This window comes from Candidatus Kuenenia sp., assembly GCF_039794105.1.
GTDB lineage: Bacteria > Planctomycetota > Brocadiia > Brocadiales > Brocadiaceae > Kuenenia.
The window spans coordinates 287607-345277 of record NZ_JBDIWA010000001.1; the positions used below are offsets into that span (position 1 = coordinate 287607).

The following is a 57671-nucleotide window of genomic DNA, read 5'->3' on the forward strand; positions in this document are numbered from 1 at the left end:
TGTACATTTTGTTTGATTTTTGGTGGTGTAATTTATTGCAAAAGTTGAATTTCTTTTTGTGTTAGAAATATATTCATTGAAAGGAGCATTCTGAATGGCGCCCAAGTATGTCTATTTCTTTGGAGATGGTAAGGCTGATGGGAAAGCAGATATGAAGCATCTGCTTGGTGGTAAAGGGGCAAATTTGGCGGAAATGACTAATATTGGCATCCCTGTTCCTCCTGGTTTTACTATTACAACGGAGGTTTGTGATGCATATTATAAGAATAAACAACAGTATCCCAAGGGACTTGACAAAGAGATAGCGCAAAATCTTTCCATGTTGGAAAAATTAATGGGAGCAAAGTTAGGCGATTCAAATAATCCTCTGTTGGTTTCTGTTCGAAGTGGCGCTGCGGCATCTATGCCGGGAATGATGGATACGGTATTGAACCTTGGTTTAAATCCAGATACGGTAATAGGGTTGATAAAAAAAACGGGAAATGAGCGGTTTGCCTGGGACGCATACCGCAGGTTTATTTCCATGTTCGGTGATGTCGTTATGGGGATTGAACGACATTATTTCGAAGAAATCCTGGACAAATATAAGAAAAAATCACGGGTCAAAAATGATACAGATTTAACAACAGAACAATTGAAAAATATTGTAGAAGAGTATAAGGCAATTTATAAAAAAAATGCGAGGGAACCATTTCCGAATAATCCTGCAGAACAACTTCATAGAGCGATTGAGGCCGTTTTTGCATCATGGAACAACCCTCGCGCAGTAAAATACAGGCAGCTTTACGAAATTAAGGGGCTTATTGGTACGGCAGTAAATGTTCAGGCGATGGTATTTGGAAATATGGGAGACCATTCTGCCACTGGGGTCTGTTTTACCAGAAATCCCTCAACAGGAGAAAACAAATTTTACGGGGAATTTCTTATTAATGCACAGGGCGAAGATGTTGTTGCGGGTATTCGTACACCAGAGCCGATTGCAAATCTTGAAAAAGAAATGCCAGCGGTCTATAAACAGCTTTTTAAATATAAAAACATATTAGAGAAGCATTTTAAAGATGTTCAAGATATAGAATTTACTATTCAAGAGAATCGCTTGTTCATGCTGCAAACAAGAAATGGCAAAAGAACTGCTCGTGCGGCAATAAAAATTGCAGTAGATATGGTAAGGGAAAAATTAATAGATAAGAAGACGGCTATTTCCAGAATTGATCCTAATCAACTCGACCAGTTATTGCACCCGACTTTTGATCCTAAGGCAAAAAGAGAAGTAATAGCAGAAGGTCTGCCTGCTTCTCCCGGAGCGGCCACTGGCAAGGTCGTTTTTAGCGCTGAACATGCAGAAAGACTGGCCGAGAAAAATGAACAGGTAATTCTCGTCAGGAAAGAAACTTCTCCGGAAGATATTGGAGGGATGCATGTTTCTCAAGGAATTCTTACTACCAGCGGTGGTATGACTTCCCACGCTGCTGTGGTTGCGCGGGGAATGGGTAAATGTTGTATCGCTGGTTGTAGTGCTATACATGTGGATTATAAAAAGCAGCTTTTTAAGGTAAATGGCAAAGTGATAAGGGAAGGGACGTTCATTTCATTAGATGGCAGCAGCGGTGAGGTAATGATGGGGAATGTGGCAACTCTTGTACCCAAACTTAGCGATGATTTTGCCACACTCATGACTTGGGCGGATGAGATAAGAAAGTTGAAAGTGAGAACTAACGCAGACACTCAGATAGATGCGCGGAAGGCGCGCGAGTTTGGCGCTGAAGGCATAGGACTCTGCAGAACAGAACACATGTTTTTTGGCGAGAATAGAATCGATTTTGTCCGGCAAATGATTCTTTCCGCCCCGGATGTGAAAAATTTGAAAATCAAAATTGATTGTATACAAAAAGAAATAAGTAATGCACAAAACAACAAAATAAATGTTCTTAAAAAAGATTTAGCAAAGGCGCAGAATGAAATTAAATATCCAATGGCGGCATATATGTCTGCATTGAAGAAATTGCTTCCTATGCAACGCAGAGACTTTGAACAGATTTTTAAAGAGATGGATGGGCTTCCTGTGACTATCCGTCTTCTGGACCCTCCCCTTCATGAATTTTTGCCTCAAGAGGAAAATAATCAAAGAGAAATAGCAAAGCGGATGAAAATTAGTTTTCAGGAAATACAGGAAAAAGTTTCGGCGCTTCACGAACTAAATCCTATGCTTGGCCATAGAGGATGCAGGCTTGGTATTACCTATCCCGAAATATATGAGATGCAGGTACAGGCAATTATCGAGGCTGCATGTAACATGAAAAAAAAGGGTATCGTCATTTATCCGGAAATAATGTTGCCCCTTATTAGTACTGAAAAAGAATTAATTATCTTAAAAGAGTTGATTCAAAAAAATGCAAAAGAAATAATGGAGAAAAAAGGTGTAAAGGTAAATTACCTTATAGGAACAATGATCGAATTGCCACGGGCAGCTTTAATAGCAGATAATATTGCCAGACATGCTGAGTTCTTTTCCTTTGGGACGAATGACTTAACTCAGATGACCTTTGGTTTTAGCCGTGATGATGTTGGATCTTTCGTTCCGGAGTATATTGATAATGAAATATTAGAGAAAGATCCTTTTCAGGTTTTGGATCAGGATGGTGTTGGGAAGTTGATTCAAATAGGTATTAATGGCGGGAGAAGCACGAGAAAAGAATTAAAGATTGGAATTTGCGGTGAACACGGGGGAAATCCTCAAACAGTTTCCTTTTGCCATGCGATAGGTATGGATTATGTAAGTTGCTCTCCCTTCAGGGTACCTATAGCCCGTCTTGCCGCTGCACAGGCAGCACTAGAACAACCTTTATCACGTGCAACAATTTAATCAGAAAGATTAATTTTAGAATAATCGTGACACAAAAGGCATCCTTATTTTAAAAAGGATGCCTTTTGTGTTATGATGGAAAAAATACCTGTTAATGCATGAAATCCGGTTCTTTCTGTATATATTGAATACAACAGTATGATTGAAATATATAAAAAACTGCCAAAGACAAATTGTGGTGAATGTGGAGATGCAACTTGTACCGCGTTTGCACTTAAAGTAATGAACTCTCAACGTAGAATACAAGATTGCCCATATGTTGCAAACAAAGACAGTAAGCTGAAGTTAAATAAACCCGTAGCTACCATGGACGATAATTACAGTCGTGTAAGTTATGAGTTAGAAGCTGTGGCGAAACGTGTGAATTTTAAGGATGCAAGCGCTGCAATTGGCGGCGGGTATGAGTTTAAGGATGGCGAAGAGAGAATAACGCTTAAAATGATAAATAAACCATATGAGATTCGCAGAAAAGGTTTATATGAAAAGGATACATATTGTCTTGATTCGTGGTCCAAAATTATCATTTATGATTATGTACGCAGGAAGGGCGGCAGACCTTTAACCGGTGAATGGGTCACATTGGGATATTTTCCAAATACCGCTTCACACGTTAAAGCATTTCAGCGGAACGCTGAAGAGAAAATTGCCATAAAATTCAATGGCAATAAACAAGGATTGATAATTAGATGTAAGGAATTGGGTGGGGTTGCTGCACAAGGGCAAATGAAGGCCGATTATATTTATCAATTTGGTTTATTGCCAAGGATACCATTGTATATGTGTTTTTGGGAAGCAGACGATGAATTTCCGGCTAGTTGTAAGTTGTTTCTTGATAGTAGTGCAGAAGATTATATCGATATAGAATATCTGGCTTATCTCGTTGAAAGATTTGTGGAAATTTTTGTTCACTAACAAGACAACTTTTTCCACTGCAGGAAGAAAAAGGTAAAATACAATCTTGTAACAGTTTAGTTTTTTGAAAAAGTAGGGACGAAGCATTTTCTATAAATTCAGAACTCCAGATCTGGTGGAATTTGATTTGATATCAAATTAAATGTTTGTGGGTAACAGCACGAACGTAACGGCTGCTCAATCTTTACCCAACTTCGATAGACAGAAATCGTATCGCTTTTAATTTTAATATGTTATGGCTTTAGTCCTTCATTTTTCGGCACTACATATTTGAGTTTTCATGTGTGATTTTATATTTTTTCTGCCTAATGGTGTATGTTTAATATGGAGTTTATTGTAAATCGTGTGCTGCTTTTCCATTATTTTACCAGTCGAGTAACGTGCCGCAAGCATAAGCAATTGTATTCAGGCACTACATTGAACGCCAAAAGCAACATCAACCATACCAATAGGTTACGACTATTACTTGCTCAATTTCTTGCCTTTTTCATGATAAATTTGTCGAAGTTGGGTTAAGAGAAAGAATACGGGAGGCAAGGTTTGGTACGTGTATCTGAGGAATGATCGGGAAACGGGAGTGGTTTGCTATGAGTTTCAGTCGTTGTGATTTTAAAAATGGCGGCCATCCAATCCACTTATCCCGAACGGTACTTTTTAATGCTGCGGCAACCCAGCCGGGCAAGGTAAGCCATTGTCCTTGAGATTCTGCTACGTAACGGATTGATTCTCCCACGAGAGAACGAAATCCAAGATAATGATGCTGGCGCATCAGTGTGTCCCGATTTGCCTGGTCATTTGTGAAACAGGACGAACTGTAATTGAACGGAGTAGTTCGTTCGGCAGTCTCTGGACATGCTCTCCCCTCACGGGGAATACGCTATCTTTCTAACGCATACGGATTACTCCATTGTATGCGCATAGACACAAACTTCTTTATGAGGAATTAGGTTCGCAGAGGTGGTATTTGCAACCACTCTGGTATTCCATACTTCAAGGCATGCCAATCCCCTAATTTTACAAAATCAAAAACAGGACTATTCTTGGTATTTGAGGATATTGTTCCTGGTCGGCGTTTAATTCACATATTATGAACCTGTTGAGTATAATAAGCTTTTTTACAATAAATCGGGAATGTCCCTTTGAGAATGCACATATCACGGATGTTGTTCTTTGGAAATAGATAGTGTCTTGCTCCAATTCTTATTTGCGTCTATTTCAGAAGCATCTCTTCCATAAAATGTCTGTCCACGCTGATACACGGAATTATCCAGAAGGAAAGACACTTCTGTTTCCTTTTCCTTTATTTCATCCAGAATAATCTTACAGATAATCCCGGAACGGCCAAATTCCAAATCATGGGACATATCCTTGGGATTGGGAAAATTTAACTGGTACCAGCCATCCTCCGCCTTGATTATGTTCCAGCCTTTACAAATTCCACCATCGCTTTCAGGTACTAATGAAATGGTATACGGCGTATCTGTCTTCAAAAAAAAACGGAAGGTACTAACGTATCTTGGCATATGTTCGCACCACATAAAAATTTCGGCGCTTTCACCCTTTATAAAAGGGGAGATTTCGAATGAAATAACCCCCTGATTTGTCTTTCCGAATATGAGAGATGGATCAACCGGGTCTTCCAGGGGAGGAGTACCGGTAACTCCCTTATAGGTAAGTTCGCCTTTTACCGTAAAAATTCCGTCTTCTGGTCTTTTTGGAGTTATGTAACTTATCTTATACTGCCCGCCCAGATCATCAATAGTTTGTTTAAACCGTTTCAGAAAAACACCCATGTTTTCCGCACGGATGTAAGTGCCACCTGTCTTGGTTGAGATATTTTCGAGGATACTCTCATTTCGAATATCCCCAAGACCAATGTTATAAATATGAATATCTTCTTTATTTGCAAGTAATATTAAATCCTCCGGCTGCTTCAGACTCGAATTGTCAAAACCATCTGAAATAAAGACTAACGCTCTGAAAATTTTATGGTCTGGTCCGGCGGGAAATTGTTTTAACCCATGGTAAGCGGCATCCCAGCAAATTGAGAAATCGCTGTAGATATTTTTTGTGGAAAAATTTTCGATTGATTCTTTTGCATGTTGTTTGTTCGTGGTAAATGGTTGAATAATGGAAGGTGCTTCATCCGGCCTGTGAAATTCAACAATGCCTATTTGATGAGTTTCCTTAAGATTGTCTATCAAAGAGTTTGCACCCGCAAGCATTGTTTCAACACCATTTGGCTGCTTTTGCATTGAAGCAGAAAAATCCAGCACCAACATAACCTGCATCTGGAAATCGTCCTGTGTGTAGAGAAAAGGATAGCTTTCATGGTAATCAATTTCCTCATTGTTTTCCCAAATCTTCAGATTTCTTAAATCAAATGCAGAAGGATTTATCGAGACCGCACGGTTGTTTTGATCCCGAAGAGAAAAGATAAACTGAATAGTACTGGGCTTTTGATGTGCAGTGGTAATATTTTTCAGGAAAAGCTTTGTAATGGGAGAGACAATTTGAATAAGAGGGACATCTGCGAAAACGTTTTTATCCGAAGAGTCAACAATTCTTATTGTATACTTCTCTTCCCCGGGACGAAGCGGACTTTTCGGCGTCCATTTATAATTTCCATCGCTTGTGTCATCGTTTCTGTAATTGTAAGATTTTACAATAGTTTCTATTATGGAATCATTTAGTAAAAGAAGAATATCCACATAATTACCTATGTTTGCGGTTGCTATCCACTGAATAGTGACTTCATTGTCTATTAACAATGACGTTCTGGCATGGGGACGCATTATTTTTATAATTTTTTCTTCTTTTATCCTCTCCGCCACAATATTAATAGTTTTATTGCCGCCATTTGATTTTGCTTCGATTGTTCCCAGGTTCTTCCCTACGGAAAGTTTATCTCTGTTAATAACAACAGTGACGGTTTTTTCTTCTTGTTTTTCGCACATCCCGGATTTTAACGGAATCGAAATCCATTCAATGTCTTTAGGGGTATCAATTTCATACTGAAGTGTCTTTACATTAGAGAGAATTTTCCACTTTTCTTTTCCTTTATTCAGTAAGGTAAATGACTTTTTGGTTTCCATATCTCCAAAATTTAATTCCGTTGGAACGATTTCAAGAACCGGTTCTACTCTTCCCAGATATTTGAGCACAACAATCGCAATTATAATGATACCCATTAAGGTAATGATTTTTTTTACGGGTGATTTTTTCCCCATTTTGACGCCTCCTGTAAAATCCGATTTAACGTTTTATCCAATGAATAAATTCATAAAAGAGATTAATTGCCGGTTGGGATAACGAACGTCTTTATAACGTTCTGAAAGTATTGTCGTTATCATGCGATATTATGCGATTGCCCAGGTCAAATATCCTTGTTTGACACAAAAAGCATCTCCCGATGCCCTACGGAATCCCTGGCAATTACAAAGATGGGTATATCCTGTGACTCTGATACCTTTTTAAAATCCTTGTCTCTGATAAAAAGAAAGACCCGTTCATTTGAATGCATATATTTTTTCAGGGCTTCAGAATCGTTTATAACCGTTAGGTGATTTCTATTCGTATAAAACAGGTATGAGTCTCTGAGAAAATTATACATTGCCAGTTGATCGCCGGGTTTCATTGCAGCATTTGCCTTGTCGCAAATTTCCTTGGCCGATTTGTACTGATTTAATAAGGGGATCACCTCCAGCGTGCTCAGGGTAAATAGAGAGAAAACAAGCAGGATGAGGGCAAAGAGGAATGGCAATATTCTTGCGTGTTTTATGAAACGCAGCATAATTACGCCGCCGGCAAAAAGAAACAGTACAAATGGTATGGTTAGACGAATGTGCTCGGGCAGAAATTTGTATACACCTATTGGCAAAAGAAACCCTAGAAATATGGTTAGTCCGCTTATGAAATAACAAGGGATGTAGCCTGTTTTCCTGAAACGGATATCCCTGAATTGTTCTATAAACTCATTCAGAAACCATGCGATTATTAAAGAGGCGGCAGGATAGAGGGGAAGGACGTAGATGTCCCTTTTCCCCGAAACGATGGAAAAGAAAAAGAAGATAACGACAAACCAGACCGCAGGGAATACCACTTCCTGAAACCTCTTTCTCCCTTCACGTGAAAACAGATACACGACAACGCCTGGGATAAAGATTGTCCACGGAAAATAATTCAGGGGAAAATGGATAAAATAGTAATAAAGAGGCCGTTTATGGGCAAAGGAATCAGCGAACCGCCCGATATTTTGCTTGAATAATATTTGTTGTATATATTCCTTACCGCCGTATATGCCTGCCAGATATACCCACGAGAATACCATAATTGCAAAAAGAACTCCCCCTATCCAGGGTTTTGTTTCCTTCAAAACCTTTATATCTCTCTTCAGAGAAAGATATGCCACGACTACGAGGAATGGAAGAAGAAATCCTACAGGGCCTTTTGTAAGCGTTCCAAGGGCCATGAAGATATAAAAGAGGGTGTAATAACGGCCTTTATTTCCCGCTTCCTTATAGCCTTTATAGAAACTGAACAAGGCTGCCATAACGAAAAAGGTAAGCAGTACGTCAAAGGCAGCGCGGTGCGTCATCCAGAGGAATTTTATGCTGGTGGCGAGAATAAGGGCAGAAAGCAAGCCTATTCTGGTGTTATGGAAAACATTTCTTGCAAAATTAAACAGTATCAGGCAGCATCCCACACCTGCGAGGGCAGAAGGCAAACGCGCGGACAGGTGCGTTATTTTGCCGAATGGGACGGAAAACAGATTAATCATCCAGAATAAAAGGGGGGGTTTGTGGGGGTATGGTTCGCCATTTAACTGTGGAAGTATAAAATTGCCGCTATCCCGCATTTCTTTGGAGACCTGTGCGTAACGGGGCTCATCCGGCGCCCAGAAATCCCTTTTTCCTGTATTGAAGAGAAAGAGGAATGAAAGGAAAAGTACCAGAATGACGGTCAATAAGCGTATATTTATCGTAGTTTTGTTCATTTAAATAACGATATTTGTACGATGCTATGTGATAATTATGACGATACTCCCTTCATGTGAAAAGGAATACGTTGGACGGAATTTTAGCACAGTTAACAAATTCCGTCAACGATTATAGCAAAATGGTAGTGGGATTTGGCCAGTAAATGGCTTTGTATTAAACTGTAAACCTTTTGAGTATATCTGTAATTGGCTTGACAATGTTTAACCCTCTCAGTATCCTAAGCTGGCAAAGCCGGAACCAAACAAGCAATCAAGAAATAAAAAATACGAAATCCGAAGTACGAAATCCGAAACAAATTCCAAAATCCACCCCCTTACACCCTCCAAAGGGAGAGAATGTCCCCCGCTGGCGGGGGTGCAGGGGGTGGATGAGTATTTCGTGTTTCTGATTTCACCATTAAATATTTTGCCAAAAAAATACAAAGAACTTACATATAAGGTTCTAAACCTTTTCGTAGCCAGTGCTGCGAAAAGGAAATCTGAAATACTAAGCACGAAATACGAAACAGGCAGGTTTTATGGTCACAGCAAACGGACACGTCTCATGGTCTTGGTTTTGAACATTTGAATTTTGAGTTTCGGTATTGTTTCGAATTTCGATATTCGAATTTCGTATTTAGACGCTTTGGCATATAGACAAAATTTTGTCGATGTTGAGGCGCTAAACGCTTATTTGTCAGGCCTGCCTGCCTGGTAGCAGACCGGTGAAAAATTAAGGTCTTTCCATGTAAAAGAGGGTAATTCAAAATTGTCTCATATTTATATTTTCGAAGACGCCAACTATTCACGCCTTACGCCCCTCGTATACACCAGGGCAACGTTTGAGCTTCGGTGTGGTTTGTATACGCAATGGGAAAGGATATCTAAACTTTATCCCGGTGCTACCATTACCCTTTTCTGCAGAGATGCCCTTGCGGATATAGTAAAGGAACGTTATCCCCTGGAGGTGAATGCCCCCCGGAAACAGAATGATAGCTGTCTTTTTATAAACGGCCGCGCGATTCTTTCGCGTCCTGTTTCTTTGGAAGGCCCTGAGGAAATTGGCATGCAAGGCGATACGGTTGTTTACCTTCGTCTCAAAAAAAATTCCCCGGAAAAAATATCGTACAACACATTTCTTGAAGAAAATTATCATGAAAAATGGAAAAACACCTTACCCAAGGTTGATATTCAGGCGCCGGTATTCAGTTATTATTGGGACATTATAAAACGTAATACGCATCAAATAGCGGAAGACTTTTCCTTATTTGTCAAAGAGGGACGGAATGCGGGGAAAGTGTATGAAGGAGCTTATCTCATCAATAAAGACAAAATATACATTGGAAAGGGCAGCAGGATCAAACCTTGCTGTGTACTCGACGCAGAGAACGGGCCGGTGTATATTGGCAATAATGTAACCATTTCCCCTAATACCTCCATTGAGGGGCCGGTTTACATTGGAGATAATTCTGTAATCCTGCCCAATTCGCGGTTACGGGGAGGCACAAATATCGGAGAAGTATGCAAAATAGGGGGAGAAATCGTAAATACAATATTTCACAGCTTTACCAACAAACAACATGACGGATTTTTGGGCGACTCATATCTTGGTTCATGGGTCAACATCGGGGCGGATACAACGAACAGTAATTTACTGAATACCTATGGCCTCATAAAAGTTCAAATGGGAAATACCCTCATAAACACAAACCACAATTCCCTTGGCATGGCGATGGGAGATCATACGAAAACCGCCATAAATACGACGATCATGACAGGGAGTGTCATTGGCTTTGCCTGCAATATTGTCACCAGTCTCTATCCTCCGAAATATCTGCCTTCGTTTTCATGGTGTTCCGTCAATGGGATAAGGGTTTACGAGTGGGATAAGGCATTATGTGTGGCAAGGCTTGTTATGGAAAGACGGGAGAAAAAAATGTCCACTGCCGAAGAGGAGCTTTTTAAAAAGGTATTTCAGCTTACTGAAAATGAAAGAACTATATGCAAAAAGACATAAAACATGAACAAATCATCAACGAAAAGATAATTATCGATACCAGTATCTTTACCAATCCGGACGTTTATCAGACCTTTGGCAATGACCCGACAGACGCCCTGCGTTCTTTTCTTGAAATTATCAGCAAACTGAAAGGGCCTACTTTTTATATGCCGCAGACGATTTATGAGGAGCTTTTAAACTTTGTCGAGATAAAAGATATACAAGTTGATTTGCAAATGTTATTGCAGCAGAAATCCCCGAAACGTTACGAGTTGACCGTTCCTGCGTTTTTGCTCTATGAACTTATTGAAGATGTACGGCAGAGGATTGACAAGGGCTTGAGGGTGGCGGAAGCCGCCGTCAGGGAAACCTCGCCCGATACCGAACCTGAAGCGATAGCAAATCTCAGGAAAAAATATCGCATGGCGCTGCGTGAGGGAATTATTGACAGCAAAGAAGACGTTGATTTAATCCTGCTTGCAAAAGAAATGGACGGCATAATGATGACCGCGGATACCGGCATTGTCAAATGGGCGGATAAGCTGGGCATACGGTACATCGACCCGCGCATGTTACGGAGTATTTTGGATAAGCTGGCGGAGGCATCCTGATAGGAGAGGAAAATAATGCGAAAGGAATATGATTTTTCTAAGGCTGAGCAGGGTAAGTTTTATAGACCTGTAGAGGAGTTGGAAATACCAATATATTTAGATAAAAGGGTGAAAGAATTTTTTAGTAAGAAAGCATTAGACAAAAATATTGAACTTGATAAAGTAATTAACATTATATTAAGTAAAGAAATGGAAATATTAAAGGAGATTGAAGCTTAGGTTGATAAAGGTTGTTTTTTTAAAAACTTATCCGTTTCTTCATACTATTCATCATACTTCGTTATTAATTGATCATTACTCCTTAGTTTACGTCTCTATCATGTGTCCGAGTTTTTCTTTTTTAGTACGCAGATATTTCTGATTTTCTGCTTTTGGTTCAACAATGATGGGTACGCGTTCAACTATTTCCAGTCCATATCCTGCAAGCGCGGCAAATTTTTTGGGATTGTTCGACAGCAAACGCATTTTAGTAATGCCCAGGTCTCTTAAAATTTGCGCGCCAATACCATAATCCCTCTTATCTACGGGAAGTCCGAGTTTCTCATTTGCCTCTACCGTATCAAATCCTTTATCTTGTAAGTGATACGCATGCAATTTGTTTTCTAAGCCAATCCCTCGACCTTCCTGCCTCATATAAAGCAAAACACCTGCACCGTTTTCCTTTATAATTTTAAGTGCGTTATGAAGCTGTTCTCCGCAGTCGCATCGCAAAGAGCCGAAAACATCGCCCGTCAGACATTCATCGTGTACCCTTACCAGTACCGGTTCATTTTGCATTGGGGACGGGGTGTTTATGTCTTTGCTGCCAACTCCAAGGCATAAAGCAAGGTGTAGGTATTCATCAACAAAAGAACGATAGAGATGGAGGATGAATTCTCCATACATTGTGGGGAGTTTTACGGTTACGCGTTTCTCAATTAACCGCTCCTGTTCATGGCGGTATTTTATGATATCCGCAATTGTACAGATTTTGAGATTGTTTTTTTCGGCAAATTTTTTAAGGTCAGGAAGTTTTGCCATGTTTCCGTCTTCCCTCATAATTTCGCAAATTACTGCGGCATTTTTGAGACCGGCAATGCGGGTTAGATCAACGGCGCCTTCTGTATGGCCGGCTCTGACAAGAACTCCGCCGTTATGCGCCTTTAAAGGAAATATATGGCCTGGCCTGACAAAGTCTTCCGCAGTGGCATTATCATCAATAGCGGTTAATATGGTTGCCGCCCTGTCTTTGGAAGATACGCCGGTGGAGATTCCTCTTGCGGCGTCAACGGAAACGGTAAAAGGCGTCTGAAAGCTTGATGTGTTATTGGAAACCATTGGATAAAAGTCCAGTTCTTCAGCCCTTTTGTCATTTATTGCAAGGCAAAGAATGCCTCTTGCATGTGTTAGTATAAAGTTAATAGCTTCGGGAGTAACCTTTTCCGCTGCAAGAATTAAATCCCCCTCATTTTCCCGACTCTCGTCGTCTATTAATATTGTCATTTTCCCATTTCTCAGGTCTTCTATTACTTCTTGTATTGAATTGAATTGCATTGAATACACCTCACAATTGATTTGTCTATGAAATACTGCCCGTTTTGTAAAAGGACAAGTATGAACTGTTATTTAAACATAATAATATTACATTAATATGCGCTAATTTCGTAACATTTTAGTTTTTTTAAAAAAAATGGGCGAAACATTTGCCCTTTTGGGTATGAATGCATTTATGACAATTTTACAGCAAATGCTTCGCCCCTACACTATGCGGCAAAACACCGCTATTATTGGAATTTTTCAAAAAACTAAAGTGTTACAAAATAACACATTATTTCTTATAACTATAACAGAGGCAAAGTCTTAATCAAGCAAAAAGCTAACAAGGCAAACTTTTTTAATTTGCCTTGACACATTTATTTTTTAGTTGTACGATTTGAAATCCTAAAGCTGTTAAAATGTCTGCGGTAAATATATCGTAAGGCCTTGTATTAAAATAAATTAGGCTGCCTTTGGCAGCGACTTTATGCTGTTGTTGATATTTAATGTATAGACGCGTTGCATGCGTCTATGAACTGCTGCACGTAATGAAAATGAATGAAAAAAAGGCAATATTGGTGCTGGAAGACGGAACGTGTTTCAATGGATGCTCTTTAGGGGCTGCCGGCGAGACAAGTGGAGAACTCGTCTTCAATACGAGTATGATGGGATATCAGGAAATCCTGACAGATCCATCATATGCAGGTCAGATTGTTGCTTTAACATATCCGTTAATAGGCAATTATGGCATTAATGAAGAGGACGTTGAATCATACAGACTTTTTCTGGAAGGATTTATCGTTAAAGAATGCTCTCCATTCTCCAGTAATTGGCGGTCAAAAATAGATTTATCCGAATATCTTACCAAAAATGGGATAGTTGGTATTCAAGGTATTGATACCAGGTCACTTACATGCCATATCCGTGATTTTGGATCGCAGCAGGGCATTATTTCAACCGTGGATTTTGATATGATACGGTTGCAGGAAAAAGCAAAATCAGCGCCTGGTCTTACCGGAAGAGATTTGGTTGCAAAGGTGACCTGTGAAAAACCGTATGACTGGGTAAATAAAGAAGGCGCACCTCACTTATCCCCTAGATACAAGGTTATTGTTTATGATTGTGGCGTAAAATACTCTATTTTAAGAAAATTGGCGCATGCCGGTTGTTCTGTGCATGTCGTTCCTGCAAAAACCTCATTTGAAACGGTATTGGAGATGAATCCTGACGGCATTGTTCTTTCCAACGGACCTGGAGACCCTTCGGTCGTTTCATATATGATTAAGAACATTAAAGGGCTGTTAGGGAAAAGGCCAATATTTGGGATATGCCTGGGACATCAGTTGCTGGCGCTCGCATTGGGGCTGAAAACGTCCAAACTCAAGTTTGGGCATCATGGCGGAAACCAACCCGTCATGGATTTATCGACTAAAAAGGTGGAAATCACTGCCCAGAATCACTGTTTTGCCGTGGAAATACCATCGCAGGGCATGTTGCATAAAAGCAGTTATGGCGATGTGGAAATTACACATCTGAACTTAAATGATAAATCCGTAGAGGGGTTGAAATGCCATTCTGTGCCTGCCTTTTCCGTGCAATACCACCCGGAAGCCTCCCCAGGACCTCACGATGCAGATTATTTGTTTGATAGATTTTTGCAGACGATGAAAAGTTGATGCTTTGGAGAAATATGAGCAAAAAGGAAACCACAGATTGCACAGATTAAAAAGAGGGTGGTAGTACCCAGTCGGCAATCTACAGTTGGCAGTCGGCAAATTGCAGATTGAGGACTGCCGACTGTGGACTATTTTCGTGAAATTTTTCGGGGAATAGATACTTTTAGCTATATATAAAATGCCCAAACGAAATGATATTGAGAAAATACTGATCATTGGCTCCGGCCCTATTGTAATTGGCCAGGCGTGCGAATTTGATTATTCCGGCACCCAGGCATGCCACGCCTTGAGGGAAGAGGGATATACGGTTATCCTGGTAAACAGCAACCCGGCGACGATTATGACGGACCCGGAGGTGGCGGACAAAACGTATATTGAACCCATTACAACGGAAATAATTACAAAAATTATTGAAAAGGAACGCCCGCAGGCGATATTGCCGACGCTTGGGGGGCAGACAGGGCTAAACGCCGCTGTGTCCCTTGCGGAAAAAGGCGTATTGGATAAGTTTAATGTAGAGCTTATAGGCGCAAAACTAAAAGCCATAAAAATGGCTGAAGACCGTTCGCAATTTAAGGCGGCGATGGGGCGTATTGGCGTACAAGTGCCAGAAAGTGTGTATGTCAATTCTTTAGACACCGCGCTGAAGATTATAGACGCCATCGGTTTCCCTGCCATTATCCGTGCATCTTTCACGCTTGGAGGGTCGGGAGGCAGCACGGCGTATAACATTGAAGAATATAAAGAGTATATAACTACAGGGCTGGAGACAAGCCCCATTCATGAAGTTTTAGTAGAACGTTCAGTTCTTGGGTGGAAAGAGTATGAACTGGAAGTTATGCGCGACTTAAAAGACAATGTCGTCATCATATGCTCTATTGAAAATTTTGACCCAATGGGAGTCCATACGGGCGACAGCATTACTGTGGCGCCTGCGCAGACGCTTACTGACATGGAGTATCAGAAAATGCGTGATGCCGCGGTCAGAATCATCAGGGAAATAGGCGTTGAAACCGGCGGTTCAAATATTCAGTTTTCCATCAACCCTGAAAATGGCGAGATGCTGGCGATTGAAATGAATCCAAGGGTCTCAAGGAGTTCTGCATTGGCGTCAAAAGCCACAGGATTCCCTATCGCAAAGATCGCCGCAAAACTTGCAATCGGGTACACGCTCGATGAAATCCCTAATGACATTACCCGCTATACCCCCGCATGCTTTGAACCGGCCATAGATTATTGTGTGGTCAAAATTCCGAGGTTCAATTTTGACAAATTCCCGGATACTACCCAGGAGCTTACTATTCATATGAAATCAGTCGGCGAGGTTATGGCGATTGGCCGCACCTTTAAAGAAGCGGTAGGCAAGGCGATTCGTTCGCTCGAAACCGGGCGAAGCGGTTTTGACCCCCTTCTGCCTTCTGGAATCGATGCCTGGACGGCTGAACAAAAATCGGAATATTTACAAACGAAACTGATTACGCCAACCCCCGACAGGTTATGGCATATTGCGGACGCTTTTCGTCTGGGCATGAGCCTTGACGAGATTTATAACTATTCCCGCATTGACAAATGGTTTCTTTATAACATTAAACAAATAACAGACCTGGAAAATGAGATTAAACAAAGACATTTAAAGGGCAATGACGCATCACAAAAAAACAGGGATTTTGCTATGGATGCTGAATTGCTTGCAAAAGCAAAACAATATGGGTTTTCTGATATATTTTTAGCCAGGTTATGCGGTTCCGATGAGAAGACAATAAGGGAATACCGGTACCGGAGATCTGTGAGGCCGGTATTTAAACATGTTGATACATGTGCCGCAGAGTTTAAAGCATTTACCCCTTATTTATATTCAACGTACGAAACTTCGTGTGAAGCGGATCCCACGACAAAGAGAAAGATTATTATTTTGGGAAGTGGCCCGAATCGGATAGGACAAGGAATTGAGTTCGATTACTGCTGTGTGCATGGCGTTTACGCCTTAAAAGAGCTGGGGTATGAAACCATTATGGTGAATTGTAATCCGGAAACGGTAAGCACGGATTACGACACTTCTGACAGGCTCTACTTTGAACCTCTCACCATGGAAGATGTTCTGGAAATCATTCACAAGGAGAAACCCGAGGGAGTAATTGTTCAATTTGGAGGGCAGACCCCGCTGAAGCTTGCAGTTCCCCTGGAAAAAGAAGGGGTGAAGATTCTGGGCACTTCTCCTGAGAATATTGATGTTGCCGAAGACCGTGAACGGTTTGCGTTGCTTATGAACCGGTTAGGACTAAAGCAGCCGGAAAATGGCTGTGCAAACTCTGCGGAAGATGCGAAGAAGATAGCAAAAAGGATAGGATATCCGGTGTTATTACGCCCATCGTATGTTTTGGGCGGAAGCGCAATGCGTATTGTTTACGATGAACAGGGCCTGGAGCATTATATTTCCCATGCGGTGGAAGTATCGCCGGAACATCCTGTTTTAATTGACAGCTTTTTGCAGGACGCAATAGAAATTGATGTTGATGCAATCAGTGACGGAGAAGAAGTATTTATCGGGGGAGTAATGGAACATATAGAGGAAGCAGGGGTGCATTCCGGAGACAGTGCCTGCTCGCTCCCGCCCTATTCAGTGAATAATGAAATTATAGAAGAATTAAAGAAGGAAACACGGATCATAGCGCTTGCACTGAATGTCATAGGCCTTATTAACATTCAATATGCGGTAAAAGATAAGGTGATATATGTACTGGAGGTGAATCCGCGCGCTTCAAGGACAATACCCTTTGTAAGCAAGGCGATAGGCGTGCCGATGGCTAAGATTGCGGCAAAAGTAATTGCAGGGGAAAAGCTTCGAGGGTTAAATATGCCCGAAAATATCACGATGAGACACACTGCCGTAAAAGAGGCGGTTTTCCCCTTTTTAAAGTTTAAAGGGGTTGATACATTGCTGGGGCCTGAAATGAAATCGACGGGAGAAGTTATGGGACTGGATAAAGATTTCGGGCGCGCATACGCAAAGGCGCAAATGTCTGCCAATTACTGCCTCCCCTTAGTCGGCTCCGTTTTTATAAGTGTAAGGGATAAGGATAAGAAACCTATCGTGCAAATAGCAAAAAAGCTGCTCCAAATGGGATTTAAAATCACGGCGACTAAGGGCACTGCCGCGGCGCTCTCAGAAGAAAATATTTCTGTTACGCCCGTTTTAAAAGTAATAGAAGGACGCCCGAATATTGTTGACCATATAAAGAATAATGAAGTGCAACTCGTCATCAACACGGCAGAGGGAAAGGCTGCGCAGGAGGCGTCTTTTTCCATCAGAAGAACTGCTCTTACCTATCAAATTCCTTATTTTACCACCGTTGCAGGCGCTGTAGCAGCCGTAAGAGCGATAGAGGCATTAAAAAGCGGGACTCTTGATGTACGGTCGATTCAGGAGTGTCATCAACGGTAATTATTTCTTGTAGCAGAGAAAATACCATTCCATATTTCAATTCCACCCCATGCACCCCCGCCAGCGGGGGGACATTCTCCTCCTTTGGAGGAGGTAAGGGGGAGGTTTTGGTGCTGGCGTGTCAAAAGGGTTAAAAACTAAAGTGTTACCCACAATCTGCAATTTGCCGACTGTACATCATTCCCCATTAATAAAGGTGGCAAGGGGATTGTTTATCTCAACTTATTGAGAAGTTACATTCCATACGGTTATATTTCAATGTAAAACAGACGGCTGAATCGGTCATTTTTGTTTGTTGAGGCAGTATGTATGGATTATATTCCAAATACAGAATCCGATAAAAAAAAGATGCTTGAAGATATTGGCATATCCTCTCTTGAGGCGCTTCTTGGTGAAATCCCCGAAGCATTAAGAAACTTTTCCCTGTCACTCCCACCCGGTTTAGCAGAACCGGAGGTGCTGCATGCCATAAAAAAATTAAGCAAAAAGAATAAAACAACGGATGATTATTCTTCGTTTTTAGGCGCAGGCGCCTATGACCATTTTATTCCTTCTGTTGTTAACCATCTGGCGTCACGCAGTGAATTTTATACCTGCTACACGCCTTACCAACCGGAAGTCAGCCAGGGCACGCTTCAGGTAATGTATGAATTCCAGACCCTCATGTGCGAATTGACCGCAATGGACGTAGCAAACGCATCTATGTATGATGGCTCTACCGCATTGGCGGAGGCGGCATTGCTTTCTATACGGCATAAGGAAAAAAATAAAATTGTTTGTTCCCGTGCAATTCATCCTGAATATCGTCAGGTAATGAAAACCTATTTAAAAGGTTTTAATACAGAAATTGTTGAAATAGATTGTCCTGAAGGAACGACCGATATGCAGCAATTAGAGGCGTCGCTGTCAGATAATACAGCCGCCGTTTTAGTGCAAAGCCCGAATTTTTTTGGCTGCGTTGAAGATATGCAGGAGATTTCTGCTATAGCGCATAAACACGACGCACTTTTTGTTGCATGCGTAAATCCCATATCTTTAGGCATTCTTATGCCTCCCGGAGAATATAATGCCGATATTACCGTAGGAGAGGGACAGGTTTTGGGGAACTATTTAAATTACGGGGGGCCTTACCTGGGATTTTTTACCGTAAAAAATGAGCTGCTGAGAAAAGCGCCGGGGAGGATAGCCGGAGAGACTATTGATAAGGCAGGGAGACGGTGTTTTGTGCTGACGTTGCAGCCAAGAGAACAACATATCCGGCGGGAAAAGGCGACCTCTAACATTTGTACAAATCAGGCGTTGCTTGCACTCAGGGCATGTATTTACCTTTGTGCGCTGGGGAAAAAGGGGATCGCAGAAATTGGTAATTTGAATATTCAGAAAAGCCATTATGCATTTGAACGACTCTGTAATCTAAATATTTTTGAACCTGTTTTTCACAACCCTTTTTTTAATGAATTTGTTTTAAAAGCGAAGAACGACTTCCGCATTGCTTCAATTATCAGGCGTATGCAGGAAAAAGGCATTCATTGTGGAATAGATATTTCTCAATACTATCCGGAAATGACGAATTGTATCCTTTTGTGTGTAACAGAGACAAAAACGAAAGAATCTATTGATCACTTGGTGAATGAATTCACAAAATGCATCTGATGTAAGCCCCCGCAGTCCTCAGTCCTCAATCTGCCGACTGCCTACTGTAGATTGCCGACTGCAGAAGGTACTATTCATGCCTCGGAAATTATTTTGCCTTCTCTTTGACCGTATAAATGATTCCCAGGGCAAAATGCGCCTTCGAGTCTTGCGGGTTGATTTCCAAAGCTTTTTTAAGCAGTTGAATTGCCTCATCAAACTGATTCTTTTTTGAATAAGCAACCCCCAGATTATAGTATGCGTCAGGGTATTTAGGATTCAGTTCTATTACCCGTTTAAATGCGGCAATAGATTCATCTGTGGCATTAATCGCCGCGTAAGCGACTCCCAAATTATAAAACCCCATATCAAACCTTGTATTTAGTTTTACGGCGTCTGTAAAAGCCTTTATCGCTTCATTGTATTGTATTTTCTCATAATAATAAATTCCAAGGTTATAGAGCGCTTCTGAATACTTTGGCGATATGGCAATGGCCTTTTTTATGGTTTCAATCGCCTTGTCCGTCTGCTTCTGTTTGTAATAAATTACACTAAGATTATTATACGCCTTCACAAAATTCGCATCTGTTTCGATTGTTTTAATATATGCACCAATAGCTTCTTCGGTCATGCCCTTTTCATCATAAAGCACTCCAAGGTTATAATGCGCCTCAACAAATTCCGGATTTGCTGCAATTGCCTGTTTAAAGGCATTGATGGAAGCATCTGTAGGGTCTTCCTGTTCCTTGTTCTGGCAATAACTGATTGTTGTTAAAGCAAAAACAAAAATAATTGTCATAATTGTAATAATAGTTGTTTTCATGGCTTGTTCCTTTCTGTCTGTCTGTATAATTTAATCGATTGGCACACGGTTTTCCCTTATAGGGTTGCATAGTTTTATTTCATGAGTTTCACCGACGCCTATAGATATTGGCAGTTGAATGATACGCATGTCTGATGCAGTAAGGAGTTTTTCCTTCTTACATGCAGAAAAAGAGAAAGAGACGAAATCACCCTTGTCAATAGGTTCATACATAGGGGGGGCGCTTTCTGTTGTAGCGGCCAGAATGCCGGAAATGCCTGGCAGAGTGTATTTGCTGTCAATATCTCCCTTATATGATTCCTTTAAAAATAGTGTTCCTTCTTTCATAGCGGGCGAAAGGGCAACGCTGTATTTTGACGTAAACTTCGAGGATATCGGATTGGATAATGTCATTTTTAGTTGATCAAGGGATGGTATTGCTAATGGGACGCTATCCGTTTGTGCAGAAACTTGTTCTGGTACTTCGCCTTTTAACGCAAGCGAGACTGGTTCTTTCCTGAATGTTTTCATGATTTTATTTACGAATAAATCCCCCACCAATAGTTCCTCAATGGACGCATCCTTTTTTTCCACTTTTAAAAAATGATAGTTTATACAGACTAGCGAGACGGCAAATCCAATTATCAGCAGTGAGGTAATAATCTTAGATATTAGCGGGAAGAACTTCATGACGAGATGGAACAATACGCAAAAGAGAAAAGCGGAAACACCCATTTCTAAAAGGCCGGCTTGCGGCTTGCCGGTGTAGCTGAAATAAAGCATGACTAAGGATATTACCAGAAAAAAAATGCAGAAATTTGCAACCATCCGATGCCATGATTTTGTACGGGTATGAAGAGCAGGGTATTTTGATGGTTCTAACAATTGGTTATTTTTTCCGGTCATTTGTTTTTCGTCCTAAAATAAATTTTAGCTCTCGCATTTCGCGCTTCATATTGTTGTATATTTTGGATTTGTTTTGAATTTTATGCTTTGTTATTCGAATTTGTTTCGCATTTCGTACCTTGGAATTTCGTATTTTCTATTTTTTGCTTGTTTGGTTCCGGTTGCATGCGTCTCTACATTAAATCTGTCATCTCCCCAGGGGTCGGAACGTCATTTTCATTCCCCGTTGTGACTCCGTGTTTAAGCATTGTTTTATCATTTCAGAACAGATAGATAATACAATCTGTTTCTCATTTAAACAACTACTAAACGATAAGGGTTTGTAATTAAATAGCATTTACACTATTCCTTCAAATGCTATCTATAGACCCAAAAGGGTATATCCAAATGGAGCTATCCTTTTTGGGGTATTTACTTGTTGAAATAAGTCTATAGAATGCAGGTTGTCTACGGTTATTTATTTTTTTCCGCCTTCTGCCTTACACACTACTTTTAGGCGTATCCGCAGGGATGTACTCTTTTTAGGGTATTTGCATAACTTCAAAATTGTATAAATTAACCGTATGAAGTGCAAAACATTAGAAAAGCGGAAAAGTAAGCGTAGTTATTTGTCATGGCTGGTAAAAGTCCGTGATTATTCAAGGACATTGCTTCATGAGGTGGAAATTATAGATGTGAGCCGTGAGGGAATGAAAATCAGGACTAGAGCAGAAGCGCCACAACAGGGTTTTGCTATTGTTGTTCGTATTCCGGTTGTGGACTCACATGAAGAAAGCATGCCTGTCCTGACAATGGTTAAATGGATTCAAAAATAAAATGACGGCATATATCTTCTCGGGCGAAAGTATATGAAGTAGCAAGGCCGATGTATGGAATTATTTACAAGATTAATTATAGGTTTTTATACCAGGGAAAGGGCTAGATAATTATGGGAAAGAAAACGCTTCTTATACAACTTAAATCTACTGTGGCGATGGTAATTTTGGTTTTATTTGCATGTGGAGGTGTGGTATATGCCGGATATGAAAGCGGCGGGAATGGATTTGTTCAATCGGATATTGCAAAATGTTTGTATTTTCTCATTGTGGGGACGGCAATTGTCATTGTGCGCCGGCTAAGAAAGAAAAAGAGCCACATCGGGAACAAGGCGCTTTTTTAAAAGCGGGGATAATTTTTTGATAACAATTTAGTCTTTTGAGAAATTCCAATAATATCGATGTCTGCCGCATAGTATAGGGGCGAAGCATTTGCCAGTTTGGGCATGAACGTATTTATGCCAATTTATAGCAAATGCTTCGCCCTTACTTTTGCAAAAAACTAAATTATTACGGAAATTGTTATTTAGACATTTCAATCTTTTTGTAGAGACGCATTGCATGCGTCTCTCTGTTGTGTCAATATTTTTATTACTTGCAGCACAGTTTCCAGGCGCATGCAATGCGTCTCTACATTAGCATCAGCATCAACAACAGAATAAAGTCGCTGGGCACATTATTTGAGAACCGATACTGCCATGAAGATACTTATCGTTAATTATTCAGAAGATGACGTGCGCTTTCTGGAACGTATGCTGGAAAAGCACGGCGGAGAAGTCACCTCTGCTAAAAATGGATTGGCGGCGTTTGAGACGTTGCAAAATAACCGGTTTGATTTAATAATTTGTGATATTCTTATGCCGCGGATGGATGGTTTTCAATTCTGCCGGAAATGTAAAGCAAATAAATATTTGAGAAATATCCCTTTTATCTTTTACACTACGGTATTTACCGGGAGAAAGGCCAGGGAATATGCCATGAGTTTAGGGGCGGATAGATTATTAATGAAACCGATGCCTGCTGATATTTTTGTTGATGCAGTAATGAGCACATTAAACGGGTATAAAAAATATCTTCCACACCCTATCAGTGCATTTTCCGGAAAAGATGAAACGGAATTTTGCCGGAATTATAACGAATATTTAATAAGGAAACTTGAAAGGCAGTTGTTAGATTCTGAGGAAGAAAACATCAGACTAGGGGAAAATGAGTTAAAATTTGCAAATTTGGCGTCTGTGATAAATGATGGAATTGTTGTATTAAATGAAAACTGGCATGTTACGCATTGGAATCCTGCTGCCGAAAAAATATTTGGATATTCGGAAAAAGAAATGAAAGGGGAAAATATCCTCAACGTTATCGGCGGTGCAGAACACACAGAACAAGAGATGCGCTTTTTTAACAACATTAAAGCGGGGCGCATAATTAATGAAACAATTGAGATTACAGGCATTAAAAAAAACAAGAGTGAATTCCCTCTGGAGGCTTCATTTTCAACACTACAAATAGGGGGACAAATACATATCATTGCTATTTTTCGCGATATTAGTGAACGGAGAAAAAAAGACGATGAGAAAAGAAAAAAACAGGCCATTCTGCAATTAATTAACGAAGTGTTTGATACTACGCATGATTTGTTGACCGTTGACAGTACTATGAGATTATATCTTAAGAAAATGTGCAGATATTTAGGATGGCCTGTAGGTCATATTTGTAAGGTAATATATACGGTAAATGGTGCAATAAGGCTGGAATCTACAAGGCTATGGTATTTTGAAAACACCAAAGAGTTTAGTCTGTTGAGAAAGATAGGTGAGAATACTATTTTAAAACCAGGAGAAGATTTGCCGGGGAAGGTTTTTAGTAACAGGGAAATGGAATGGATTCCGGATGTTACCAAAGATAGTAATTGTATCAGAGCGCAACACGCCATTGTAAAAAGTGCTGATATTGGGGTACGGGGCGCATTTGCGTTTCCCATAAAAGAAGGCGATAAGATACTGTATATATTTGAGTTTTTCTCACGAAGAGAAGAAAAACCACAGGCAATGTTTTTTGAAGTAGTGGACAATCTTGCCCTACAGCTCGGGCGTTTGATTGAGCGGAAAAGAGCGGACGAAAGGATTCGCAAATTGTCCCGGGTAGTAGAACAAAGTCGTGCATCAATTATTATTACCGACAAGGAGGGGATTATTGAGTACGTTAACCCAAAGTTTGCCGAACTAACAGGATATACCAGAGAGGAAATTATTGGGCGAACCCCGCGGATGTTAAAATCGGGGAAAACATCATATGAAATATACAGGAATTTATGGAACACCATTATTTCGGGTAAGGAATGGCAAGGCGAGCTGTTGAATAAAAAGAAGACGGGAGAGTTGTACTGGGAACACTTGCATATTTCCCCCATAAGAAATCACAAGAGTCATGTGACTCATTATCTTGCGATTAAAGAAGATATTACAGAACACAAGAAATTCGAGACCCAACTTTTGAACATGGCAACCCGGGATCCCCTGACAAATCTCTTTAATCGCAGGCGCTTTCAGGAGGAATTGCAATATTGGATTGCCCAGACCTTACGGTATGGGGCAACCGGGGCGCTCTTGTTTCTGGATCTGGATAATTTTAAATACGTAAACGATACTCTCGGGCACCAGGCGGGAGACGAACTTCTGATTCGCCTGGCAGAAATGCTTCGTTCCCGTTTACGTGATACCGATATTTTTGCCCGATTTGGCGGAGATGAATTCGCCATACTATTGCCTTATACTGACAGGGAGAAAGCCGGATTAATTGCAGGCGAAATTCTTGAATTGACCAGAGAACATACCTTTGAACATTCTAAAGTGACGTTTAGCATTGGCATTGTGATATTCCCCGAACATGGACGTGATGCCGAAACATTGCTTGTTAATGCTGATTTAGCAATGTATCGCGCAAAAGAGAGCGGGCGTAACCGGTTTTGCGTGTTTTCCCAGGAACAAAAAACACATATTGAAGCCCAAATAAACTGGGAAAAGAGAATCAGGAATGCATTGGACAATGACCGTTTTGTATTACATTTACAACCCGTGATTGATCTGTCAAATAAAAATATTATCGGATATGAGGCATTACTACGCATGCTTGGAGAGAAAGATGAATTAATATTCCCCGCAGAATTTCTTGGCATTGCAGAACGTTTTGGGCTTATCCGGGAGATCGACCGCTGGGTCGTTCGCAGCGCTATTCGCCTTGCTGCGGAGAGGCAATTTTTTGACAGAGGTATATTCCTTGATATTAATCTTTCCAGCAAGGCATTTGCCGATACCGAATTGTTAGGGATCATAAGGCATCAGTTTAATACCAGTGGCACTAACCCGGGAAGTATTGTTTTCGAGATGACCGAAACAGCTATGATGGAAAATATGATTGCAGCGCAGGACTTTCTTGCAGCGCTTAAGCATATGGATTGTCGCTTTTCTCTTGATGATTTTGGCAGCGGATTTTCTTCTTTTAATTATCTCAGGCATTTAACGGTTGATTATTTAAAGATTGATGGCAGCTTTATTAATGACTTGCCAAACAATCCGGTGGAGCAGCACATGGTAAAGGCAATGGTAGAGATGGCGCATGGTTTAAAAAAAAGAACTGTTGCGGAATTTGCAGACTCCGGGGATACACTGCAATTGCTGCGTAAATTAGGGGTAAATTACGCACAGGGAAATTACATCGGTAAACCACGGTCAGTTAGTGAAGTATTTAATTAGCGCCACAATCCACAGTCCACAATCTGCAATCTGCCGATTGCCGATTGCCGACTGTTGATTGCAGATTGCAGGGGGCATTTGCCTGTTTTCTCAAAAGATAAAATCATTACAACAACTTCTCTGCAATCTGAATTGCGTTGAGGGCGGCGCCCTTGCGGATATTATCACTTACAATCCACATATCGATGCCATTGTCAATGGATATGTCTTCGCGAATACGCCCCACAAAGACTTCGTCCCTTCCTGCCGCTTCTGAGGCTAATGGATAGAGCTGATTGGCGGGGTCGTCGATTACCTTAACCCCAGGCGCTGTGGAAAGGAGTTTTTTCACCTCCGCTGCCGTTATTTTTTTCACCGTTTCTATATTTACCGACTCGCTATGGCCGCGAATAACCGGCACCCGCACCGTTGTCGCAGTTATCCGAATCGAATGGTCTCCCATGATCTTTTTGGTCTCATTCACCATCTTCATTTCTTCCGAAGTATATCCATTGGGTAAAAACGCTTTACTCTGGGGAATTTGAGGGAGCACGTTAAATGCTATTTGATGAGGAAATAATTTTCTCTGAAAACCCTCTTTGCCCTCTAAAATACTCTTTGCTTCCTTTTCAAGCTCATCAACCGCCTTCAGACCCGCGCCTGATACCGCCTGATAGGTAGAGACCACCACTCTTTTGATTTTTACGGCGTCATGGATAGGTTTTAACGCAACCACCATTTGAATTGTTGAACAATTGGGATTCGCAATTACCCCATGATGTTTCGGAATATCGTATGGGTTTACTTCCGGCACTACCAGAGGAACGTCGTCATCCATTCGAAACGCGCTGGAATTATCCACACAGACAGCGCCGCTTTCAATGGCATAAGGCGCATATTCCCTGCTGATATCCGCGCCGGCGCTGAAAAGGGCAATCTTAATGCCTTTAAATGAATTTTTTGTTAATTCCTGCACGATGTAATCTTTTCCGCAAAACCGCATCTTCTTTCCCGCCGAGCGCCCTGACGCCAACAATCTCAGTTCATTCAACGGAAATTTCCTGCTTTCCAGAATGCTTAAAAATTCCTCGCCAACCGCGCCGGTAGCCCCGACTATTGCAATGTTAACAGACATCTTTGCTTCTAACTCCTTTCCCGATTCCCGCAAACGTTCATTTCCCGTTTGGTAAAATGTAAAACACGCTCCCTATTTGTAATTACCCAATATCTTGTAAAAAATAAAGAATTCCTTCCCAGATTCCCCCTTAATAAAGAGGGATTGAGGGGGGTTGTTACCACAAGATATTGGGTAATTACCATTATTTTATTCTTATAAGAATGTCATCGCAAATGCCTTTTTCTTGTCTCATCGGTGCTATTTGCGATAAATACCTTTGTGCGTCCGTGTAATATCCAGCCGTTGGCTTCAGGCCCGGCAGCAATTGAAGCCAATACTGATTTTCTAAAACCATAAACAACTCCCTGATGTATTTGCTGAATATCGAAGCGAGGGCAGCCGCAAGGCTTACGGTTTCCCCTTTCTCCGCAAAAGATATTTTTATACTCCGTTTTTTTCCGCTTATTACATACGAAGAAACTTCACTGCTCTCCACCAAAATCTTTATCTCTTTTCCCGGAAAATATTTCTGCAGTAAATGCGAATACGTATTTCGCCCGCCTTGTTTATCGATGAGTAATTCTACATTGCCATTGCTTTCTTTCAGCAACTTTGCCACATGTTTGATACTATTATTGAATAAAACAGTAGATTTGTTCCCGCATGACCGCACTTGTTCATTGAACTCGCGAACGGCAACAACACAGCTTGCCGCATGAGAAAATCTGATACCGTGCTTTCCAAGGCTGTGTTGCAGCAAATCAATATAATTTACAAAAACAGCCTCGCTTGTGGCGAAAGGCAATGCATAATCTTTTTGAGTGTACCATGGATAACCATCTATTACTTCCCTGTCGAAACATGCTAAGGAATTCAATAAATGATAAAAAGAGGCAATTTTAACCCCCTTTAACCCCAAAAAGGACAGAACCGCATCTTCCAACGGTTTAATGCCGTTTCGTGTACTATACAGTTTTTTGCTGTCACATACCGCCAGCCGTTGTTTTCTGCCGTGAAGTCCATCAGAAATAGCATCTTTTAACAAATCCCATAATGAACAATTAGCTTTGTCATCAGGTACGTCAAATGCCACAACACTGATTACCAGGGGGCCAAGCACTGGTCCGTACCCCGCTTCATCAATACCGGCAATTATTGTCATTTTAAAAAACCCTCAATTTTTGGAGTATTATATCGCTTCACAAACGAAAGTCAAAAAGGAAACAAATACTCTCAGTTGTTTTCCAGGTAACTTCTCAGTAAGTTGAGGTTTTTATGATATTCTACCTTAGCTCTTTTTTTAGTTTTTCAATGGCTGTTCGCATAGCTTTGCCGGCCAATTCAATCTCATCTTCGTAAGCGGCGCTTTCATTTGCCTCAATAGTCCAAAGAACGTTGCCATTCTTTGTATCAATGCACTCGGCTACGAAAGAAACCGTACCCCGCTCATAGATTACGGAGCTTGATAGTTTAAATTCTAGAATTTTTCCGATGACCACTGAGTCCACGCCTAGCAGTTTTCCCAAACGGTCATAATCTCTGCGCTCTACAAGCTCTTTTTCATTGACCTTTGATTTGTTGATGATTTTGGCAATGTCTGTACGGGAGAGAACCTCGTATATGCCCAACCCTGATAGTTCCCGTGACATTACAGAGGCAAGCATCTCGCCTGCATTTGCAGTGCTGATCGTTTTTACCAATGTGCCTGTTACTCCCTCTTTTGGCAGTAATTGGTCGTTAAAATGCATAACGGCAATGGTGTTTATACTGCGGGAAGCATCATTGCTATCGACAATAATATTTGTTTTAGAAATTGTTTTACAGCCAAAACACAGAAGACAAATGATAAAGGCAATAATTACGGTCAATTTGTTCACAAAACCTCCTCGTATGAATCGATTTGATTGAAAAATGAAAAGCGCTTTTGCCGGTAGTAAAATATACAATGTTTACAATAAACACGGCAATATATATTTAAAAGTATAGGGATTTCAATATTTTTAGTTAACCAATGAACAAACCCACCCCTGCCCCTCCCAAGAGGGGACTTGTCTAATTCCCCTCTTGGGAGGGGATTAAGGGGTGGGTAGAAATGAATGCCGTTGGGTTTTTGTCTTTTTAAAACCCAACCTAATGTAGACTGCCAGAGGCCTCTATGCTTTATTCGTAATGGTTTACAATTAGTAACAGTTCACGATACATTCGATGGTTCATGTTGCAGGCCCGCCGGGATTTTCGGGGAATAAAGCCGGCCTACTAAAGCATCTCCTAAGAGTTGATGGGTGTTCCATTTCATCCTTGCTATGGTTTAGAGGAAGGGGCGGAACCATTCCCTTTATTATATTGACAACCTCCGGTTTATTTATAGAATTAATTTTCGTCGGCAGTGCAATAGTATTTTGGGAAATGAGTATAATTTATAGAGAAAATAGGAGAGTGATATATAATGAAGCAAAAAAATAATGTATTAATGTATATTGTTTTTGGTATTACTTTTTTAATTGGCATTATATTCTTTGCCGTTCCATCGATGATGAAAAAACCTGGTTTTACCAAAGAAATTCCTGATAGCGCATTGGGGTTTATAAAACGGGATGATTTTCACAGGGAAAAGTATTCTCCCAGCCATGACCTTACTTTGCAGGACCTGAAAAAAGGATTTGACAAAAGGATATACATCGGCTTATCGGGAGTAATCATATTGCTTGGCGTTTCTGTGTATACCACTTATCGGATTAAAAAGAAAAATAAAAGGCGGTGATTATTATACTTTTCCGTGGTTTTCCTATCATGGTCAATGGTTAGTATGAGAACATAATAAATTTCAAATATGGTTCATTTACATAAATTCCATCAACAGGAAAATCAAGTCCCTGCGATGAAACATTAATGACTTTAAATAACTTCTTCGTATGGGGCTTAATTTTTGGCAATGACTGAAATAGCCTCGATAGAGTCATTTTGGCAATATTTGTTGAAAATACAAGGATTCCGTTTTCTCTAAGGATGTTGAGTCCCAAACCAACCAGTTCAGGAAAGTCTTTTTCCACAGTAAATGTCCTCAACTTGCTTGTAGAGAAGCTGGGCGGATCCAGAATTATCACATCAAATTCTCTTCCCTTTTTTTGGAATATTTTAAAATATTCCCACACGTCTCCGGCAATAAAATCATGGTTATTGACGTCAATTTGATTCAATACGTAATTATTTTTGCTCCACGCTATTGCCTTTCCGGATAAATCTATATTTGTTGTCTTTGATGCACCTCCTGCACATGCATAAACGGAAAATGACGATGTATAACAAAAACAGTTCAAAACCTCTTTGCCGCAAGCAAAAGATTGCACCTTTTTCCTGTTATCCCGCTGGTCTAAATATAGCCCCGTTCCGCCTCCATCATTAAAAGAAGTGTAAAACTGTATTCCATTTTCAATGACAACATAATCATCTGGAATTTCTTTCCCTGATATTAAGCGGGTGACAACGTCTCTTCCCTTTAATCTTTCCTTTTCTATGATACATTCGGGAGATATTAGTTTTTGTACCGCTTCATAGATTTCCTTCTTTTGGCGGTCTTCGTGTGTTTTAAAATATTGCACAAGGGCAGTGTTGCCATAGATATCAATCGTTGCCTCCGGCAGATTGTCGCCATAAGAATTTACTAAACGATACACATTGGTATGAGCGTTGTTTATGTAACCTTTTCTGAAAGACAATGCCTTTTCGATTGTTTTATATATGTGTGTTATTGTCATTTTGTAAAAGAAATATTGAAAAAGTAAAAATGCCCGTTCCCAAGCCCTGCAGACTGGGTCAAATGGGCAATTTTACCCTATTTCTCGATATGCATTCCCCACTTTAATGGAAAAATAGTAATAAATAGGGTATAAAACAGGCAAGATGTGAGGTGTTATCCCCACTTTTGAGAAAACAAAGTTCCTTTGACCCAGTCTGTCCGGCTTGGGAACGTAATTGCATTGGAAGCGCTCGCTTCCATTTAGCAAGTAAGCGAAGCTTCGTGTATCAGGTCGGGTCGAGTGCGTTTTCCTTGTAAATAGCATCTCCTCAATAAAGGGAATATTTGAAGTCATGATGTCCGCTTTCTGTCCCTTTGTCAAAATGAATTATTCTTTTAGATGTGGTATTGCTCTAACACCGCTCTTCAGCAGGCGCGGTTTTTTGCGATCCGCTGCAAGAGCATGGTTAGGAGCTGGAACCTGCCGATGCAACGGTCTCAATTTCAGATAGCTCGTCTTTCATCCTTTGTTGCGCATACCACAAATCATATGCTTGCTGCATGCGCAACCAAAGCCCAGGACCGTTGCCGGCAAACTTTCCGATCCTAAGCGCCATCTCTGTTGTGATGGGATGAGTGCAGGATAGGACACGGTGCAACTGTTGTCTGGAAATACCTAATTTCCGTGCGGCTTCGCTTACAGAAATTCCAAGCGCTGGAAGCACATCTTCACGCAGAATTTCACCGGGATGAATCGGTGGGCGATTTAAAGGACGTTTAGTGTAATATTCGGCCATGATTTACCTCAATGATATTGTTCGAAATCGACCCGCAGCACTTCACCATCTTTCCACTCAAAGGTGATACACCATGGGCCGTTAACATGGATACTGTAACGTTTCGGTACTCTATGAAGGCCGTGGAAATTGAATCCCGGCACATTCAGATCGTTTAAAACCTCCGCTTGATCCAAAGCTTCCAGGCGTCGCAAGCAACGTGACTGTAAATCCTGCCGGACTCGGCGAGTTCGTCCGGCTTCAAACAGCTCAGCAAGACCCTTGTGTTTAAAGCTTTTGATCATGTCCAATATAGTAACAGCTTCTGTTACAGTGTCAACTATTTTGTTACAACTTATATTCGGATTTTGGGTAAAATTTTCTGTGGATGGCTAAACCTAACGCCATGCTAATCGGCGTGTTTTTAAAGCCCGTTTGAGCTATTTGTTAAGCCTTTATGCGTAATTATTGCGATAAGGCTGGACATGTAAATCAGACTTATTTTGGCGAGATTGCCAAAGGTCATATGCGTTTTGAAGGCGAAGCCAATGGTCTGCAGATGGTTTTTTAAATGCCAACTCTAAACGTAGCGCCATCTCTGGTGTTATTGCACCTCGACCATTTAATACTTTTGAAAGTGTTTTACGACTGACATTTAAATGTTCAGACGCATCAGTAATAGTGAGTTCTAAAGGATTGATTACCAACTCTTTTAGAATCTCACCCGGATGTGCAGGATTGTGCATGCTCATTAGTGATAATCCTCATAATTGACTATTTCTGCATCTCGACCCATGAATCGAAATGGTACTCTCCAATTGCCACTTACAGAAACTGACCAAATGTTTTTACGACTGCCTTTTAGCTCGTGTAGGCGTAAGCCAGGTAAATCCATATCATTTGGGCTTTCTGCCTGATCAAGGCTGGTGAGTATTAACCTTAATCGCTTAGCATGTTTAGGTTGAATGCCAGACGATTTACCAGTTTTGTAGAAACGTTCTAATCCCTTATGTATAAAACTGGTTATCATGCGGTTAATTGTAACCCATAAGGTTACGTTGTCAAGGGGTTTTTTTGGGGCTTAACGACAAGTTAAGCAGCGTGGCCGGAGAAGCACCTTTGTTTGAAAAACCATCGTTTCTACCCAGCAAATCTGAACCTGTTACGGGGACGGCACGGGCCACGTCTGTCTTGAACGCCGTGTTATACCGCGTTTTTATTGCGAAAAACGTGAATTACTGTTTACAATTTTATCGTATTGCCACCGCAAATAAATTATAGCTAAGATTTTGGGCTAGCGACCAAATTAAACTTATTTAGCAACCAATTGAGTAAAACTCTTTGGTCATTAATTGTTGCACGACGTGCTTGGGAGAGCAAATGAATTTGGTCGGGTTTTGGTAGTGCTGTATTTTGTAAACCTTCATTACAGTTAGTACAAATAGCACGAAGATTTTGCGGTGTATCGTCGCCACCTTTTGATTTATCCAAAATATGGCCAATTGTTAAACGAACAGTGCGAGGGCCGCCTAGAGGATCTGGATCACCTGCTGCAACGCCGCACATTTGGCAAGTAAAACCATTGCGTTCTAAAACCTGAGCACGCGTTTCTTTTGAGATGCCACGTTTAAAAGCAGGGACACGAGCAATTGTTTCAAGAAGATATTGGCCTGGCTTTAAATCAGAACGGTCTTTGTGAGATAGAATTTGATATCCTTCTTCATCACGTAGCTCGCGAACCCGACGTGCCCATTCAACAGCGCCGCCACTCGCACGCTGTATTTGCTTTGAATCTAAAACTTTACCAATATTTGCTAAAAAGTAATTTAGAATTAATTCTTTAGATCCGGAAGGCTTTTTGGCAGCCATGGCTTATGCGTTCCTTTGAAAAAGTGGAATATTTTGGATTTAATTCAATAAGAATAGCACTCCGATCTAATTCTTGAGCAACTACTCCTGTGGTTCCAGATCCACCAAATGGGTCTAATATAGAATCGCCGACTTGGCTACCAAGAAGTACGCAACGGCGTACTAATTCACGTGGAAAGGTTGCTGGATGGCCATTACTACTGCTGTCAGGGCCAAGAAGCCAGTAGTTTCTCAAATTAGCACCAGACGCTTCTCTCACGGCGGCTGCATTGTAATAATAAGTTGGCGATTTTGACATTAGAAAAATATCTTCGGTTGCATTTGTTGGCCTGTTTTTTACGCTTTCCGGCATGGCTGTTTTTTTAACCCAAGTTATTCTTGACCTAAATATCCAACCATCTTCTTGTAATGCAAAGGCGACACGCCAAGGGATACCCATTAAATCTCTATCTTTCAAGCCCCAACAATCTGGAACTTTGCAATTTCGTTTTTGAATAAGCTTTTTTGTATTACCAACTACTGCGTTTGGGCCGCAACTACCAGTTCCACCATTTCGTGCATAACCATCGCCGATGTTTAACCAAAGAGTACCATCTTTGCGTAAAACACGCCAAACTTCACTAAAAACCTCAACAAGGCTTTTTACATATTGAACCGGTGACGGCTCCGCACCAATTTGGGAGGAATGATTATAATCGCGAAGACCCCAATATGGTGGAGAAGTGACGCAACACTGAACTGATTCTGCGGGGAGAGTAGGAAGGATTTTGCGGCAATCCCCTGTAAATATTTGTAAATCATTTATCTTAAAATCTGGTATCATTTCTCTCTCATTTTTTTTCATGGTATAGTTTGGCATCGGCGTTTGGGTTTTAATGTATCAAATATACCGTTTGCCATTGTCTTTATTGCGGTATAACGTTCCCGGTAACCGGCGTGCGCCCGTAAACCTGTCCGTTGCACGGAGTGTCCGCGCGCGTCTGCGTTGACCGGGGGGTTAGGTGTCATCTTCCAGTTGCGTCCCATGGCTCACTCCGCGCTCGTCCACCACTGGATTAGCCCGGAAATCGCACCAACGAAGGCAAATATGCCAACAAGCGAGAGAAATCCGATACGGTCGAATTTCTCGGCGTCAAAAATTGCGACCAAGCCTGCTATGAGAGCGCCAAAGAACGCGCCCCCGATGGCACCGATACCACTACCCAGTGCGACTCGAAGCAGGCGTACTTTGCTTCCGCCCCGCATCTGATGACACCCAAACGCCGCCAGCACGCGCGGCTTTGTAGTGGAGGCGAAGCCGCAACGAAAAAGCCGTCGCCGTGCCTGGCCTTGTTAAGCGCGCTGCTACAGACCACTTTCTATAGCTCGCTTGATTATTGGAGCCACGGTAGCGGGCGTAATGCTACGCTCCTTGCAATAATTTGTTTGCAGCCAAACCGAAAGCTGTTTCTGGCCTTTGCTTGCGTTGCAACCGCAGCAACAAAGGGCAATATTTTCCCTCGTTATGATGCTGGCATCATTGATGATGTGCTCCCAGCTTGCCGCAGACTTCCTTGAGACTTTCACGGAAGTAAACTCATTGCCGCAATAGACACACGCTTTATCTCTTTCACGGACTTCCCTTTCTAGCCAGTCGGGAATATTCCAATTATTCGCCATCGCGTGGATCTACCTCTTGCCGCTTAACCATTGATTATCACAATCATTTGCCCTGATAACTTGGGAAAAGTACTATTATCAGGTAAAATTATTGTGTAGTATTTTAAAAATTAGCTTATAATTTTATTTTTTGATCATTATAGGATAGGAGAAAAAGATGTCAATCAAAAAGGGGAAAAGGTTGCTCGATGAAGTGAAAGATATAATGAGGCTTAAGCATACATACATACATACATACATACATACATACATACAGAACGATCATACTGTGATTGGATCAAACGATATATTCAATACCACCGAATGACCAGTCGAGAGGATTTAAAGGACGGTGAAGAAAAAATAGAACAATTCTTGACCCACCTTGCAGTGAAATCTGGCGTTGCCCCTTCTACCCAGAACCAGGCTATGAACGCACTTGTATTTTTGTACAAGAAAGTTTTAAACATATCATTAAAAGAAGAGATTAACGCTATACGTGCTCAGAAGAAGACGAATATTCCAGTAGTCATGATTCGTGAAGAGGTTCGCCAAACAATAAATTATATTGAAGGCGCTCCTCAACTTATTGTCAAATTGTTGTACGGCAGTGGGATTCGCATTATGGAGGCAGTAAGACTTCGAATTAAGGATATCGATTACCAGATGAAGCAATTAACGGTACGTTCAGGAAAGGGTGCTAATGACCGCGTGACGACTTTTCCTGGTTCCATGGTTCCCACTATTAGAAAATCATTTAGCAAAAGTAAAAATTTTACACCAGCAGGATTTAGCGCAAGGATACGGCGAAGTATATTTACCTTATGCGCTCGAACGTAAATATCGAAATGCAAATAAAGAATGGGGATGGCAATATCTTTTTCCTTCGCGGGAACTATCGACAGATCCAAGAAGCGGCAAAGTTCGTCGACATCATGTTGATCCTATTAAAAGATTGCACCAATCATAAGTTTGCTAAAGGTGTTAAATCAAGAGGCTGGCAGCTTGTCCAGAATACAGCACGTCTCTGTACAATGGTGGGGAATTAGGGACAGACAATATTTATTCTTACGTCCTGCACAAAAATAGGGCATGTTCCCTTTGATAGATTACGCTGAATAGTTTTACTCTATTTACCCAAGCGGGATTCAATTGCGCGTAAGATGGGTTCTATTTCGTGCGATAATGACTGAAAACCGAAAGAAGTGGTAATTGAATAGGCTTCTTCAGCAAGAGGTAGCGCTTCATCTGCCCGTCCCAGATTTTGCGCAAGGATCTCTGCCTGATTCGCCAATGAAATTGCAAGCCCGCTCTTTATCCCAAGATCTCTGCAAATAGCTTCCTGTTCCTTTAATAGTCCAATCGCCTCATCCGGATTCCCCAGATCCTTCACAACGAGCGCCTGGTTTCCAAGGCAGGCTGAAAGTTCGCTCTTGTTTCCAAGTTTTCTGCATAGACGCTCTTCTTCTTTATGGAGGGCGAACGCCTCATGCAAATGACCCTTGCTATACAATATACTTGCCTGGTTGCCCAAAGATCGTTGCAATCCTTCCATATTGTTCAGTTTCCTGCAAATGCGCTCTTCTTCTTTATGCAATTCCATTGCTTTATCAGGATCGCCTTTTTCCGCAAGAATGATCGCCTGATTACCGAGCGCGTAGGATAATCCGTCCTCATTTTCCAGTTCCCTGCACAAACGTTCCTGTTCTGCATATAAAGACATCGCTTCATCTGAATTTCCTAATGAATAATGAATATTTGCCTGATTGCCCAGATTGTATGATAGTCCGTGTTTGTTTAGTGTCTTTTTAAATAGTGCGAATTGTTCTTTATATAATTCCAGTGCCTCTGCCAGATTACCGCGTATCGAAAGAATATTTGCCCTGTTCCCGATGTTATAGGATAGCCCATGTTCGTTGCGCATGTTTCTGCATAGAGATTCCTCTTCTATAAGCAAGGCGAATGCGCCATCAAGGTCTCCAAGGGTTGTAAGAATAAGCGACTGATTTCCAAGGCAGACTGAGAGTTCCTTGCTATTTCCCAACGTGCGGCAAAGATGCTCCTGTTCTTTCAGAAAGGCCATCGCCTCTTCCGGGTTTCCGGAACCTTTTTTTATGCGGGCTTTGTTGCCTAAACACACGGATAATCCTGTCATATCACCTATGCTGCGGCTGATAGATTCCGCTTCCGTAAGCAGTTCTGCGGCAAGGGCGGCTTCGTGCCGGATAGACAGTATTTCCGCCTGTTTGTTAAGATTATACGACAGCCGGTAATTATCCTTCAGTTTACGGCAGAGTTGTTCTTCCTGCCTGAAGAGATATATGGAGTTCTCCAAATCTTCATTGGCAAGGGCAATGACTGCCTGACGTGATAAGGAGCGCATTAATCCGTAATTATTTCCAACGCTCCGGTAAATGTGTTCTTCATCCTTGTGTAATTGCATGGATTCTTCCATGCCGCCCCTTTCGTATAGGATATCTGCAAGTATGCCGACGGCTATGGGCAAATTTTCGTAGTCATTGTTTTGTTCATAATAACAGACAAGATGTTCAAACATCTTCAACGCCTCTGTAAGGAGGTTTTTCTCCTTTAAAAAAAAGGAAAGGTTTTTAATGCGGTCAATATAATTCTCCGGCGACTCTAAAATGGTGCAATATGCGTATGGAATGCGCATTTGAGAGTTTTCTTCCGTTTGCGACCAATAATACGTTGCCGCATAAGCGCTTGTTTCATACAAGGCATTGAAAAAGGATATATCAGAGAGAAGTCCAAATAACTGATTCCATGACCTTGCCTGAGTCAATTGCCACGGAAATTCTTCAATTGCTCGCTGACTCAAATAGTTTTTCCCGAAATAATCGGCAAGACGTAAATGAAACCGCTTTTTCTCATTTTCTTCTGATAGATACCTGCTTTTTACCGCATCATGAAAGGCATTGTGTTTATAAAGAAGGAGATTTGAATGTTGTATCAGGATATGTTTCATATTTGATAGCAAGGTTTGTAATGGCATATTTGGCGGTGACGGTGTTTCCCCACGGAGCAGTTCGTTTATTTCATTTTCCATGAGTCCATTCCCTGCGCTTGACAACAATGACGTCATATTACGGAAAAATAACGAATCCGCGCCGTTCAGTGTATCATCACGTTCGCATCGTACAATAACCCTGAGAATGAGTTCCTCAACATTTTGTGCGGAGAGATACCGGCTTATTTTTTGTCCGTCAGCCAAGGGGGCGTCGTCAATACATAATTCCCCCATGAGTATATCAAGGTAGAGCGGGTTGGATGTTTGGACGGCATGGGCGATTGTATTTATATGGTTTTCGCTTAATGCTGTTGAATGGGTATTTTGGAGATATGCGTGGATAAATTGTTTTCGCTCAACAATTTCTAAAGGTGCTACTTCAAGAACAGGCCAATTACGTTTTGCAACAGCATCGAATACGGTTCCCGGCGATACGGACAAAATAAACCTTATGTTCGCAGGCGCTTCAATTGGAAGCCATGATAAGACTCGTTCGGGGTCTCTTCCATCCAATCGTTCGATACCATCCAGCATAATAACCGCTTTGCCTTTTGCAGCGGACATGAAAAGGGCATTGACAAATGCAACGTTAAGGTCGTTCTGATTAGTGGGAATATCCGGAGGAAGGTTAAATCCATAGGTTAATTCATGGATAATGCGAAGCTGCATGGAGGCTAAACTGCTTGTGCAGGGTGAAATGCCAATGAAATGTATTATGGGTTTGTTGGCAGGATTCAAGGAGATATAGCGTTTCCTCCAATTTGCAAGAAGCGCCGATTTTCCCATCCCCGGTTTGCCGGTTACAATGAGCGGGGGAGTATCCCCATGTATGTGTTCATCCAGTCGGTCAAAATATCTTTGCCTGCCCACAAACAGTTCCGTTCTGCTTGAGGAAAAGGCATCATGTACCATTGATTCCCTTTCCAATTGTTTTTCTAACCGGATTTTTAAAGTGGATTGACTTCCCACTCCATTTCCATTCGTTGGAAAACGACCATCCATTGGCAGATTGTCCTTTCAAAATAGCGGGTATAAAAAGGTACATGGCGATTATTACGTTAATAGTATATGAATTTTTATAAGTATTGCCATGCATGAAATAAAGTAGGGGCGAAGCATTTGCCCGTTTGGGTATTAACACATTTATGACAATTTATAGCAAATGCTTCGCCCCTACCTGGAATTTTTCAAAAAACTAAATTGTTACGATTTTGTTTACCGGTTGTTTTTAATACATCTTTTTGTCTTAAGGTTTAATATATGAACTGCCGATAGATGTTACAGGAATAATTTTCTCATCAAATAGGAAGCGTTTCCCCCCTTTGTTTTTAAAAAAATGAATGATTTGTGAAATAATAAAAACCAAATAATTGTATAAGTTATTTAATAAAAGTCAGATAGATAAGCATAGTATGTACGGTGTTTTACAAAATTGGCGATTATGGTATTACCTTTGCTCGTTGCTATAGACAGATCGAAAAAGCATTTACTGTTTTTCAGAAAAAAAGTGTACTCCAAAAAGCGGACAAGCATGTTTGTCAGTGTTCGGTTTGTAACCTGTTAAAGTTAGGAGTGTATTAAATGGAAACCAGTTTAGATATCAACCCGTTTTTGCAAATTGACCCTGTTCATTCAAACAGCATTAGTAACTTAAATAGTCTCGCCGGTCAAAAGAAAATTACCAATGATGATGCGTCTCTCAGGAAGATAGCGCAGGATTTCGAGGCTGTTTTGTTGAATTTTGTGGTAAAAGCAATGTGGAAAACGATACCAAAGGGCGGTTTGTTTGACGGTGGGGGGAGTATGCAAGGTTATACGGAAATAATGCAGAATGCCCTTGCTGAAGATTTAGCGGCAAAAGGCGGCTTTGGCGTCGCGCCTGTTATATACAATCAATTAAAACCTAAAAATGTCATGACGGAAGCGTTCAGTAAAAATGCGCCATCTTCACCGGAAAATGGGGTAAAAAAAGGAAACGGTGAAGATGTGGGTATAAATAAAGAAAAGCCTTCTGTTAATTTTAAAGGGTAAAGACAATGAAAATTAAAGAGAACAACGTTATCGACGCCTTGCTTACGGAACTAACCGGCACGCTGAAAAGATTGTCGGTTGTTTACGGTGAATTAGTTGAAATTGCAAAGACAAAGCACGCCTGTCTTATATCCTGTGATATTGAAGAGCTGGAGACGCTTATCTACGCAGAGAGAAACAAGGCGGAACTGGCGCAACTTCTTGAGGAAAAACGCCAGAGGATAATACGTCTGTATTGCGAAAAGCAAGACTTAAAGGTAAGGGAAATATCCATGAGTAAAATGATGGATAAAGGGGAAGAACTTCATGGCAATACCTGGAGAATGCTGGTTGACACATTAACAAAGTCAATGGTGGAATTACAAAGGCTAAATGATATGAATATGGCTCTTACCCATCATTCACTTGAAATTACAGAGGATATTATTGATATATTTTGTCCGCCTGTATTTAAGCACTCCGTATATAAGAATACAGGGAAAATGAAGGAAAAAGAAGTATCAAGGGTTTTGGTTGACACTAAAATTTAGAGGGAATAGCGTATGGCCTCTTCAGATATACAAATTGGTATGAGCGGAGTTCTTGCGGCGCAGCGTGCAATGATGGTTTCCGCGCATAACATATCGAATGCAAATACGAAAGGATATACGAAACAAACGGTCAGTCTTGCAACAAGACTGCCTTTGCAGACGAGTTTAGGTTCCATCGGGCAGGGTGTTGACCTGGTGAAAATAATGCGGCAGAAGGATGACTATCTTAACAGCCGGATCAGGTTTGTCACCTCATCACTTGGCGCCGCCTCTATAAAAAGTCAGCAATTGAGAGAACTTGAAACGGTATTTAACGAATTAAGCGACGCCAGTATAAGCAATTCTTTGACAAGCTTCTTTAAATTTGTGAACGACCTTTCACAGGATGAAAGCACTAGTTCACGTTCTGTGCTTGTGGAAAAGGCGATTACCATGACAGAATCCATACGTGCGATAGTTGACGAGCTGGACATGATGAAGGAGTTTGTAGAACAATCCGTGGAATCCAAACTGAATGAAGTAAACGGGCTGGCGAAAGATATCGTTGACCTTAATAAGGAAATCCACTCGCTGCAAACAACAGGCGGAGAGCCAAATGACCTGTTGGACAAAAGAGAGACGCTGCTAGGCGAAATCAGCAAGTTTCTGGACGTCACCACAAGGACGCAGAAAAACGGCATGATAGATGTGATGATTGCAGGCGGAGTTCTGGTGAGCGGTTCAAATGCGTTAACCCTTGCATCCAGCGTTGATGCGTCCGGTACGCTCAATATTACCAGCTATGGAAGTTCGAAACACAAACCTACTGGCGGTGAATTGAGCGGTTTATTGGAGATGTATAATACCACACTGCCTGCATACGATGCTAAACTGGATACTTTTGCAACCGCGCTCATAAAGAAATTTAATGCCATACATAGTGAAGGCGTGGGCACAGACGGCGGGTTTACAACGGTACTTGGGACAAATAAGGTGACGGACACAACTAAGGCATTGAATACTGCGGGACTGGGGCTGCCTTTTGCGCCATCGAGCGGAGATTTGTACGTTACTGTGATAGATACCAGCAGTGGGGAAGAAGTCAAAACCAAGATTACTGTAAATGTAGCAAATGACTCGCTCGAAGATTTAAGAGATAATATAAATACTAATGTATTAAATATTACCGCTGCTATTTCAGACGGTAAATTGCAGATTACCGCAGCGTCCGGGTATAAATTTAATTTTTCTTATGCATTGGACCCGAATCCTCAAACCACTGGAATTACAGGAACAACAACGCCTTCAATTTCGGGTATATACAATGGAAGTACAAATGATGTATATACATTCACAGCGTTAGGGGCAGGCACAATAGGAACTACGTCAGGTCTTCAGGTTGAAGTCAGGGATAGCGGTTCAAATCTTATTGCTACACTTGATGTAGGCGAAGGTTACACTCCTGACAATACACTTGAGGTTGCAAATAGTGTTTCCGTTTCATTTTCTAGCGGCACTATTAATACAAGTGATGCATTTTCTATAGATGTTATAAATGATTCTGATGAAACTGACTTACTGGCTGCTTTGGGAATTAATACTTTTTTTAGCGGTAAAGATGCTTCGGATATTAATATTGAAAAGAGGATACAGGATGATGTAACACTCATTGCAACATCTATAGGTGAATCAGGGGATAATACAAATGCCCTGCGTTTATCCGCATTACAAAATGATAACAGTGTTGTGGAAAATACTACCTTGTCCGATTATTTACATCAAATTGCCGCGGCACTAGGAGAAGAGGCGAATAATGCATATAAGTCTGAGGAGAAGTATACGGCGTTGGACAGGAGTCTTCAGAACAGAAGAGAAGAGGTTTCCGGGGTAAATGTCGATGAAGAATTGGTTACCCTGATACGATTTCAACAGGCGTATCAGGCGTCGGCAAAATATATTTCAATCGTGGACAGATTAATAAATACCTTATTAAGTTCATTATAACGGCAGTTCAGTTGATCTTTCGTGCTAAAAAGCGCATTAGCGACGCACGGCTGTGCGTCTCTACGTATAAAAATAATTTTAATGAGTTGTGGAGGATGACGCCATGTCTTTTCGAGTTACGCAGGCGAGTTTAAGTAATACGACGCTTTCTAACATCCAGCTAAATTACAAGAAGATGCAGGGGATACAGGAAAAGCTCTCCAGCGGTAAGCAGATAAACCGCGCATCAGATGATCCTGTAAGCACGAGAAAATTACTTGGATTTAAATCAGGGGAAAGTGAATTACAGCAATATTTAGACGCTATTAAACATGCGAGAGATAAAATAAACTTCATCTTCGATGCATTGGAAAACATACAGGACATTATGGTGAAGATTCAGACCAAAACAGTGCAGGCAGCGGATGGTACGCTTGGGGATAATGAAAGGGGAATTATTGCAAGCGAGATAGATGAGTTAATGGAGACAATTATTCAATTCTCAAACATAACGGATAGCAATGGACGGTATCTTTTTTCTGGAACAAAAACCTTAACTGCTCCCTTTAGCGCTACAAGAGATTCAAGCGGTGAGATAACAGCAGTAAATTATGATGGCAATAATGAAACAATACAATATCAGATAGGGAGCAATACATTTATACAAGTGAACCAGCCTGGCGGAAAGCTGTTTATGGAAAACGGCATATTTGCAAATCTTATAAATTTACGCGATGAATTGAAAAAAAGCGATTTTGATACAGACGCTTTTTTATCGCAGAAGAAAAATTTTGAAGCGGCAAATAACAACGTACTGACAGAGATTACAAAGTTTGGCGCAAAGGTAGATAGATTGGCAATAACGGAAAATAGAATCGAAAACTCGAAAACCGCATTGAAAGAATTAATCTCTTATACCGAAGATGCTGATTTAGCATCCTTAATCACAGAATTAAAAAATCAGGAAAATGTGCTGCAAGCAGCATTGCAGACCGGCGCCAGGATTATTCAGCCGTCATTGCTAGATTTTATTGGCGGATAAGTAACTCCTCAATTATCAGTTCACCCACCCCTTAATCCCCTCCCAAGAGGGGACTTTTTGTATTCCCCTCTTGAGAGGGGCTAGGGGTGTGTCCTTTTCAAATACTGGGACAATCCAGAATGGTTGAACTGTTACCTCCTCAATAAGTTGAGGTTTTAATAATAATTTCTATCTTATTCCTCCTTAATCAATGAGGTAAGGGGGGGTTGTTTGCCTCAACTTATTGAGTAGTTACGTGTGCAGACTGTCTGATTTTTAAACATCATGGGTAAATAATTTCAACGTTACTGCCCGTGCTCTCTCCAAAGTATAAAATCTCGTCCCTTGCTGCTACAGACCATTCCGTTATTTGAAAGTTTTATAACTCCCATTTTATCAATTACATAAGCGGTTTTGTGTGGTTGTTGATTTTATTTGTTTACAAATGGTATTGTGTTTGCGAATTAACCGCCACGTAGCATCCAAATCTCTTTAACCTTATTTTATAGGAGGTAAAAACAAAAATGGAGCAGAAGAAAATGGAGACATTAAAAACGGAAAAGTTGGGTGAGTTAGGTTATAACAAAGAAGATGTTATCAGGTTTGAAGACGGTATTGTAGGGTATGAGGAACTTAAACAATTTATTCTTGTTAATTTTCCTGACTGCCGGCCTTTTGAATGGTTGGTTTCGGTTGATAACCCCCTTGTTGCGTTACCCGTCATAAACCCGGTTCCTCTTTTCACAGACTATGACCCATTGAAAAAGATTGATGATGTCGCGGCATTGGAGATGGGCAACAAGGAAAAGGTTGAAATATTTTGTATAGTAAATATTGGAGATGATGCTTCCAATGTAACCATAAACCTGAAAGGGCCTATACTTGTAAATATGATAAACAACAAGGGGAAGCAATTCGTATTAACAGATGATTATTACGCATTACATTATCCGCTTGTGCAGAAAAATGCTTAATTGAATATAACCCTGCCTGGTTCGGGTGCGCAACCATAATGAATATTATTATGAGATGCAGACGCATTGCTACGTGCCTCGGCCCCGACGTTGACAGACAGTTGAATACGAATAGTATTCTATTATTTACTGCACGGTACGTTATTTTTATACACTTTCAATAGAGGAGAAGCGATGCTTATACTAACAAGGAAGTTAGGAGAAAGCATAACCATAGGTGACGAGATAAAAATTACTGTTTTAGAATTTCAGGGAAGACAGGTGAAATTGGGAATTATTGCTCCAAAGGACATTGGGATTCACAGGGAAGAAGTTTATGAAAAGATCCAAGCCCAGAATAGAAAGGCTTCAAAAGTATCCAAAAATGAGTTGGTAGAAGTTGCGCAAAAATGGAGGCATAATGAAGCAGGAGAGGATTTTCGCTTTCAGGTAAAATTTACAACAAAAAGAGAGGCAATTGAAGAAGCAGATTAATTGCGCATTGCGGTACAGTTTGAAGTAATTATTTTGCATATTTTACAGGAATATCTCTTATTAAAGGAAACTAACCATGTTTATTGTTGAAGAAAGCGGCGCTCAAAATGACAATACAGATTTTGAAACAAATGTTTCGCGCGCGAAGGATCTAATAGAAAAAGATGATTGGGGAATGGCGTTTAAATATTTAAAAGCGGCAGTGGATGCAGATCCCAATTACGCAGAGGGTTTTAATCTCCTCGGTATTTATCACACAAGAAACCATAACTATTCCGAAGCAATTGAAAATTTCAGGCAAGCATTACAAATTGATTTTGATTTAATAGACGTTCATTATAACCTTGCTTCTCTGTATATGGAACGGGAAGAATACAGTATGGCTCTTTCGCATTTTAAGGAGGTAGTAGTGGCGAATCCGGAAGATGCGGATACGTATAATCTTATGGGAATATGTTGCGCTAAAAACGGTAATGAAGAGGATGCTAAAGCGTTTTTTACAGAATCATTGAGATTGCAGCCGGATAGTATTTCTTCCGCGGTGAATATTTCAAAATTGCTGATAAAAAATAATGAAATTTTAAAAGCGAAGGGGATTTTGCTCTACTTTATGAAAAAAGAGGTTGCCAATTACGAGGTGCATTACTTGCTTGGCATTGTATACAAGGGAGAAGAAGATTATCCTCGGGCAATGCGCCATCTCAGGGAAGCGGTGCTGGAAGACACGAATAATGCAGAGGCCTATAATCTGCTTGGCGAGTGTTGCGTAAAAATGGATTTTGATAAACAGGCCGAATCATTTTTTGTAATGGCAATCCGGTTGGATACAGCATATTTAGACGCATATTATAACCTTGGAAGTCTTTATTATAAACAACAGAAGTATGACGATGCGGTTCACGTTTTAGAAGAGTATGTGAGAACAAAGGAAGCGACAGATTTTGTTGATTCTCTTTGGTCGGAGAACAAAGTCAGGGATGAAGCCGTGCCGCTGTATAATTTACTGGGGAATTGTTACAAAGTGACGAATAATCCTGCAAAGGCGCGGAAAATGTGGGAAAAGTCATTGTCCATACAGCCGGATCAACAGGATATAAAAGAAAACGTTTCCGGTCTCTCGCAAACTGCTCAAATGCACAAGCGCATTAGTCTGGTTATTGATTAATTATCCCTTTTTAGTATCTTACCAGGTATTTCTTTGCACTTTTTTCCAAAATTTTTAGTGGTGAAATCCGAAGTCCTCAATACTCAATCTCCAGTCTGCAATCTTGTACGACTGCCTACTGGCGATTGCCGATTTTAAACTGGTTTACTTTTAAGGCGCTATAATTACTTTCACGGATTCCTTTGCTTCGGCTACCAGTTTAAATCCCTTTGCAGCGCCATTTAGCGGTAGTTTATGGGTTATCAGATCATTTACGGCAATTCTACCTGTCCGTATTAATTCAATTGCAACCGCCATTTCGCTCGGGGGGCCTGCGTAGGACATAACAATCGAATTACAATTACGCCAAAGATTCCATAGGTCAATAGGGATTTTTACCCCGGGTTCCGTTGGCGCAAAAAAGAGGATTGTTCCCCCTCTTTCTATGGAATGAAAGGCCTGTTCTATTGCGGATATTGCTCCTGTACACACAATCGCCAAATCTGCCAATCTTCCATTATTGTCTTTGCGGATAATGGAAGGCACATCTTCTTTTGCGTTAATTGCGATATCTGCCCCTATTTTTTTTGCAAATTTCAGGCGATATTCGTTTATGTCTGTTGCAAATATTTTGCCTGCGCCAAGCGCTCTCGCCAATTGAATATGTAATAATCCCGATATGCCGCTGCCGATAACGAGCAGACTTTGTCCGGGTTTGAAATTGGACAGTCGTTGCCCGCGAATTGAACATGCCAAAGGTTCTACAAAGGTTCCCTCATCATAAGACATCTCTTGGGGAAGAATAAAAGTACCACGGTCAACATTGATTTGTGGAACATGCAGGAATTCTGCAAAACCGCCGGGATAAAAATTTGTTGTTCTTAAAGTATCGCACACAGAATGATGCCCATTCAGACAGTAATGGCAGGTGTTGCATGGAACATGGTGTGCAACGGTAACCTTGTCGCCAACTTTAAATTGTTTAACGGCATCGCCAATGGCAATTATTTTTCCGGCAATTTCGTGACCCAAAACCAAAGGAGCCTTTTTAATGCGGTACCATTCCATTACATCGCTGCCACATATACCGCTTGCGAATATTTTTACCAATAACTCGCCAGGCCCTATTTGTGGAGTTGGCATTTCTTCTATTCTGACGTCATTGTTGTTGTAATACATTGCTACTCGCATATAATGCCCCTTTTCTTCCGGAATCCTCAGTTCCCAATCCTCAATCCTCAATCTGCAATTTGCCGATTGCCGACTGTATAGTAAAAAATACCAGACTCCTAAAATGTCTTATTATTATTTGGTTTCGTTAAATATTGCGTCAGCTTCATCTACGGTGGCATTTTCATGAATGATGGCCCGTAAAGCCTTGATCATAGGAACGGGGCGTTTATTTTGCCAGATGTTTCTGCCTAAATTTACCCCTATTGAGCCTTTTTGCATACCATCATGAACGAACTCAAAAACCTCACGGTCAGAACCTACCTTTGGGCCTCCTGCCATGACGACCGGGACGGGACAACCATTCGTGACTTTATCAAAATTTTCGCACCAGTAAGTTTTTACAACCTTTGCACCCAATTCGGCGCATATGCGGCAACACAGCGCAAGATAACGTGCATCCCGTTTTTCCAGCTCTTTTCCAACCGCAGTTACCGCCATTACCGGCATGCCGTATCTTTCCGCTTCATTGACAACTTTTGCTAAATTTAATAACGTTTGTTTCTCATAATCGCTGCCAATAAATACTGAAAGCCCCACGCCTGAAACATTAAGGCGAAGCGCCTCTTCCATTGAAGTAGTGATTTCCTCGTTGGCAAGGTCTTTGCCTACCATGCTGGTGCCACCCGATATCCTTAAGATAATAGGTTTACTGTTTTGCGGGTCTACGCAGGCGCGTAATACCCCGCGGGTGCAAAAAAGGGCGTCACTGTATTCGAGAATTGGTTTGATGGTTTCTCCCGGTCGTTCTAACTTTGTTGTAGGTCCTTGAAAATAACCGTGGTCAATCGGCAGGTACATGCAGCGGCCATTTGGTTTAATCAGTTGAGACAAACGATTCTTCATTCCCCAATCCATAATAGTTAATTCCTCCTTTTAAAAAAAACGGGATAAAAAATTCAAAAGAGATATGCTATTCTATATTCCTGCAGTAGTTGCATAAAGAATACAAGTGTATATTAAATCCCCTCGCCATTATGGTAATTTTTCATAAATGCTGTCATGATTATTGATTCTGTGTTAGATTCCTGGGCATTGTCATTGCTTACAATATTTAAACTTTCTTCTAATTTTTTGATACGCGTTAGAAGTTTATTGTTTTCTTTAATTAGCGCTCTAAATGCCTCTGCAATAGGATCGGGTAATTGTCCATGGTCTAACATTACCTTGTGATCCTTGTTTTTGCTTCTTTCAATAATTCTTCCAGGCACACCTACCACAGTGGCATTAGCTGGGACGTCTTTTATTACTACCGAACCGGAACCTATGCGGACATTGTCTCCTATGGAAATATTGCCTAATACACAGGCGTTTGAGCCTACAATGACCTTTTTCCCTAACGTTGGATGTCTCTTTTTCTTTTCAAAAGACGTCCCTCCAAGCACCACCCCTTTGTAAATAAGACAACCATCGCCGACAGTTGCAGTTTCTCCGATAACGACTCCCATGCCGTGGTCTATAAAAACCCCTCGTCCGATTTGTGCGGCTGGATGGATTTCTATCCCTGTTAAAAAACGATTAATGTGGGAAAGAAAACGGGCGGTGAAATACCATTGTCTCTTCCAGAAAAATGAAGATATCCTGAATAGCCATAAAGCATGTAATCCGGGATAGCAGAAAACTATTTCAAATTTGCTTTTTGCGGCGGGGTCATTTTGGAAAACGGCATCAATGTCCTCTCTTAAGCGGCCAAACATTAAAATTCCTTAAACAATACGGTGGATAGATATCTTTCTCCGGTGTCGGGGAATACGACTACCAATAGCTTTCCCTTGTTTTCAGGCCTTGCTGCGACCTGCAATGCGGCATATGCTGCGGCGCCGGAAGAAATACCCACTAAAATACCTTCATCACGCGCAAGTTGACGCGACAAGGCAAACGCCTGCTCGTTTTCCACCTTAACAATTTCATCGATTATTTTTGTATTAAGAATTTCAGGTACAAAGCCTGCACCAATTCCCTGTATTTTGTGGGGACCTGGTTTTCCGCCGGAAAGTACGGCAGAATCTGATGGTTCTACTGCGATTACTTTTAATGAAGGTTTTCTTTTTTTAATGACCTCACCAACCCCCGTAATGGTGCCGCCCGTGCCAATACCACTAACAAAGATATCTATCTGTCCATCGGTATCATTCCAAATTTCTTCAGCAGTCGTTTTGCGGTGTATTTCCGGATTTGCAGCATTTTTAAATTGTTGCGGCATGAAAGAATTGGGAATATTTTTAAGCATTTCTTCTGCCTTATTAATTGCTCCCCGCATACCTTCCGATCCTGGCGTTAATACGATTTCGGCTCCAAAAGCCTTCAATAGCTCCCGGCGTTCCAGGCTCATCGTATCGGGCATTGTTAAAATTAATTTATAATCTCTGGCGGCAGCGACAAAAGCTAAGGCAATTCCGGTGTTACCAGAGGTCGGTTCTATCAGAACGGTGTCTTTTTTTATCAACCCTGCCTTTTCTCCAGCTTCAATCATGGCGATTCCTATGCGGTCTTTTACACTAGCCATAGGGTTAAAAGATTCCATCTTAGCAGTGATAATGCAGTCCAGCCCTTTTGATATCTTATTCAATCTAACTAATGGCGTATTGCCAATTGTTGCAGTGATGTCGTCGTATATCTTTGTCATAGTCGCCCCCTTAGTTAATTATCAGGAAGAATGTATAAACGAGAGAAAATATACTATGTTGTTCATTATTTCTCAAGATATTTTTAAAAGCCTTAATTTTTCTTGACAAAAAAGACTTTAAGTATAACATTTACTCCTTTGCCGTATCTTATTTAAATACATACAGTTCTCAAAATTTTCATTTTTATGAAAATCCTGGAACATATTCTTTTTTAAGGATGTTTATATGAATTACAAAAGTCTGGATACGTTAATAAATCAAGTAGGCGGTCCATTACGGTTAACATCTTTAATTATTAGCAGGGCAAGACAGCTAACAAAAAAGGCGGCGCCTTATATTGAAACGGAAATCGATGATCCAGTTGAAATTGCTTTTACGGAATTGATGCAGAATAAAATAATGTTAAATGACGAAGCGAAAAAATAGAGGTATGACGGTTTTTTTGTCTTAGAGAGTAAGTAACCCAACAGCGTAAAAAATTTTTTTTAAATTGGTGAGTTGTGTTTATCTGAAATGGTTTTAGAGCAGATAACGAAAGTTTTTTCGATTTAATGCAATGTGCTGCCCGCCTAAAATGATTTAACATATCCACGGCCTCGCATCCCGGCTAACCCAAAATATACGGCAAAATTGCTAAAACTGTTTTTTTGTAATCCAATCAGGCATGTATCAATGGCCGGGTTGTCCTTATTAAAACAACTGAATGAGTAGTTGGTAAGTATTTGTAAACAACTAAATCTACTATGACGAAGCTTGTTTTGCTGTAGCGACAATGATGATAACAATGTAGACATTTAAATGAAATGTTACTAGCCATGAATTTTATGTAACTTTTCGGTACGTTTTCTGCTGTTTGGTATAAATATGAGGGGGTGAAAATAATGATAAAGGTTGAACATTTGGCGAAGCGGTATGCAGATGTTTATGCGGTTGATGACATTTCTTTTGAGGTTAATCAGGGTGAAATATTAGGGCTTTTAGGTCCTAATGGCGCAGGCAAAACTACTACCATGCGTATCCTGACCTGTTATATGCCGGCGACTTCCGGCACTGCCATAGTGGATGGATACGATGTTTTTCGGGATTCAATAAACGTGCGTAGATTAATCGGGTATTTGCCGGAAAATGTACCCCTGTACCCGGAAATGCGGGTTAACGAATACCTTACGTTTCGTGCGAAATTAAAAAAAGTGCCATATCGTGAACGTAAAACAAAAATTGCGGAATGTATAGAAAAATGTAGAATTCAGGATGTAAAAAAACAAATTATCGGCACTCTTTCAAAGGGGTACCGGCAAAGGGTAGGATTGGCCGATACCCTGGTACACGACCCTAAAATCCTTATTCTTGACGAACCAACAATCGGGCTTGATCCAAATCAAATAAGACAGGTCAGGCAGCTTATCAGGGAATTGGGTGAAAAACATACCATCCTGCTGTCTACCCATATACTTCCGGAAGTAGAGATGATTTGCGGCCGGGTGATTATTATAAACAAGGGAAAGATCGTTGCTATGGATACGCCGTCAAATTTAGGGGACCAACTTAAAGGCGGAAACCATATTGAACTCGAAGTGCGTGGAAATGGTGGAAAGGTCAAGGATGCTTTATCATGTATAAAAGGCGTAAAAAAGATCACCTGGCGCGACAATGGCGAAATTAATAAATATTCAATTGAAACGGAAAGAGATTCCGATATTCGGGAAGAAGTGTTTTTAAGCATAGTGAAAAATAATGGAATTATCAGGGATATGAGGCAAGATGCAATAACACTTGAAGAAATATTCCATCAGATTACTACGAAAGAAAAGGAGGTGGTGTTGTAAATGACAAGCACAGGTACTATCTTTGAAAGGGAAATCAATGCATATTTTCTTTCCCCAATCGCCTACGTTATTATCGCAGTATTTATGGTGTTTTCGGGTTATTTTTTCTCAATTATGTTGGGTATAACGCAGGAAACAACATTGAGATACAGCCTGGCATATACACAATTCATTCTCTCCATCCTCACCCCCGTCATTACGATGCGATTGCTGGCAGAAGAAAATAAAACCGGAACGGTTGAACCGCTCATGACAGCGCCGATTACCGATTTTGCAGTGGTTTTTGGAAAATTCCTGGCAGCATGGGCATTATATAATATCATGATTGCTCCAACGGCATTTTATATTATTTTTCTGGCATGGGTGGGTTCTCCCGATTATGGCGCAATAATTGCCAGTTATATTGGATTGGTGTTAATGGGGGGGCTGTTTGTCTCTGTCGGTATGCTTGTTTCTGCAGTAACAAAAAATCAGATTGTTGCGGCTGTTACCGGTATTGTAGCGTTACTTATATTGCTGGTAATTGGATTGGCAAGCGCTGAAAGCGAAGGGTGGCTTTATAGTACTTTACGGTATATAGGCACATATGATCACTGGGAAACATTTACTAAAGGGATTGTGGATACAAGAGATATAGTCTATTACTTTAGTTTTTCGGCGTTACTTTTATTCATTGTCGTACGCATTGTTGAAAGCAGGAGATGGAGATGAGTGCTGTGAGTGATAAAAAGAAAGATTGGATTGATTTGTACAGTGGTTATATCATATTAGCCGGAATTATTGCAGCGATCTCCGGTTTTGGATTATCCAGGATATTAGATGGCTGGAGTGTGTCTTCGGTAGCGCCCACGGGTATTGGTTGTGCTATCATTATTGGGTTTAGTATTTTAAAAGCGATGAGAAACAAGTGGTTTTCTACGGAAGCATCCAAGAGAAAAGCCCTTGTCGGAACAAATGTAGCGGTCATGTCGATTTTTGCCGCAAGTATTTTTGCAATTGTTGGCTTCCTTAATCATAGGCACTATGTAAGGTTTGATCTTACACTTACCGGTAAATACACCCTCTCCCAAAAAACAAAAAATATACTTAAGAATCTTGATAAGCCCATCGTGATCACCACCCTCTTCAACCAGGGTGAAATGTTTTTTGAGCAAATTGTAGATATTTTAAAAGAATACGCGCATAACAACACAGAAAAAATAAAGATTGAAAATATTGATCCTCTGAGAAGTCGCAGCAAGGTTGAAGAGTTAGCAATGCGTCTGAAAATAAGTGACCTTCAATTAAATTCTGTAGTGTTTGAATGCGGGGAATATAGCAAACATGTACAACAGAGTGACGTGATGGAACGGCAATATCCTTTTAAGTTTAAAGGAGAAGAGGCTTTCACTGGGGCAATCCTCAATGTTACACAGGAAAAACAAACAACGATTTATTTTGTTCAGGGGCACGGTGAACGCCAATTTGACGACTATGACAGGGTCGGTATTTCCAGCATCGCAAATGCCCTAAAACGTGACAACTGTCGGATAGCGCCTCTGAATATCATGGATAAAAAGAAAATTCCTGATGACTGCGACGTGTTGATTGTTGCCGGACCTTCAAAGGCATATTTGACAGAAGAGCTGAATATTATAAGAAATTATCTGGAAAACAGAGGGAATCTGCTGCTTATGCTGGAGCCCGCAGTTCCGCCCAATATCACTACCGGTTTCGGAACTCTTTTGGGAGAATATGGCATGGTAGTTCGCGATGACATTGTAATTTATAATACTGTGAAGATGCCGCTGTTTGGTATACAAACGGTTGCAGAGATTTATGTAAAAAATGAAGAATATGGCGACCACAGAATTACCAATGATTTGAAAAATTACAATACGATACTTTATGGCGCATGTTCCATAGACGCCGCCCCTTTGAATGACCAAATGCCGTATGAGGCTAAGGTATTGATGTACGCACCCGATAGCGCCTGGGGAGAAACCGATATTGCGGATTTGAAATATAAAAAGCCAGAGAAAAACATGGAAACAGATGTATTAAGTCCTATTTCTTTGGCGGCGGCGTCCCAGGTGAAAGAATTGCCAAAAAGCGTCACACAGGCGCACCCTGCAATGGCGAACGATCCGAATGCAAAACCAACAGGTGCACGGCTGGTTGTTTTTGGAGATGTGGACTTTGCCACAAACGAGTTTGGGGATAATCCAGGCAATCATGATTTAGTGCGTAATTCAATTAATTGGCTGGCAAAGAAGGAGACACAATTAGGTATTTCCGCCAAAGATGCTGATTTCCGCAAGGCGGTGATCCACCCGAAACAAATGAAGGTTATTTTTTGGGGTTCAATTGCGGGTATTCCTGTTATCCCGATAATTATTGGCGGTATCGTGTGGTGGAAGAGACGTCGTTAGGAATGAACGGCAATTCCCCGGTGATTGGTGTTTATCCATGTTGTCTGGATTTTTAATAATGTGTGTCCTTTGTATTTCATACATTAATTATGAGGCAAAATTATTTATGTGGCAGTCGCTTCTGATTAGAGTTTATTCTTCGTGGGAGGAAATAGTTAAGCAATGAAATTTAAAACTACCATAATTCTCTTAATAATTGCAATTATAGGCATAACGTATATATTTGTTTATGAAAAAAAGCAACTGCCCCATGAGGAGTGGGAGCGGTTACAAAAAAAGGTGCTGCCATATTTCAAAGCGTCACTGGTGAATAAGATAGAATTGAAGAATGAAACCGGCAAAATAGTCCTGGAAAAAGCTGAAAATGATTTTTGGTTTATAGTGGAACCTTACAGGCTGCGTGCAAATAATTCTGAGGTCTCAAGTATTCTCTCCGAGTTTGAGTTTATGTCGAAAGTAGGCTCATTTGAAAAAGAGGGAGACAAACCATTTGACTTAAAACATTATGGTTTTGATAAACAAGAGAACTATATCACTATGCACACAAGTGTTAAAACCAGTCCGGACAAAATACAGGTAACAGGACCAAGTGATAAATACACCGTATTCATCGGAGAAAGACTCGCGGCGGGTGATAATGTATATATTAAACTTGACACAAATGATGAAGTTTTTGTTGTACCGGGTAGCTTGCTGGAAAAAATCAATAAAAGCATTCTTGATTTAAGAAGCAAGTGGGTATTTACCTTTGACAAAGAAGCGGTTACGCAACTTCAAATAAAAACAAAAGAACATAACATTGTTTGTGAAAAAGACAGGGAGTTTTGGAGAATTAAGGAGCCTCTTGATGACCTGGCTGATTTGGAAAAGGTAAGAGATATCATCGCAAAACTTAAAAACCTCGGAATCGATCGGGAGGATTTTCTTCCGGAAGGAGAGGTGGAGATGTCCAAGTTCGGGCTGGATAATCCGGCATATATGGTTACAGTTACCGAACGGGGACATGATCAATCGGTCATTTTCGGATACTCACTCGATAACAAAGTGTACGCTAAGCGTGTAGATGAGAAAAGTATTTTTTTGCTAAAGGATAATATTCTTGCTGAAATAAAAAAGAAACCAAACGATCTAAGAGACAGGGCTTTAGTGAGGTTTGATTCTTACGGTTCGTATGGAGTGAACAAGCTGGAATTTAAAACAAAAAAAGATACGATATCCATCGAAAAATCACTGGAGCTTGACTGGGTTATCAGAAAACCAATTGATATTTATGCGGATCAGGACAGTGCCAGAAATTTTATTGAGAAAATTAAAACCCTTGAAATAGTAGACTTTGTTTCTGACAAGCCGGAAGATTTATCAGTATATGGGTTAAAAGAGCCTGTATTTGAGGTTTCCGTGATAAAAGAAGAAGATAAAGAATTGTCAAGATTTTATGTGGGAAATAAATTGCCCGAAGGTAATAAATGTTATGTAAAGCGGGTAGGCGAAGACCCCGTCTATACCGTTCCAACGGTTGAATTTTATGACAAGCTTGAAAATGCGCTGATTGCTTTCAGGGACAGATTGGTCTGCGATTTTGATAAAGAACTGGTTAAGAAGATTGTAATTGAAAAAACAGACCGCACTTTTTTATGTGAAAAAACGAATAAAACAGACGAAGAAGGTAATGCTATTTGGGAACTAAGCAAACCGATTCAGGCGCGTGCTGATGCAGACAAGGTGAATCAAATCGTATGGAATCTCTCTTTCTTAAAAGCGGAAAATCATGTTGCTGAAAACCCATCGGATCTTAACGTTTTCGGTTTGGATAGCCCCAGAATGAAAATTCACGTGACATACGAAAAAATTATTAATCAAAAATCTGAAAAACAAAATATAGCAACGGATGTAAAGGACGCTATTAACAAAATCATTGAGACAAAAACATTGTTGATAGGGAATACCGTTGGAGGGGGAGATATGGACAATTCGTATGCTATGATTGACGACGTTAATTTGGTATTCGAGTTGTCCTGGCCAAAAATAAGGGATTTTAATGCTGAATTAGCCCCGACAAAGATTTTAGATTTTGAAAGGATGAATGTAAGAAAACTTACTCTCGTCTATCCTGACAGAGAAATACAGATAGAAAAGGCTGATAATTTCTGGGAGTTAAAAAATTACGATATAAAAGACTTTCAAAGCCGGGAAGTGGAATATTATATCCATAGCCTTGAAAGACTGTCGGGTGAATATATAGAACAGTACAAAGCAACAAACCTGACGCAGTTTGCATTAGATGAACCTCAACTGTCTATTATCATTGGCCTGGGTGAACGTGATGAAGCCCTCTATATCGGAAAAAAGAAGGATGAAAATAACTATTATGCAAAGAGTAAAAATTCTGAATGTATCTACGTTATCGGCAAAGATGCGGTAGCGAAGCTTATGAGGAAAGAAGATGATTTTACCTTGCAGGCAGTCGAGAGGAATTTAAGGGAAGCAATGGATGTGCTAAATACAACAAAAGACCAGATTCCCGGTGAATACGGCGGAGGAGGTATGCACGGCAAGCCGCCGGGCAGCAGCCCGCACGGCGGTTTTCACTGAGTAGCATAACAAATGGTTTTCAATTTATAAGAAGATATTTGGATGAAGCATCAACTGTTTCCTCTTTTCTATTTTATTGTCGTCATATGTGCAAATGCCGCATTATTGTCAAATAATGCGGCATTTGCTTTAAATGAGCATTCTAACCGCAGGACGCCTGTAGTTGTTGCTGTGGAAAAGACAAGCGCTGCAGTTGCTAATATCAGTACGGAAAGATTTATTAAACAACGGCACGGGGATCCTTTTTTTGGATTCCGGAGCGAATTGTTTGAGCAATTTTTTAATGACTATTTTAATAAGAGTCAACGGAAGGTAGTAGAAAGGCCTTTGGGTTCAGGGGTAATTATTGACGAAGATGGTTATATCGTAACAAACGAACATGTTGTAAGCCGGGCTTCAAAGCTTAATGTAAGACTGGCAGATGGCAAAAACTACGAGGCTACTATGATTAGTTCAGATCCTGCAACCGATCTTGCCGTGTTAAAAATAGAATCAGAAGGCCCGCTTCCTTATGTTAAAATGGGCACATCTAAAGACCTCATGATAGGCGAAACGGTGATTGCCCTCGGTAACCCCTTTGGTTTGGAAAATTCGGTAACTATCGGTGTTCTAAGCGCAAAGAACCGTACTTTTACTTTTAGCAGTGACTACGGCAGCATCGAATATAACGGGCTTATTCAAACAGACGCCTTGATAAATCCGGGAAACAGCGGAGGGCCTTTGATTAATATTGACGGAGAACTTATCGGGATAAACACGGCAATCGTAAATCATGCACAAGGTATAGGGTTTGCCATTCCTGT

Annotated in this window: 50 protein-coding genes (1 of these 50 only partly in view); 27 read left to right on the top strand and 23 right to left on the bottom strand. The window is 40.8% G+C overall.

Translation table 11 applies throughout. The features are described from left to right. Positions 1-94: 94 nt before the first annotated feature. Complete coding sequence (gene ppdK / locus ABJL82_RS01235) at positions 95-2863, top strand: pyruvate, phosphate dikinase (protein ID WP_347272859.1); 2769 nt, start codon at positions 95-97, stop codon at positions 2861-2863. Positions 2864-3001: 138 nt separating this feature from the next. Continuing rightward, entirely contained in the window at positions 3002-3775 is a 774-nt protein-coding gene (locus ABJL82_RS01240) for a DUF3786 domain-containing protein (protein ID WP_347272860.1), read from the top strand. Between the two features lie 487 nt (positions 3776-4262). Here the strand turns inward: ABJL82_RS01240 and ABJL82_RS01245 are convergent, their stop codons facing one another. The 3 genes from ABJL82_RS01245 to ABJL82_RS01255 form a co-directional block, all read right to left on the bottom strand. Further along, positions 4263-4544 carry a Druantia anti-phage system protein DruA gene (locus ABJL82_RS01245; RefSeq protein ID WP_347272861.1) on the bottom strand — a complete coding sequence of 94 codons (282 nt, stop codon included), beginning with the start codon at positions 4542-4544 and terminating at the stop codon, positions 4263-4265. Positions 4545-4929: 385 nt separating this feature from the next. Next, positions 4930-7005: a VWA domain-containing protein gene (locus ABJL82_RS01250; RefSeq protein ID WP_347272862.1), complete on the bottom strand. Its 2076-nt coding sequence runs from the start codon at positions 7003-7005 to the stop codon at positions 4930-4932. 146 nt (positions 7006-7151) lie between these two features. Beyond that, on the bottom strand, positions 7152-8771 hold the full coding sequence (locus tag ABJL82_RS01255; RefSeq protein WP_347272863.1) for a glycosyltransferase family 39 protein: 1620 nt from the start codon (positions 8769-8771) through the stop codon (positions 7152-7154). A gap of 751 nt (positions 8772-9522) precedes the next feature. Here ABJL82_RS01255 and ABJL82_RS01260 point away from each other — a divergent pair. From ABJL82_RS01260 to ABJL82_RS01270, 3 genes are read left to right on the top strand one after another with little or no spacing between them, the layout of a single operon-like run. Further along, the gene (locus tag ABJL82_RS01260) at positions 9523-10770 is read left to right on the top strand and encodes a putative sugar nucleotidyl transferase (protein ID WP_347272864.1); all 1248 of its coding nucleotides are present in this window, start codon (positions 9523-9525) and stop codon (positions 10768-10770) included. Further along, complete coding sequence (locus ABJL82_RS01265) at positions 10755-11363, top strand: RNA ligase partner protein (RefSeq protein ID WP_347272865.1); 609 nt, start codon at positions 10755-10757, stop codon at positions 11361-11363. Before ABJL82_RS01260 ends, ABJL82_RS01265 begins: the two co-directional genes overlap by 16 nt. A gap of 15 nt (positions 11364-11378) precedes the next feature. Further along, entirely contained in the window at positions 11379-11582 is a 204-nt protein-coding gene (locus ABJL82_RS01270; protein ID WP_347272866.1) for a hypothetical protein, read from the top strand. Between the two features lie 87 nt (positions 11583-11669). On the opposite strand, the gene ABJL82_RS01275 is transcribed toward ABJL82_RS01270, so the two are convergent. Next, a complete protein-coding gene (locus ABJL82_RS01275) occupies positions 11670-12896 on the bottom strand; it encodes a bifunctional 3,4-dihydroxy-2-butanone-4-phosphate synthase/GTP cyclohydrolase II (protein WP_347272867.1) in 1227 nt (408 codons plus the stop codon). Between the two features lie 488 nt (positions 12897-13384). On the opposite strand from ABJL82_RS01275, the gene carA reads away from it, so the two are divergent. The 3 genes from carA (at position 13385) to gcvPA (ending at position 19649) form a co-directional block, all read left to right on the top strand. Next, complete coding sequence (gene carA / locus ABJL82_RS01280) at positions 13385-14554, top strand: glutamine-hydrolyzing carbamoyl-phosphate synthase small subunit (protein ID WP_347272868.1); 1170 nt, start codon at positions 13385-13387, stop codon at positions 14552-14554. Positions 14555-14732: 178 nt separating this feature from the next. Continuing rightward, entirely contained in the window at positions 14733-17996 is a 3264-nt protein-coding gene (gene carB / locus ABJL82_RS01285; protein WP_347272869.1) for a carbamoyl-phosphate synthase large subunit, read from the top strand. Positions 17997-18305: 309 nt separating this feature from the next. Beyond that, positions 18306-19649, top strand: coding sequence for an aminomethyl-transferring glycine dehydrogenase subunit GcvPA (gcvPA, locus tag ABJL82_RS01290; protein ID WP_347272870.1), 1344 nt, complete (start codon positions 18306-18308; stop codon positions 19647-19649). A gap of 88 nt (positions 19650-19737) precedes the next feature. On the opposite strand, the gene ABJL82_RS01295 is transcribed toward gcvPA, so the two are convergent. Both ABJL82_RS01295 and ABJL82_RS01300 read right to left on the bottom strand, forming a co-directional pair. Next, complete coding sequence (locus ABJL82_RS01295) at positions 19738-20451, bottom strand: tetratricopeptide repeat protein (protein WP_347272871.1); 714 nt, start codon at positions 20449-20451, stop codon at positions 19738-19740. Between the two features lie 30 nt (positions 20452-20481). Next, positions 20482-21336: a hypothetical protein gene (locus ABJL82_RS01300; RefSeq protein ID WP_347272872.1), complete on the bottom strand. Its 855-nt coding sequence runs from the start codon at positions 21334-21336 to the stop codon at positions 20482-20484. 563 nt (positions 21337-21899) lie between these two features. Here ABJL82_RS01300 and ABJL82_RS01305 point away from each other — a divergent pair. From ABJL82_RS01305 to ABJL82_RS01315, 3 genes are all read left to right on the top strand, one after another. Next, positions 21900-22151: a PilZ domain-containing protein gene (locus ABJL82_RS01305; RefSeq protein ID WP_347272874.1), complete on the top strand. Its 252-nt coding sequence runs from the start codon at positions 21900-21902 to the stop codon at positions 22149-22151. Between the two features lie 113 nt (positions 22152-22264). Beyond that, positions 22265-22495 (top strand): hypothetical protein, encoded by a 231-nt coding sequence (locus ABJL82_RS01310; RefSeq protein WP_347272875.1) that lies wholly within the window; start codon positions 22265-22267, stop codon positions 22493-22495. 354 nt (positions 22496-22849) lie between these two features. Then, the gene (locus ABJL82_RS01315) at positions 22850-25903 is read left to right on the top strand and encodes an EAL domain-containing protein (RefSeq protein ID WP_347272876.1); all 3054 of its coding nucleotides are present in this window, start codon (positions 22850-22852) and stop codon (positions 25901-25903) included. A 106-nt stretch (positions 25904-26009) separates the two neighbouring features. On the opposite strand, the gene ABJL82_RS01320 is transcribed toward ABJL82_RS01315, so the two are convergent. The 3 genes from ABJL82_RS01320 to ABJL82_RS01330 form a co-directional block, all read right to left on the bottom strand. Then, entirely contained in the window at positions 26010-27017 is a 1008-nt protein-coding gene (locus ABJL82_RS01320) for an aspartate-semialdehyde dehydrogenase (protein ID WP_347272877.1), read from the bottom strand. A 184-nt stretch (positions 27018-27201) separates the two neighbouring features. Then, complete coding sequence (locus ABJL82_RS01325; protein ID WP_347272878.1) at positions 27202-28161, bottom strand: hypothetical protein; 960 nt, start codon at positions 28159-28161, stop codon at positions 27202-27204. Positions 28162-28282: 121 nt separating this feature from the next. Beyond that, positions 28283-28876: a GNA1162 family protein gene (locus tag ABJL82_RS01330; RefSeq protein ID WP_347272879.1), complete on the bottom strand. Its 594-nt coding sequence runs from the start codon at positions 28874-28876 to the stop codon at positions 28283-28285. Between the two features lie 569 nt (positions 28877-29445). On the opposite strand from ABJL82_RS01330, the gene ABJL82_RS01335 reads away from it, so the two are divergent. After that, complete coding sequence (locus ABJL82_RS01335) at positions 29446-29760, top strand: hypothetical protein (protein WP_347272880.1); 315 nt, start codon at positions 29446-29448, stop codon at positions 29758-29760. A 40-nt stretch (positions 29761-29800) separates the two neighbouring features. Here ABJL82_RS01335 and ABJL82_RS01340 read toward each other — a convergent pair whose 3' ends face one another. From ABJL82_RS01340 to ABJL82_RS01380, 9 genes are all read right to left on the bottom strand, one after another. After that, complete coding sequence (locus tag ABJL82_RS01340) at positions 29801-30754, bottom strand: class I SAM-dependent rRNA methyltransferase (protein WP_347272881.1); 954 nt, start codon at positions 30752-30754, stop codon at positions 29801-29803. Between the two features lie 448 nt (positions 30755-31202). Beyond that, positions 31203-31532, bottom strand: coding sequence for a HigA family addiction module antitoxin (locus ABJL82_RS01345; RefSeq protein ID WP_347272882.1), 330 nt, complete (start codon positions 31530-31532; stop codon positions 31203-31205). An 8-nt stretch (positions 31533-31540) separates the two neighbouring features. Next, positions 31541-31816 (bottom strand): type II toxin-antitoxin system RelE/ParE family toxin, encoded by a 276-nt coding sequence (locus ABJL82_RS01350; protein WP_347272931.1) that lies wholly within the window; start codon positions 31814-31816, stop codon positions 31541-31543. 150 nt (positions 31817-31966) lie between these two features. Continuing rightward, positions 31967-32263, bottom strand: coding sequence for a HigA family addiction module antitoxin (locus ABJL82_RS01355; protein WP_347272883.1), 297 nt, complete (start codon positions 32261-32263; stop codon positions 31967-31969). Then, on the bottom strand, positions 32263-32541 hold the full coding sequence (locus tag ABJL82_RS01360) for a type II toxin-antitoxin system RelE/ParE family toxin (protein ID WP_347272884.1): 279 nt from the start codon (positions 32539-32541) through the stop codon (positions 32263-32265). Before ABJL82_RS01360 ends, ABJL82_RS01355 begins: the two co-directional genes overlap by 1 nt. A 251-nt stretch (positions 32542-32792) precedes the next feature. Beyond that, on the bottom strand, positions 32793-33380 hold the full coding sequence (locus tag ABJL82_RS01365; RefSeq protein WP_347272885.1) for an HNH endonuclease signature motif containing protein: 588 nt from the start codon (positions 33378-33380) through the stop codon (positions 32793-32795). Then, the gene (locus ABJL82_RS01370) at positions 33352-34224 is read right to left on the bottom strand and encodes a site-specific DNA-methyltransferase (RefSeq protein ID WP_347272886.1); all 873 of its coding nucleotides are present in this window, start codon (positions 34222-34224) and stop codon (positions 33352-33354) included. Before ABJL82_RS01370 ends, ABJL82_RS01365 begins: the two co-directional genes overlap by 29 nt. Continuing rightward, positions 34221-34406 carry a hypothetical protein gene (locus ABJL82_RS01375; RefSeq protein WP_347272887.1) on the bottom strand — a complete coding sequence of 62 codons (186 nt, stop codon included), beginning with the start codon at positions 34404-34406 and terminating at the stop codon, positions 34221-34223. The genes ABJL82_RS01370 and ABJL82_RS01375 overlap by 4 nt, the downstream gene beginning before the upstream one ends. A 318-nt stretch (positions 34407-34724) precedes the next feature. Then, entirely contained in the window at positions 34725-35039 is a 315-nt protein-coding gene (locus ABJL82_RS01380) for an HNH endonuclease (protein ID WP_347272888.1), read from the bottom strand. 157 nt (positions 35040-35196) lie between these two features. Here ABJL82_RS01380 and ABJL82_RS01385 point away from each other — a divergent pair, with 157 nt between their 5' ends. Both ABJL82_RS01385 and ABJL82_RS01390 read left to right on the top strand, forming a co-directional pair. Continuing rightward, positions 35197-35346 (top strand): hypothetical protein, encoded by a 150-nt coding sequence (locus ABJL82_RS01385; RefSeq protein ID WP_347272889.1) that lies wholly within the window; start codon positions 35197-35199, stop codon positions 35344-35346. Beyond that, on the top strand, positions 35343-35858 hold the full coding sequence (locus ABJL82_RS01390; RefSeq protein WP_347272890.1) for a phage integrase N-terminal SAM-like domain-containing protein: 516 nt from the start codon (positions 35343-35345) through the stop codon (positions 35856-35858). Before ABJL82_RS01385 ends, ABJL82_RS01390 begins: the two co-directional genes overlap by 4 nt. Positions 35859-36147: 289 nt before the next feature. Here ABJL82_RS01390 and ABJL82_RS01395 read toward each other — a convergent pair whose 3' ends face one another. After that, the gene (locus ABJL82_RS01395; RefSeq protein ID WP_347272891.1) at positions 36148-39048 is read right to left on the bottom strand and encodes a tetratricopeptide repeat protein; all 2901 of its coding nucleotides are present in this window, start codon (positions 39046-39048) and stop codon (positions 36148-36150) included. 579 nt (positions 39049-39627) lie between these two features. Between ABJL82_RS01395 and ABJL82_RS01400 the strand changes: the two genes are divergently transcribed. From ABJL82_RS01400 to ABJL82_RS01430, 7 genes are all read left to right on the top strand, one after another. Next, the gene (locus tag ABJL82_RS01400) at positions 39628-40077 is read left to right on the top strand and encodes a rod-binding protein (RefSeq protein WP_347272892.1); all 450 of its coding nucleotides are present in this window, start codon (positions 39628-39630) and stop codon (positions 40075-40077) included. A gap of 5 nt (positions 40078-40082) precedes the next feature. After that, a complete protein-coding gene (locus ABJL82_RS01405) occupies positions 40083-40607 on the top strand; it encodes a flagellar protein FlgN (protein WP_347272893.1) in 525 nt (174 codons plus the stop codon). Positions 40608-40619: 12 nt separating this feature from the next. Then, positions 40620-42590: a flagellar hook-associated protein FlgK gene (gene flgK, locus ABJL82_RS01410; protein WP_347272894.1), complete on the top strand. Its 1971-nt coding sequence runs from the start codon at positions 40620-40622 to the stop codon at positions 42588-42590. A gap of 103 nt (positions 42591-42693) precedes the next feature. Further along, the gene (gene flgL, locus ABJL82_RS01415; protein WP_347272895.1) at positions 42694-43611 is read left to right on the top strand and encodes a flagellar hook-associated protein FlgL; all 918 of its coding nucleotides are present in this window, start codon (positions 42694-42696) and stop codon (positions 43609-43611) included. Between the two features lie 503 nt (positions 43612-44114). Further along, positions 44115-44564 carry a flagellar assembly protein FliW gene (gene fliW / locus ABJL82_RS01420; RefSeq protein ID WP_347272896.1) on the top strand — a complete coding sequence of 150 codons (450 nt, stop codon included), beginning with the start codon at positions 44115-44117 and terminating at the stop codon, positions 44562-44564. A 174-nt stretch (positions 44565-44738) separates the two neighbouring features. Beyond that, complete coding sequence (csrA, locus tag ABJL82_RS01425; protein WP_347272897.1) at positions 44739-45038, top strand: carbon storage regulator CsrA; 300 nt, start codon at positions 44739-44741, stop codon at positions 45036-45038. Positions 45039-45114: 76 nt separating this feature from the next. After that, positions 45115-46203, top strand: coding sequence for a tetratricopeptide repeat protein (locus tag ABJL82_RS01430; protein WP_347272898.1), 1089 nt, complete (start codon positions 45115-45117; stop codon positions 46201-46203). 150 nt (positions 46204-46353) lie between these two features. Here ABJL82_RS01430 and ABJL82_RS01435 read toward each other — a convergent pair whose 3' ends face one another. The 4 genes from ABJL82_RS01435 to cysK form a co-directional block, all read right to left on the bottom strand. Continuing rightward, positions 46354-47424 (bottom strand): zinc-dependent dehydrogenase, encoded by a 1071-nt coding sequence (locus ABJL82_RS01435; protein ID WP_347272899.1) that lies wholly within the window; start codon positions 47422-47424, stop codon positions 46354-46356. A gap of 63 nt (positions 47425-47487) precedes the next feature. Next, the gene (lsrF, locus tag ABJL82_RS01440) at positions 47488-48270 is read right to left on the bottom strand and encodes a 3-hydroxy-5-phosphonooxypentane-2,4-dione thiolase (protein ID WP_347272901.1); all 783 of its coding nucleotides are present in this window, start codon (positions 48268-48270) and stop codon (positions 47488-47490) included. Between the two features lie 101 nt (positions 48271-48371). Beyond that, positions 48372-49109 carry a serine O-acetyltransferase gene (gene cysE, locus ABJL82_RS01445; protein WP_347272902.1) on the bottom strand — a complete coding sequence of 246 codons (738 nt, stop codon included), beginning with the start codon at positions 49107-49109 and terminating at the stop codon, positions 48372-48374. After that, entirely contained in the window at positions 49109-50038 is a 930-nt protein-coding gene (gene cysK, locus ABJL82_RS01450) for a cysteine synthase A (protein ID WP_347272903.1), read from the bottom strand. Before cysK ends, cysE begins: the two co-directional genes overlap by 1 nt. A 226-nt stretch (positions 50039-50264) precedes the next feature. On the opposite strand from cysK, the gene ABJL82_RS01455 reads away from it, so the two are divergent. The 6 genes from ABJL82_RS01455 to ABJL82_RS01480 form a co-directional block, all read left to right on the top strand. After that, positions 50265-50465 (top strand): DNA-directed RNA polymerase subunit omega, encoded by a 201-nt coding sequence (locus tag ABJL82_RS01455; protein WP_347272904.1) that lies wholly within the window; start codon positions 50265-50267, stop codon positions 50463-50465. Between the two features lie 455 nt (positions 50466-50920). Continuing rightward, positions 50921-51865: an ATP-binding cassette domain-containing protein gene (locus ABJL82_RS01460; RefSeq protein ID WP_347272905.1), complete on the top strand. Its 945-nt coding sequence runs from the start codon at positions 50921-50923 to the stop codon at positions 51863-51865. Next, positions 51866-52576: an ABC transporter permease gene (locus ABJL82_RS01465; protein WP_347272907.1), complete on the top strand. Its 711-nt coding sequence runs from the start codon at positions 51866-51868 to the stop codon at positions 52574-52576. Positions 52577-52581: 5 nt separating this feature from the next. After that, positions 52582-54276: a GldG family protein gene (locus ABJL82_RS01470; RefSeq protein ID WP_347272908.1), complete on the top strand. Its 1695-nt coding sequence runs from the start codon at positions 52582-52584 to the stop codon at positions 54274-54276. Between the two features lie 162 nt (positions 54277-54438). After that, a complete protein-coding gene (locus ABJL82_RS01475; RefSeq protein WP_347272909.1) occupies positions 54439-56868 on the top strand; it encodes a DUF4340 domain-containing protein in 2430 nt (809 codons plus the stop codon). A 42-nt stretch (positions 56869-56910) separates the two neighbouring features. Continuing rightward, positions 56911-57671 carry the 5' portion of a trypsin-like peptidase domain-containing protein gene (locus ABJL82_RS01480; protein WP_347272910.1) on the top strand. It continues 640 nt past the right edge of the window, so only the first 761 of its 1401 coding nucleotides appear in the window; the start codon lies at positions 56911-56913; its stop codon lies off the right edge, out of view.

Bases quoted from the DNA above. Each gene is read 5' to 3' on its own strand.
- carB (WP_347272869.1), top strand. From the start codon at position 14,733: ATGCCCAAACGAAATGATATTGAGAAAATACTGATCATTGGCTCCGGC.
- ABJL82_RS01240 (WP_347272860.1), top strand. From the start codon at position 3,002: ATGATTGAAATATATAAAAAACTGCCAAAGACAAATTGTGGTGAATGT.
- ABJL82_RS01385 (WP_347272889.1), top strand. From the start codon at position 35,197: ATGTCAATCAAAAAGGGGAAAAGGTTGCTCGATGAAGTGAAAGATATA.
- ABJL82_RS01320 (WP_347272877.1), bottom strand. From the start codon at position 27,017: ATGTCTGTTAACATTGCAATAGTCGGGGCTACCGGCGCGGTTGGCGAG.
- ABJL82_RS01305 (WP_347272874.1), top strand. From the start codon at position 21,900: ATGAAGTGCAAAACATTAGAAAAGCGGAAAAGTAAGCGTAGTTATTTG.
- flgK (WP_347272894.1), top strand. From the start codon at position 40,620: ATGGCCTCTTCAGATATACAAATTGGTATGAGCGGAGTTCTTGCGGCG.
- ABJL82_RS01270 (WP_347272866.1), top strand. From the start codon at position 11,379: ATGCGAAAGGAATATGATTTTTCTAAGGCTGAGCAGGGTAAGTTTTAT.
- ppdK (WP_347272859.1), top strand. From the start codon at position 95: ATGGCGCCCAAGTATGTCTATTTCTTTGGAGATGGTAAGGCTGATGGG.
- cysE (WP_347272902.1), bottom strand. From the start codon at position 49,109: ATGTTTGGCCGCTTAAGAGAGGACATTGATGCCGTTTTCCAAAATGAC.
- ABJL82_RS01315 (WP_347272876.1), top strand. From the start codon at position 22,850: ATGAAGATACTTATCGTTAATTATTCAGAAGATGACGTGCGCTTTCTG.
- ABJL82_RS01405 (WP_347272893.1), top strand. From the start codon at position 40,083: ATGAAAATTAAAGAGAACAACGTTATCGACGCCTTGCTTACGGAACTA.
- ABJL82_RS01460 (WP_347272905.1), top strand. From the start codon at position 50,921: ATGATAAAGGTTGAACATTTGGCGAAGCGGTATGCAGATGTTTATGCG.
- lsrF (WP_347272901.1), bottom strand. From the start codon at position 48,270: ATGGATTGGGGAATGAAGAATCGTTTGTCTCAACTGATTAAACCAAAT.
- ABJL82_RS01400 (WP_347272892.1), top strand. From the start codon at position 39,628: ATGGAAACCAGTTTAGATATCAACCCGTTTTTGCAAATTGACCCTGTT.
- ABJL82_RS01255 (WP_347272863.1), bottom strand. From the start codon at position 8,771: ATGAACAAAACTACGATAAATATACGCTTATTGACCGTCATTCTGGTA.
- ABJL82_RS01325 (WP_347272878.1), bottom strand. From the start codon at position 28,161: ATGACAATAATTGCCGGTATTGATGAAGCGGGGTACGGACCAGTGCTT.
- ABJL82_RS01395 (WP_347272891.1), bottom strand. From the start codon at position 39,048: ATGGATGGTCGTTTTCCAACGAATGGAAATGGAGTGGGAAGTCAATCC.
- ABJL82_RS01350 (WP_347272931.1), bottom strand. From the start codon at position 31,816: ATGATCAAAAGCTTTAAACACAAGGGTCTTGCTGAGCTGTTTGAAGCC.
- ABJL82_RS01245 (WP_347272861.1), bottom strand. From the start codon at position 4,544: ATGCGCCAGCATCATTATCTTGGATTTCGTTCTCTCGTGGGAGAATCA.
- ABJL82_RS01295 (WP_347272871.1), bottom strand. From the start codon at position 20,451: ATGAAAACAACTATTATTACAATTATGACAATTATTTTTGTTTTTGCT.
- ABJL82_RS01380 (WP_347272888.1), bottom strand. From the start codon at position 35,039: ATGGCGAATAATTGGAATATTCCCGACTGGCTAGAAAGGGAAGTCCGT.
- ABJL82_RS01250 (WP_347272862.1), bottom strand. From the start codon at position 7,005: ATGGGGAAAAAATCACCCGTAAAAAAAATCATTACCTTAATGGGTATC.
- ABJL82_RS01355 (WP_347272883.1), bottom strand. From the start codon at position 32,263: ATGAGCATGCACAATCCTGCACATCCGGGTGAGATTCTAAAAGAGTTG.
- ABJL82_RS01335 (WP_347272880.1), top strand. From the start codon at position 29,446: ATGAAGCAAAAAAATAATGTATTAATGTATATTGTTTTTGGTATTACT.
- ABJL82_RS01310 (WP_347272875.1), top strand. From the start codon at position 22,265: ATGGGAAAGAAAACGCTTCTTATACAACTTAAATCTACTGTGGCGATG.
- flgL (WP_347272895.1), top strand. From the start codon at position 42,694: ATGTCTTTTCGAGTTACGCAGGCGAGTTTAAGTAATACGACGCTTTCT.
- ABJL82_RS01465 (WP_347272907.1), top strand. From the start codon at position 51,866: ATGACAAGCACAGGTACTATCTTTGAAAGGGAAATCAATGCATATTTT.
- csrA (WP_347272897.1), top strand. From the start codon at position 44,739: ATGCTTATACTAACAAGGAAGTTAGGAGAAAGCATAACCATAGGTGAC.
- ABJL82_RS01340 (WP_347272881.1), bottom strand. From the start codon at position 30,754: ATGACAATAACACACATATATAAAACAATCGAAAAGGCATTGTCTTTC.
- ABJL82_RS01360 (WP_347272884.1), bottom strand. From the start codon at position 32,541: ATGATAACCAGTTTTATACATAAGGGATTAGAACGTTTCTACAAAACT.
- ABJL82_RS01455 (WP_347272904.1), top strand. From the start codon at position 50,265: ATGAATTACAAAAGTCTGGATACGTTAATAAATCAAGTAGGCGGTCCA.
- ABJL82_RS01475 (WP_347272909.1), top strand. From the start codon at position 54,439: ATGAAATTTAAAACTACCATAATTCTCTTAATAATTGCAATTATAGGC.
- ABJL82_RS01275 (WP_347272867.1), bottom strand. From the start codon at position 12,896: ATGCAATTCAATTCAATACAAGAAGTAATAGAAGACCTGAGAAATGGG.
- ABJL82_RS01430 (WP_347272898.1), top strand. From the start codon at position 45,115: ATGTTTATTGTTGAAGAAAGCGGCGCTCAAAATGACAATACAGATTTT.
- carA (WP_347272868.1), top strand. From the start codon at position 13,385: ATGTATAGACGCGTTGCATGCGTCTATGAACTGCTGCACGTAATGAAA.
- ABJL82_RS01345 (WP_347272882.1), bottom strand. From the start codon at position 31,532: ATGGCCGAATATTACACTAAACGTCCTTTAAATCGCCCACCGATTCAT.
- ABJL82_RS01300 (WP_347272872.1), bottom strand. From the start codon at position 21,336: ATGACCGGAAAAAATAACCAATTGTTAGAACCATCAAAATACCCTGCT.
- fliW (WP_347272896.1), top strand. From the start codon at position 44,115: ATGGAGCAGAAGAAAATGGAGACATTAAAAACGGAAAAGTTGGGTGAG.
- ABJL82_RS01370 (WP_347272886.1), bottom strand. From the start codon at position 34,224: ATGAAAAAAAATGAGAGAGAAATGATACCAGATTTTAAGATAAATGAT.
- ABJL82_RS01375 (WP_347272887.1), bottom strand. From the start codon at position 34,406: ATGGGACGCAACTGGAAGATGACACCTAACCCCCCGGTCAACGCAGAC.
- ABJL82_RS01365 (WP_347272885.1), bottom strand. From the start codon at position 33,380: ATGGCTGCCAAAAAGCCTTCCGGATCTAAAGAATTAATTCTAAATTAC.
- cysK (WP_347272903.1), bottom strand. From the start codon at position 50,038: ATGACAAAGATATACGACGACATCACTGCAACAATTGGCAATACGCCA.
- gcvPA (WP_347272870.1), top strand. From the start codon at position 18,306: ATGGATTATATTCCAAATACAGAATCCGATAAAAAAAAGATGCTTGAA.
- ABJL82_RS01390 (WP_347272890.1), top strand. From the start codon at position 35,343: ATGACCAGTCGAGAGGATTTAAAGGACGGTGAAGAAAAAATAGAACAA.
- ABJL82_RS01265 (WP_347272865.1), top strand. From the start codon at position 10,755: ATGCAAAAAGACATAAAACATGAACAAATCATCAACGAAAAGATAATT.